This window comes from Paraburkholderia phenoliruptrix, from assembly GCF_047325075.1.
Lineage (GTDB): Bacteria > Pseudomonadota > Gammaproteobacteria > Burkholderiales > Burkholderiaceae > Paraburkholderia > Paraburkholderia phenoliruptrix.
The window spans coordinates 1,313,601-1,369,322 of sequence record NZ_CP168530.1 but is presented as its reverse complement, the minus strand read 5'-3'; the positions used below and the strand labels follow the sequence as shown (position 1 = coordinate 1,369,322).

53 protein-coding genes (1 of these 53 cut by a window edge) are annotated in these 55,722 nt (G+C 66.2%); 31 read left to right on the top strand and 22 right to left on the bottom strand.

The genetic code is table 11. The features are described from left to right. From ACEN8U_RS06100 to ACEN8U_RS06065, 8 genes are all read right to left on the bottom strand, one after another. Positions 1–661 carry the 5' portion of a calcium incorporation protein MxaA gene (locus ACEN8U_RS06100; protein ID WP_310108159.1) on the bottom strand. 290 nt of this gene lie to the left of the window's left edge, so only the first 661 of its 951 coding nucleotides appear in the window; the start codon lies at positions 659–661; its stop codon lies off the left edge, out of view. Then, positions 658–1,536, bottom strand: coding sequence for a DUF58 domain-containing protein (locus tag ACEN8U_RS06095; RefSeq protein ID WP_310108161.1), 879 nt, complete (start codon positions 1,534–1,536; stop codon positions 658–660). Before ACEN8U_RS06095 ends, ACEN8U_RS06100 begins: the two co-directional genes overlap by 4 nt. 3 nt (positions 1,537–1,539) lie before the next feature. Continuing rightward, the gene (locus ACEN8U_RS06090) at positions 1,540–2,559 is read right to left on the bottom strand and encodes an AAA family ATPase (protein ID WP_014972019.1); all 1,020 of its coding nucleotides are present in this window, start codon (positions 2,557–2,559) and stop codon (positions 1,540–1,542) included. A gap of 51 nt (positions 2,560–2,610) precedes the next feature. Next, positions 2,611–3,597 (bottom strand): LysR family transcriptional regulator, encoded by a 987-nt coding sequence (locus tag ACEN8U_RS06085; protein WP_310108162.1) that lies wholly within the window; start codon positions 3,595–3,597, stop codon positions 2,611–2,613. A gap of 13 nt (positions 3,598–3,610) precedes the next feature. After that, complete coding sequence (locus tag ACEN8U_RS06080; RefSeq protein ID WP_310108164.1) at positions 3,611–4,534, bottom strand: hypothetical protein; 924 nt, start codon at positions 4,532–4,534, stop codon at positions 3,611–3,613. Further along, positions 4,531–5,442 (bottom strand): substrate-binding domain-containing protein, encoded by a 912-nt coding sequence (locus tag ACEN8U_RS06075; protein ID WP_310108166.1) that lies wholly within the window; start codon positions 5,440–5,442, stop codon positions 4,531–4,533. The genes ACEN8U_RS06080 and ACEN8U_RS06075 overlap by 4 nt, the downstream gene beginning before the upstream one ends. 30 nt (positions 5,443–5,472) lie before the next feature. Next, positions 5,473–5,892, bottom strand: coding sequence for a c-type cytochrome (locus tag ACEN8U_RS06070; protein WP_013590463.1), 420 nt, complete (start codon positions 5,890–5,892; stop codon positions 5,473–5,475). Positions 5,893–5,987: 95 nt separating this feature from the next. Continuing rightward, positions 5,988–7,805 (bottom strand): methanol/ethanol family PQQ-dependent dehydrogenase, encoded by a 1,818-nt coding sequence (locus ACEN8U_RS06065; RefSeq protein ID WP_013590464.1) that lies wholly within the window; start codon positions 7,803–7,805, stop codon positions 5,988–5,990. 514 nt (positions 7,806–8,319) lie between these two features. On the opposite strand from ACEN8U_RS06065, the gene ACEN8U_RS06060 reads away from it, so the two are divergent. From ACEN8U_RS06060 to ACEN8U_RS06020, 9 genes are all read left to right on the top strand, one after another. Beyond that, a complete protein-coding gene (locus tag ACEN8U_RS06060) occupies positions 8,320–8,727 on the top strand; it encodes a 4a-hydroxytetrahydrobiopterin dehydratase (protein ID WP_310108168.1) in 408 nt (135 codons plus the stop codon). 182 nt (positions 8,728–8,909) lie between these two features. After that, complete coding sequence (locus ACEN8U_RS06055) at positions 8,910–9,938, top strand: beta-ribofuranosylaminobenzene 5'-phosphate synthase family protein (protein ID WP_310108170.1); 1,029 nt, start codon at positions 8,910–8,912, stop codon at positions 9,936–9,938. Positions 9,939–10,077: 139 nt separating this feature from the next. Continuing rightward, the gene (locus tag ACEN8U_RS06050; RefSeq protein ID WP_310108172.1) at positions 10,078–11,043 is read left to right on the top strand and encodes a methylenetetrahydromethanopterin dehydrogenase; all 966 of its coding nucleotides are present in this window, start codon (positions 10,078–10,080) and stop codon (positions 11,041–11,043) included. 81 nt (positions 11,044–11,124) lie between these two features. Beyond that, the gene (locus ACEN8U_RS06045; protein WP_310108174.1) at positions 11,125–12,348 is read left to right on the top strand and encodes an ATP-grasp domain-containing protein; all 1,224 of its coding nucleotides are present in this window, start codon (positions 11,125–11,127) and stop codon (positions 12,346–12,348) included. Beyond that, entirely contained in the window at positions 12,323–13,354 is a 1,032-nt protein-coding gene (gene mch, locus ACEN8U_RS06040) for a methenyltetrahydromethanopterin cyclohydrolase (protein ID WP_374725916.1), read from the top strand. Before ACEN8U_RS06045 ends, mch begins: the two co-directional genes overlap by 26 nt. Then, positions 13,351–14,412: a RimK family alpha-L-glutamate ligase gene (locus ACEN8U_RS06035; RefSeq protein ID WP_310108177.1), complete on the top strand. Its 1,062-nt coding sequence runs from the start codon at positions 13,351–13,353 to the stop codon at positions 14,410–14,412. Before mch ends, ACEN8U_RS06035 begins: the two co-directional genes overlap by 4 nt. Before the next feature lie 34 nt (positions 14,413–14,446). Continuing rightward, on the top strand, positions 14,447–15,511 hold the full coding sequence (locus ACEN8U_RS06030) for a triphosphoribosyl-dephospho-CoA synthase (protein ID WP_310108761.1): 1,065 nt from the start codon (positions 14,447–14,449) through the stop codon (positions 15,509–15,511). 159 nt (positions 15,512–15,670) lie between these two features. Continuing rightward, positions 15,671–16,180, top strand: a complete 510-nt coding sequence (fae, locus tag ACEN8U_RS06025) for a formaldehyde-activating enzyme (RefSeq protein WP_013342895.1) — start codon at positions 15,671–15,673, stop codon at positions 16,178–16,180. 96 nt (positions 16,181–16,276) lie between these two features. Continuing rightward, positions 16,277–16,684, top strand: coding sequence for a hypothetical protein (locus ACEN8U_RS06020; RefSeq protein WP_310108179.1), 408 nt, complete (start codon positions 16,277–16,279; stop codon positions 16,682–16,684). 21 nt (positions 16,685–16,705) lie between these two features. Here ACEN8U_RS06020 and ACEN8U_RS06015 read toward each other — a convergent pair whose 3' ends face one another. Continuing rightward, complete coding sequence (locus ACEN8U_RS06015; RefSeq protein WP_310108764.1) at positions 16,706–17,251, bottom strand: dihydroneopterin aldolase; 546 nt, start codon at positions 17,249–17,251, stop codon at positions 16,706–16,708. A 377-nt stretch (positions 17,252–17,628) separates the two neighbouring features. On the opposite strand from ACEN8U_RS06015, the gene ACEN8U_RS06010 reads away from it, so the two are divergent. From ACEN8U_RS06010 to ACEN8U_RS06000, 3 genes are read left to right on the top strand one after another with little or no spacing between them, the layout of a single operon-like run. Next, positions 17,629–19,770, top strand: a complete 2,142-nt coding sequence (locus tag ACEN8U_RS06010) for a sigma-54-dependent Fis family transcriptional regulator (RefSeq protein ID WP_310108181.1) — start codon at positions 17,629–17,631, stop codon at positions 19,768–19,770. After that, entirely contained in the window at positions 19,767–20,345 is a 579-nt protein-coding gene (locus ACEN8U_RS06005; RefSeq protein ID WP_310108183.1) for a flavoprotein, read from the top strand. The genes ACEN8U_RS06010 and ACEN8U_RS06005 overlap by 4 nt, the downstream gene beginning before the upstream one ends. Before the next feature lie 39 nt (positions 20,346–20,384). Further along, positions 20,385–21,767, top strand: coding sequence for a DUF6513 domain-containing protein (locus ACEN8U_RS06000; protein ID WP_310108186.1), 1,383 nt, complete (start codon positions 20,385–20,387; stop codon positions 21,765–21,767). Positions 21,768–21,859: 92 nt separating this feature from the next. Here ACEN8U_RS06000 and fba read toward each other — a convergent pair whose 3' ends face one another. The 7 genes from fba to ACEN8U_RS05965 all read right to left on the bottom strand — a co-directional run bounded on the left by fba (position 21,860) and on the right by ACEN8U_RS05965 (position 30,216). Continuing rightward, complete coding sequence (gene fba, locus ACEN8U_RS05995) at positions 21,860–22,897, bottom strand: class II fructose-bisphosphate aldolase (protein WP_310108188.1); 1,038 nt, start codon at positions 22,895–22,897, stop codon at positions 21,860–21,862. Positions 22,898–22,937: 40 nt separating this feature from the next. Beyond that, positions 22,938–24,998, bottom strand: a complete 2,061-nt coding sequence (tkt, locus tag ACEN8U_RS05990; RefSeq protein ID WP_310108190.1) for a transketolase — start codon at positions 24,996–24,998, stop codon at positions 22,938–22,940. A 52-nt stretch (positions 24,999–25,050) separates the two neighbouring features. Continuing rightward, positions 25,051–25,923 carry a phosphoribulokinase gene (locus tag ACEN8U_RS05985; protein ID WP_013590479.1) on the bottom strand — a complete coding sequence of 291 codons (873 nt, stop codon included), beginning with the start codon at positions 25,921–25,923 and terminating at the stop codon, positions 25,051–25,053. 78 nt (positions 25,924–26,001) lie between these two features. Next, positions 26,002–27,117 carry a class 1 fructose-bisphosphatase gene (locus tag ACEN8U_RS05980; RefSeq protein WP_310108192.1) on the bottom strand — a complete coding sequence of 372 codons (1,116 nt, stop codon included), beginning with the start codon at positions 27,115–27,117 and terminating at the stop codon, positions 26,002–26,004. A gap of 25 nt (positions 27,118–27,142) precedes the next feature. Further along, positions 27,143–28,141: a CbbX protein gene (gene cbbX, locus ACEN8U_RS05975; protein WP_310108194.1), complete on the bottom strand. Its 999-nt coding sequence runs from the start codon at positions 28,139–28,141 to the stop codon at positions 27,143–27,145. 3 nt (positions 28,142–28,144) lie between these two features. Next, positions 28,145–28,573 carry a ribulose bisphosphate carboxylase small subunit gene (locus ACEN8U_RS05970; protein WP_014972037.1) on the bottom strand — a complete coding sequence of 143 codons (429 nt, stop codon included), beginning with the start codon at positions 28,571–28,573 and terminating at the stop codon, positions 28,145–28,147. A 143-nt stretch (positions 28,574–28,716) separates the two neighbouring features. Further along, complete coding sequence (locus tag ACEN8U_RS05965) at positions 28,717–30,216, bottom strand: ribulose-bisphosphate carboxylase large subunit (RefSeq protein WP_013590483.1); 1,500 nt, start codon at positions 30,214–30,216, stop codon at positions 28,717–28,719. A 442-nt stretch (positions 30,217–30,658) separates the two neighbouring features. Here ACEN8U_RS05965 and pqqA point away from each other — a divergent pair, with 442 nt between their 5' ends. The 3 genes from pqqA (at position 30,659) to ACEN8U_RS05950 (ending at position 32,301) form a co-directional block, all read left to right on the top strand. Next, positions 30,659–30,733 (top strand): pyrroloquinoline quinone precursor peptide PqqA, encoded by a 75-nt coding sequence (gene pqqA / locus ACEN8U_RS05960; RefSeq protein WP_013342881.1) that lies wholly within the window; start codon positions 30,659–30,661, stop codon positions 30,731–30,733. A gap of 99 nt (positions 30,734–30,832) precedes the next feature. Further along, positions 30,833–31,417 carry a DUF447 domain-containing protein gene (locus tag ACEN8U_RS05955; RefSeq protein WP_310108195.1) on the top strand — a complete coding sequence of 195 codons (585 nt, stop codon included), beginning with the start codon at positions 30,833–30,835 and terminating at the stop codon, positions 31,415–31,417. Between the two features lie 137 nt (positions 31,418–31,554). Further along, complete coding sequence (locus ACEN8U_RS05950; RefSeq protein WP_310108197.1) at positions 31,555–32,301, top strand: (5-formylfuran-3-yl)methyl phosphate synthase; 747 nt, start codon at positions 31,555–31,557, stop codon at positions 32,299–32,301. A gap of 166 nt (positions 32,302–32,467) precedes the next feature. Here the strand turns inward: ACEN8U_RS05950 and ACEN8U_RS05945 are convergent, their stop codons facing one another. The 3 genes from ACEN8U_RS05945 to ACEN8U_RS05935 all read right to left on the bottom strand — a co-directional run bounded on the left by ACEN8U_RS05945 (position 32,468) and on the right by ACEN8U_RS05935 (position 35,379). Continuing rightward, the gene (locus ACEN8U_RS05945; RefSeq protein ID WP_310108199.1) at positions 32,468–33,058 is read right to left on the bottom strand and encodes an aspartate kinase; all 591 of its coding nucleotides are present in this window, start codon (positions 33,056–33,058) and stop codon (positions 32,468–32,470) included. Between the two features lie 75 nt (positions 33,059–33,133). Then, positions 33,134–34,294: a hydantoinase/oxoprolinase family protein gene (locus ACEN8U_RS05940; protein ID WP_310108202.1), complete on the bottom strand. Its 1,161-nt coding sequence runs from the start codon at positions 34,292–34,294 to the stop codon at positions 33,134–33,136. Continuing rightward, entirely contained in the window at positions 34,291–35,379 is a 1,089-nt protein-coding gene (locus ACEN8U_RS05935) for an ATP-grasp domain-containing protein (protein ID WP_310108204.1), read from the bottom strand. The genes ACEN8U_RS05940 and ACEN8U_RS05935 overlap by 4 nt, the downstream gene beginning before the upstream one ends. A gap of 13 nt (positions 35,380–35,392) precedes the next feature. Between ACEN8U_RS05935 and ACEN8U_RS05930 the strand changes: the two genes are divergently transcribed. From ACEN8U_RS05930 to ACEN8U_RS05875, 12 genes are all read left to right on the top strand, one after another. After that, positions 35,393–36,139, top strand: a complete 747-nt coding sequence (locus ACEN8U_RS05930; RefSeq protein ID WP_310108206.1) for a HisA/HisF-related TIM barrel protein — start codon at positions 35,393–35,395, stop codon at positions 36,137–36,139. Positions 36,140–36,443: 304 nt separating this feature from the next. Further along, complete coding sequence (locus ACEN8U_RS05925; protein WP_310108208.1) at positions 36,444–37,895, top strand: formylmethanofuran dehydrogenase; 1,452 nt, start codon at positions 36,444–36,446, stop codon at positions 37,893–37,895. Beyond that, a complete protein-coding gene (locus ACEN8U_RS05920) occupies positions 37,892–39,592 on the top strand; it encodes a formylmethanofuran dehydrogenase subunit A (RefSeq protein WP_310108212.1) in 1,701 nt (566 codons plus the stop codon). The genes ACEN8U_RS05925 and ACEN8U_RS05920 overlap by 4 nt, the downstream gene beginning before the upstream one ends. 40 nt (positions 39,593–39,632) lie before the next feature. Continuing rightward, entirely contained in the window at positions 39,633–40,592 is a 960-nt protein-coding gene (fhcD, locus tag ACEN8U_RS05915; RefSeq protein WP_310108766.1) for a formylmethanofuran--tetrahydromethanopterin N-formyltransferase, read from the top strand. Further along, on the top strand, positions 40,589–41,449 hold the full coding sequence (locus ACEN8U_RS05910; protein WP_310108214.1) for a formylmethanofuran dehydrogenase subunit C: 861 nt from the start codon (positions 40,589–40,591) through the stop codon (positions 41,447–41,449). Before fhcD ends, ACEN8U_RS05910 begins: the two co-directional genes overlap by 4 nt. Further along, complete coding sequence (locus tag ACEN8U_RS05905) at positions 41,446–42,012, top strand: cytochrome b (protein WP_028359687.1); 567 nt, start codon at positions 41,446–41,448, stop codon at positions 42,010–42,012. Before ACEN8U_RS05910 ends, ACEN8U_RS05905 begins: the two co-directional genes overlap by 4 nt. 53 nt (positions 42,013–42,065) lie before the next feature. Then, a complete protein-coding gene (locus ACEN8U_RS05900; RefSeq protein ID WP_310108769.1) occupies positions 42,066–43,067 on the top strand; it encodes an alpha/beta fold hydrolase in 1,002 nt (333 codons plus the stop codon). Then, positions 43,064–43,984, top strand: a complete 921-nt coding sequence (gene pqqB, locus ACEN8U_RS05895) for a pyrroloquinoline quinone biosynthesis protein PqqB (protein ID WP_310108217.1) — start codon at positions 43,064–43,066, stop codon at positions 43,982–43,984. Before ACEN8U_RS05900 ends, pqqB begins: the two co-directional genes overlap by 4 nt. Positions 43,985–44,027: 43 nt before the next feature. After that, positions 44,028–44,780 carry a pyrroloquinoline-quinone synthase PqqC gene (pqqC, locus tag ACEN8U_RS05890; RefSeq protein WP_310108219.1) on the top strand — a complete coding sequence of 251 codons (753 nt, stop codon included), beginning with the start codon at positions 44,028–44,030 and terminating at the stop codon, positions 44,778–44,780. Next, entirely contained in the window at positions 44,777–45,046 is a 270-nt protein-coding gene (gene pqqD, locus ACEN8U_RS05885) for a pyrroloquinoline quinone biosynthesis peptide chaperone PqqD (RefSeq protein ID WP_310108221.1), read from the top strand. The genes pqqC and pqqD overlap by 4 nt, the downstream gene beginning before the upstream one ends. Positions 45,047–45,050: 4 nt before the next feature. Then, complete coding sequence (pqqE, locus tag ACEN8U_RS05880) at positions 45,051–46,301, top strand: pyrroloquinoline quinone biosynthesis protein PqqE (RefSeq protein WP_310108223.1); 1,251 nt, start codon at positions 45,051–45,053, stop codon at positions 46,299–46,301. 2 nt (positions 46,302–46,303) lie between these two features. Next, positions 46,304–46,966 (top strand): response regulator transcription factor, encoded by a 663-nt coding sequence (locus tag ACEN8U_RS05875; RefSeq protein ID WP_310108225.1) that lies wholly within the window; start codon positions 46,304–46,306, stop codon positions 46,964–46,966. Here the strand turns inward: ACEN8U_RS05875 and ACEN8U_RS05870 are convergent. Beyond that, entirely contained in the window at positions 46,936–47,958 is a 1,023-nt protein-coding gene (locus ACEN8U_RS05870) for a histidine kinase (protein WP_310108227.1), read from the bottom strand. The genes ACEN8U_RS05875 and ACEN8U_RS05870 overlap by 31 nt on opposite strands. Positions 47,959–48,161: 203 nt before the next feature. Here ACEN8U_RS05870 and ACEN8U_RS05865 point away from each other — a divergent pair, with 203 nt between their 5' ends. Continuing rightward, positions 48,162–50,525, top strand: a complete 2,364-nt coding sequence (locus tag ACEN8U_RS05865) for a TonB-dependent receptor (protein ID WP_310108229.1) — start codon at positions 48,162–48,164, stop codon at positions 50,523–50,525. A gap of 66 nt (positions 50,526–50,591) precedes the next feature. Here ACEN8U_RS05865 and ACEN8U_RS05860 read toward each other — a convergent pair whose 3' ends face one another. Further along, on the bottom strand, positions 50,592–51,752 hold the full coding sequence (locus tag ACEN8U_RS05860) for a beta-propeller fold lactonase family protein (RefSeq protein WP_310108231.1): 1,161 nt from the start codon (positions 51,750–51,752) through the stop codon (positions 50,592–50,594). A 198-nt stretch (positions 51,753–51,950) separates the two neighbouring features. Between ACEN8U_RS05860 and ACEN8U_RS05855 the strand changes: the two genes are divergently transcribed. The 3 genes from ACEN8U_RS05855 to gph all read left to right on the top strand — a co-directional run bounded on the left by ACEN8U_RS05855 (position 51,951) and on the right by gph (position 54,386). Beyond that, positions 51,951–52,703: a MotA/TolQ/ExbB proton channel family protein gene (locus ACEN8U_RS05855; protein WP_310108233.1), complete on the top strand. Its 753-nt coding sequence runs from the start codon at positions 51,951–51,953 to the stop codon at positions 52,701–52,703. Positions 52,704–52,860: 157 nt separating this feature from the next. Further along, positions 52,861–53,631, top strand: coding sequence for an HAD family hydrolase (locus ACEN8U_RS05850; RefSeq protein ID WP_310108235.1), 771 nt, complete (start codon positions 52,861–52,863; stop codon positions 53,629–53,631). Then, complete coding sequence (gene gph, locus ACEN8U_RS05845) at positions 53,628–54,386, top strand: phosphoglycolate phosphatase (protein ID WP_310108237.1); 759 nt, start codon at positions 53,628–53,630, stop codon at positions 54,384–54,386. The genes ACEN8U_RS05850 and gph overlap by 4 nt, the downstream gene beginning before the upstream one ends. An 89-nt stretch (positions 54,387–54,475) precedes the next feature. On the opposite strand, the gene ACEN8U_RS05840 is transcribed toward gph, so the two are convergent. Beyond that, positions 54,476–55,627 (bottom strand): porin, encoded by a 1,152-nt coding sequence (locus ACEN8U_RS05840; RefSeq protein ID WP_013590507.1) that lies wholly within the window; start codon positions 55,625–55,627, stop codon positions 54,476–54,478. Positions 55,628–55,722: the final 95 nt, after the last annotated feature.

Here is a 55,722-nt window from a genome sequence, read left to right as displayed (position 1 = left end):
GCCGCCACGCGCGGGCAAACGGCAGGCGCGCGGACTCGCGCGCGTTGCGCCACCACCACCAGCCTGCCCACGACAACACGGTGAGCAAGAACAACCCGGCAGCGAAGCCGGCTTGCCGGCGCAGCGGCGCGGCGCGCAACGGCGGCGCCAATCGGTCGGGCCGCAACGCCTGCAGATCGCCGGCATTGAATGGATTCGCGGGCGTCGCGGGCCCGATGCTGAGCGGCCACTCCGCCACCCGCAACGTCACACCCGCCGACGAAGTGAGCGTCAAGGCCGGCAACGCGATCTGCGTGAGCGCGGTGGGCACGCTGATGACCTGGTAGTCGATCGCGAGCCAACGGCGGCCGTCGGCGTCGGTCTCGGTGCGCACGCGCCGGCGTTCGAGCCACGCATCCGTGCGGCCGAGCGACGGCGGCGTCACCGAACCGATATCGCTGCGACCGTCCTGCAGCAGAATGCGCTGCGTGAGGACATCGCCGAGCAGGTAGCCGAACGCGCGCGGCTCCTCCACCGTCGGCTGAAACGCGGCGTTGGCTGCGGCTGCGTTGTGGGTCGACAGGAGGAATGCACACAACAGCGCAGGCAACAACGAAGACAAAGGCGCGACAGCGACAACCCGCGCGGCCCCTGTGCCATGCAGCGAGCGCTCTCCTTTCATGCAACCGCCTCCAGAAAGTAGCGCGACATGGCGTCCGGGTCGAAGGCGTTTTCCACGAAAAAAGGCTGGATTGCGCGCTTGCCGAAGCTTTGCGACAGTTCGGCGCGACGCCTTGCAACCCTTTCGCGCCAGCGCTCGCGCACGCCCGCGCTCAACCACAGCGTGCGCCGCGCGCCGGATTCCGCATCGCTCACGGCGAGCAGCGGGCCACCGGGAGGCGGTGCGATTTCCGCGGCGTCCCACACGACGATGGGCACCACATACGAATGCACCAGCAAATCGAGCACAGCGGGCAACGCCTCAAGCGGCCAGTGGAAATCGGACACCAGGAAGATCAGCGACTGCCGGCCCGCCAACGCCGCCGCGACGCTTTGCAACGCGTGAGTCGCGGTGTTTTTATGCCGCACCGCGCTCTCGCTCTCGCTCTCGCAATTGCGCAGCATCGTCGCGAGCAAATTGCCGATGCCCCTGCCGGAGCGCGGCGGCATGAACAGATCGTCGCGCGCGCGTTGATCGAAGGCGAGCATGCCCAACAGATCGCCGACGCGAAACGCGCTATAGCCCACAGCCTCGACGAAGTCCGCGGCTACCGCAAGCTTCGTCCGATGCGTGCCGAAGCGCATCGACGCGGATACGTCGACCAGCACCTGCACCGGCACGGCCGCGCGCTGCAGATGCACGCGTACGAGCCATTCGGAACGCGCCGCGCGCACGCTCGCCCGCAGATCGAGCCGGCGCGGATCCGGATAGTCGAAGAGGCGCCCGTGCAGCGCGAATTCCTGGCCGGAGCCGAAGCTCGCGCCGCGATGCGAGCCGGGGCGAACCCCGGAGGCGCGCATCGGCAAACGGTAATGAAACTCCGCAATGGCACTCATGGCTCAGGGCACGGCGAGTCGGCCGACGATTTGCGCGATCAGCGCCTCGGCCAGTTCCTGGCGCCGCAATTCGTAGATCGGCGTGAAGAACACGCGGTGGCCGAGCGCGGGCAGCAGCACTGCATGAATGTCCTCGGGTATCAGATGCGCGCGGCCCGCGAGCCAGGCCACCACGCGCGCCGCGCGCAACAGCGCGCTCATGCCGCGCGGACTCGCGCCCGCCAGAATGAGCCGCTCCATGTCCACGCCATCGAGCGCGATGCCGAAGCGCTGCGGCGTTTCAGTGGCCTGCCAGATGTCCAGCACATAGCGCTCTATCGTCTCGCTCGACTGCACGCTGTGCTGGATTGCCGCGCCGATCTGGTTCAACTGCTCCCACGGCACGATAGCCGGAGACAGCCGCGCGAGCAGCCGGTCGACGTCGTGATAGTCGGCGTCGAAAACCAGGGCGCGGCGCACCGCGGCGTCATCGGGTGTCGGCATGCCGAGTTCGAACAGGAAGCGGTCGCGCGCCGCCGACGCCAGCTCGAAAGTCTCTTCCTTCTCGACCTTGTTGCGATCCGCGAAGACCGTCATGTGCGGAAAGCGATATTCGCGGTCGAACGCCCATACCGAGCGTTCGGCCATCGCACGCAACAGCAAAGACTGAACCTGCGGACGTGCGCGGTTGATTTCGTTGAAGAAGAAGGTGGTGAGCCGCTCGCCGTGCCGCAGAAGCGGGCCCGGATCGATACGCGGCCTGCCTTCCGCGTCGACATACGTGTGATAGACGAGGTCGCCCGGCATCAGGTCGATCGTGCCTTCCACCCGCTCGAATTCGCCGCCCACGACACGCGCAAAAGCGCGCAACACCGTCGTCTTGCCGACGCCCACGCCGCCTTCGAGCAGTACATGGCCGCGCGCAAACAGCGCCACGGTGATGAGCCGGATCACCTGCGCCTGCCCGATCACCGCGCTCGCGACTTCTTCTTCGATTTGCAGCGCGTGCAGACGCCAGTCCTGAAGCTGTTCGCTGGAACCCATCGGTGCAATCTCCTCTGGCGGGCACTGCGTGCACCGCCGCTAAAAAGCGCTTCAGGCGGACGCGTCGTCCACGGCCTCCAGCAGTCCCTTCGACTTGCCGGGCGACGGCACGAACGCCGCATACTCGCGCTCCAGATAAGCCGCGGCCTCTTCGAGCAGAAACTGGCGGAAAATCATGCAGGTCGGCGAAAGCTGCTTGGCGCGCAAATGCACGATCTGCCATGTGCGCTCGATTGGCGTGCCGTTCACATCGAGCAAGGCGATTTCCTTCGTCCGCAGTTCGAGCAGCAGCGTATGCAGCGAAATAAGGCTCACGCCCATGCCCGCCATGACTGCCTGCTTGATCGTTTCGTTACTGCCGAGCGTGACGACTTTCGCCGGCGTGAAGAGATGCTGCCGGAACATTTCCTCGGCGGCCATGCGTGTTCCTGAGCCCGGCTCGCGCACGAGAAACGTGTCGCCGCGCAGCTCCTGCAAATCGAAACGCCGCGCGCCGGCAAGCGGATGACCCACCGGCGCGATCACCACTTGCGGATGCCATGCGAGCGGCTCGGCCGTCGTGTCGAGCTCGGGCGGCGGGCGCCCCATGATCGCAAGGTCGATCGCGTTGTCCTGCAACAGGCGCAGAAGCGCGTCGCGATTGCCCACCGAGAAATGCACATCCACCTTCGGGTAGATGTGCGAGTACATCGCGAGCAGCTTGGGCGCGAAATAGGTCGCAGAACTGACTATCCCCACCGCGATTGAGCCGCTGTCGGCCTGCTTGAGCGAGGTCATCGCGTCTTCGGCGTCCTTGATCTCGCCGAGAATGCGGCTCGCGTGGTGACTGAACTTCTCCCCGGCCTCCGTCAGTGCGAGCTTGCGCGCGATGCGCTCGAAGAGGCGCAGACCCACGGCTTCTTCCAGTTGATGGATCTGCATCGAGACCGCCGGCTGCGTCAGATGCAACTCTTCCGCTGCGCGCGCGAAGCTCGTATAGCGACTCGCCACGACGAATATCTGCAATTGACGCAGCGTGAGCGAGCGGACGAAATTCACGGCCGCGCGCCCACTACCGGCTCGCGCTCGGCGCGTTGGAAGACTTCACAGTCTGGTGCGGCGAAAGCGGCGCCCGGCTTGCGTTTGGCGCGTTTGGCGCGTTTGGCGCGTTTGGTGCGGTGGGTGCGTTCGGCACATACCCCGGCGGCAGCTTGCTCAACACGGCCTGAAAACTGAGCGTGCGGCTTTGCAGCGGATGCGCGAAATCGTTGTTCGCGCCCGGCACGTCCGTGCGAATCAGCGCGACCTGGCCCGGCACGGTACTCGCGATCAGAAACGTGTAACGCTTGCCGGTGTATTGCGCGAAACGTGCGGCGTTGGGGTCGTCCAGATACGGCTGAACGACGATCTGCTGCGCCTTGACGGGCTTGCCGCCCACCTCGCTCGTCACCGTTTCGATCTTCGGCCCGGCGGCGAGCGCGAGCCGCAGGCGCTGCTGGAAATAGCGGCGCTTGCCGCCCGTCAACTGCTCCATCTCGGCAATGTCGCGCTCGAGGAAATAGATGATCACCGGATTGCACTGCAAGCCCCCGTTCGGCAACGGCACCGCGCCGCGATGGTCGGACACTTGCGCGTCGCCCTTCGCATTGTCCGTGCTCGTCACCAGCACCTTGACCGTATCGCTGCCGTGCGCGGGCGGATCGGAACTCAGGAGCGCATAGTCGAGCTCGGTCTGCTGCGCGATGCCGTGCAGATGATCGGTTGTGAAGATGAGCCGTTCAGCGGGGGAAATCGCGCCCGTGCCTGGCGCAGGCGCCGCCGCTTGCGCGCCGCCCGCGGCGCCCGCGGCGCCCATGACAGCCGCGCCGGCCATCATGCTGATAGCGCCTATGACACGTATTGCACTCATCGCACCCACCACATCCGCCACGCATGCCAAGCACGCCGCGAACATGCGCCGCCATACGCGGCGCAAACCGCCGCGCCACGCCGTCATGGCGACGCGTCCGCGGATTTGCCCGCCGGTGCGTCGACGGGTTTCAGGAGCGGCACTTCGTAGCTCGTCAGAATGCGGTCGATCTTGTCGTGATTCGCGCCGATCCACTGGTCGACCTTGTCCTTCCACGCTTTCTCGCCGTAGCGCACGCCCATGGAAATCGTATAGTCGAAGCGGATGCCGGGCGTGGCCGGGAACGGCACGAGCTTCACCGAATCGCCCGAGCGTTTCGCGAAGTAGCCGGCAATCGGCCCCCACAGGAAGACGACGTCGACCTTGCCCGCCTGCAGGTCCTTCTCGATCATCTGGCCGGGATACTCCTCGGGATCGCCGCTTTGCACCTGATAGGAGACGGCCTGGTCGATCAGGTTATGCCCAAGCAGCCAGTCGACGGCAGGCGTCTGCGTAAAGATGCCGAAGCGCAGCTTGTGCAACTCGTCCGGCGGCAGCTTGAGCAGATCGTCGGGCGTATTGATGCCGTCCAGCTCGGGGCGCTTTCTGAACACCATGGCATACGTGGAGCGCAGATAGGGCTGCGTGGTCGACGTGAGGTCATAGCCTTTCGGCACGCCGATGATCAGATCGCACTTATAGGCGCCTGTTTCGGGCACCTTCTCGCGCAGCGTGTGGCGCACGAAACCCATGCGCTGCGGAAAATAGGTGTATTCGAGCTTGTAGCCGAAGTCGCGCGCCATCTCGCTCGCGATGCGGTTCTCGTAGCCCTCGCCCTTGTTGTTCGACAAAGGCATGTTGTTCGGATCCGCGCAGACTCGCAGCACGCCGTCGGCGCCGTCGTTGTTGGGCAGCGCCTCGCCCTGGGCGCGGACCGCGCCGCTTGCGAGCGCTGCGTAGCACAGCGCGCCTATGACGAGCGCGGCATGCAGGTGGATGGATTGGCGATGACGCATCGAGCACCTCCTGAAGTCGAGCCGCCCGCGTTATTTCGCGTCGATGGACTGCAGATCGCCGGGCTTGATCTGCCCGTCCGAACGCCCTTTCAGATAGGCGTAAAGGTTCTCCCAGTTCTTTTGCATCATCTGGCTGGAACTGAAGTCGGGCATGCCCTTGTCGACCCGCCCGCCGAACACCGTGCGATGAAACTCGTTCTTGTCGAGCGTCTTGAACGCCTCGACGAGCGACGGACCCACCATGCCCTGCTGCTGCGCGCCGTGGCAGCGCTCGCAAGCAAGCGCGCGCCAGGTCTTCCATCCCTGGAACGTGTTGGCGTCCACCTTGCTGCCGTCGACCACCTTGTACGCCACCTGGGCTATCGCGGGATTGGTCTGGGAGTACGCGACAGGCAGCACGACGAAAAGGACGGGCAGTGCCGCCCGCAACAAGATTGATCGGCCTTTCATATGCAAATGTCTCCTCTAGAGAGGGCCGCGCCCGCTGCGCGCGCCGCTGCGCTTCATCGACGCAGGACAGACGGCGCGGCCCGATGACTCACCAGTTAGCTGTTGCCGCCCGGAATCGCGAATACGAAGAGCGTGCCGCCGAGCGCCGTGTACTTCGCAAGCTCGCGATAGCCGCCCACCGCGCCGAGGCCTTCCGTCGACTTCTCGAGTCCCGCCGCCATGCCGATGCCGGCCCAGCCGCCGATGCCCGAATACACGCCCACGTATTGCTTACCCTGATACTGATACGTGAACACGTTGCCGATAATCCCGGACGGCGTCTTGAAGCGCCACAGTTCCTTGCCGTCCTTGATGCGGACTGCCTTCAGGTAGCCTTCGAGCGTGCCGTAGAACGCGATGCCGCCGGCAGTGGCAAGCGCACCCGACCACACCGAGAACTTCTCCGGCTTGGACCAGACGATCTTGCCCTTCGCCGCATCCCACGCGATGAAGTTGCCCATCGCGTTGTTCTCGTTCGGACCCGGATACATCGACAGTGTCGCGCCCACATACGGCTGGCCCGACACATAGTCGACATCGAATGGTTCGTAGTCCATGCAAACGTGGTTGGTCGGCACGAGGAAGAGGCTCGAGTTCGGGTCGAACGCCGCGGGCTGCTGATCCTTCGAGCCGAGTGCCGCCGGACAGATGCCCTTCACGTTGTGATCCGAGCCCGCTGCCTGCGTCGAATACGCGGCATTGCGAATCGGCTTGCCGGTCTTCAGATCGACGCTGTCGGCCCAGTTCACAGCCGGATCGTATTTCTGCGCAACCAGCAGCTGGCCGCTCTCGCGGTTCAACGTATAGCCGAAGCCGTTGCGGTCGAAGTGAACGATGGCGGGCACTTTCTTGCCGTCGATCGTCAGGTCCGACAGGATCATTTCATTCACGCCGTCGTAGTCCCACTCGTCGTGCGGCGTCATCTGATAGACCCACTTGGCCATGCCGGTATTCAGATCGCGCGCGAAGATCGACATCGACCACTTGTTGTCGCCCGGACGCTGCGTCGGGTTCCACGTGCCCGGATTGCCGGTGCCGTAGTAGACAAGGTTCAGCTTCGGATCCCACGCATACCAGCCCCACGTGGTGCCGCCGCCGAGCTTCCACTGATCGCCCTTCCAGGACTTCAGCGACGAGTCCGCGCCGACCGGCACCATCTTGCCGTCGGTGTAGGTCATCGTCTTGTCGGGGTCCATCAGCATGTCCTTGTCCGGGCCCGTGCTGTAGGCGGTCCAGACCGGCTTGCCCGTCTTGATGTCGTAGGCGATCAGGCGGCCGCGCACGCCGAACTCGCCGCCCGAGATGCCTGTCAGCACCTTGTCGCCGAAAACGTGCGGCGCGTTGGTGTTGGTTTCGCCGGCCTTCGGATTGCCGTTCTGCGCAGTCCAGACCACGTCGCCGGTTTTCGCGTTCAATGCGACGAGTTTGGTGTCGGCCTGTTGCAGGAAGATCTTGCCGTCGCCGTATGCGAGCCCGCGATTGACCGTGTCGCAGCACATCACCGAGACAACGGAGTCGTCCTGCTTCGGCTGGTATTGCCAGAGGAAAGTCTGATCCTTCAGATTGACAGCAATCACCTTGTTAGGGAACGGCGAGTGGATATACATGGTGTCGCCGATCACGAGCGGCGCGCCTTCATGGCCGCGCAGCACGCCGGTCGACATGGTCCATGCGACCTGTAGCTTGCCGACGTTGTTTTCGTTGATCTGCTTGAGTGGGCTATAGCGGTGATTCGCATAGTCGCCCGCCTGGGCCGCCCAGTTCGACGGACTTTTCATGAGCCCGTCGAGCTGCGAATCGGCCTGTGCAACGATAGAGCTAAAGGCTGCCGACGCGAGGATCGCGAGCCCAAGAACCGTGGTGCGTAAGTTCATGTCTCCTCCAGAATGGTCTTGCTGTTCAACTCACGAATGACCACGCTACCTCGTCGCACCGGGCGCGCCTCCACGGAGCAGGGTAACGATCCGCGCCATTTCCCGATCGTTGTCGGGTTTCGCGGCGCACGACGGCCAACGCATATTCCATGCCGGTGTAGCCGTCGCGCCGCCCGCTTGCGCCGCCAGAAACCGGTCCGCAAACGCCGCGCGCGTACACCGAACCACGCCGCGCGCGGCGCGCCGGGCGGGTTCGAGATCGAACGGCGGCGCGCGCATGAAACGGCAAGCGCGCGCGATACAGAGCGGTGGTGTCACGCGGTGGCACCACCGGATCGCGGTATGTGGCACATACTGTGTCATGGCCCGATACGAAGCGTGTCCGTCCCGAGGCACGCGGCGCACGAGCCGCTTTCCCATGCGACGCGGTCCGCGTGCCAGTCGCACGGCGCATCAAAAAATGCAGCGCAACATGAGGTTTCCCGATCGATCCAACATCCGCGGAGCAACGATCATGGCAAGCACAGAAAAGGTCTATTCCGACGACGAGATCCAGCAACGTCTCGTCGGTCCGCTGCAGCACTGGTATCTCGAAGACGGCTGGCTGCGGCGCAAATACCGCACTGAAGGCTGGAAGGGAACGCTGATGGTCGTGAACGCAGTGGGGCATCTCGCGGAAGCCGCGTGGCATCACCCGGATCTGACGGTCTCCTATGCATTTGTGATAGTGAAGCTCAAGACGCATTCGGCCAAGGGCATCACCGACAAGGACTTCGCGCTCGCGAGCAAGATCGAGTCGTTCATCCACTGGCAGCCGGCGACCGAGGGCGGTCCACTGGAAGGCACGCCGGGCGACGACCAGCGTTTCCGCTATATCAAGTACGACGCGCCGAAGCCGTCGCAGGCCGCGGAGAACGGTTGACGCGCGTATCGCGCGGCCGCGCTGGTACGCCTTTCGCTTGAGGTGCTGCGCCGCGCCGCCGCGACGCTTGCACGGCGCGCGTGCCGCTGCGATGACGCAAGCGGCGCACGAGGCTCAACAGGCTCGCCGGGCTCGATCCGCATCGAGCCCCATCGAGTCACGCACGATCAAGGACACTCGCGATGCAGCTTCACGTTCGCCGTCTTCCACCTGACGCCACCGTAACGGTCGATGCCCCCGCGCGGCTGCATCTCGGCTTTCTCGATCCGAACGCGTCGCTCGGGCGGGCGTTCGGCAGCGTCGGACTCGTGATCGACGGCGGCGGCACCCGTGTCGAAGCGCGGCTCGCCGAGCGCGACAGCATCGGCGGCGCACTGTCGGAGGCGGAACGCGAGCGCGTCGCCATCTGTGTCGAGCGGCTGCATGCCGCCTACGATCCGACGCCCGTGGCGATCGAAGTCAGGCAGACACCGCGCGCGCATACCGGCCTCGGCACGGGCACGCAGCTTTCGCTCGCGGTCGGCCTCGCGTTCGCACGGCTGCTCGGCCACGTCGCGACGACACAGGAACTGGCGAGCCTCCTCGGCCGCGGCGCGCGCTCGGGCATCGGCGTGCTCGGCTTCGATTCCGGCGGCCTGCTGGTGGACGGCGGCCCGTCCGGCGATCTGCATCCCAACGTGCCGCCGTTGCTCGCACGCCAGCCGTTTCCGGAGAACTGGCGCGTGCTGCTCGTGAGCGACACCGCCCGCGAAGGTCTGCACGGCGCAGAGGAACGGCGCGGCCTCGCGGCACTCGCGCCGTTTCCGCAGCGGCTCGCCGCGCATCTGTGCCACCTCGTGCTGATGAAGATCCTGCCGGGCGCCGCCGAGCGCAACATCGTGCCGTTCGCGCACGGCTTGACGGAGATGCAGCAGACCATCGGCGAATATTTCGCGCCCGTGCAGGGTGGCGTGTTCGCGAGCCCAGGCGTCGAGCGTGCGCTGCGCGCCGTGGCCGTAGAGCGCACCGCGGGCATCGGCCAGAGTTCATGGGGGCCGACCGGCTTTGCAATTCTCGGCAGCGCGCGTGACGCAGAAGCCGCGCTCGCCACGGCACGCGAGGCGACACGCGGCATGCCGCACATCCAATGCACGATCGTGAGCGGCCGCAATCGCGGCGCGACCGTACGCTCCGAACAGGCGCGACACCACCCACGCATCGACGCGGCATGACCTGCTTTGACTCTGCGCTCCAGTCGCTGAACCGCGCCGCGCACGACGCAAGTCCCGCCCATGCCCCCGGCTACGCGGCCGCACGCCTTCGCGCCGCTCTCGCGCAGTCCCGACATCGCCACTGAAACGAGTCCCTGCCATGTCCGACACCATCGACAAACCCGCCGAAAAACTCGCCGAAAAACCCGCGGAACGGCCGTACATCCTGCACATGTTGACGGCCACGCCGCAGATGAGCCCGTTCGACGTCAACATGGCCGCCGACGCCGGCTACCAGGTCATCGTGCCGTACTGCAATGTCGACGCCGGCATGGTCGCCAACCTCACGCAGGACGCGATTTTTTCGCGCGGGCCCAAAGGCGTGGCGCGCACCGGCATCTTTATCGGCGGACGCGACGTGATGCTCGCCGCCGACATGCTCGACACCGCGCGCAAGGCCATGGTGCCGCCATTCGAAGTCTCCGTGTTCGCCGATCCGAGCGGCGCCTACACGACCGCCGCCGCGCTCGTCGCGCTCGCCGAGCGGCATCTCGGGAAGGCGTACGGCATGGAACTGGGCGGCAAGCGCGTGCTGATCCTCGGCGGCACCGGCGCAGTGGGCCGCGTGGCGGCGGCCATGGCGGCATCGCTCGGCGCGGACGTGTCCATTGCGAGCCATTCCGACGCCGGGCGCGCCGCGCGCGTGAGCGACGAGCTCAATCGGCGCTTCCAGATTGTGACGAAAGGCGTGGGCACGTCGACGCCCGCCGAACTGCACGCGCTGCTCGGCGACGCCGAGATCGTGCTCGCGACCGCCGTCGCCGGCGTGCAGGTGGTGAGCCGCGACGACCTCGCCCATGCGCGCCATCTGCTGATCGCCGCCGACGTCAACGCCGTGCCGCCAGAAGGCATTGCAGGCGTTAACGTGATGAACGACGGCAAGCCGATCGACGGCGTATCGACGGCGGGCGGTGCGATCGGCATCGGCGCGCTCGCCATCGGCAATGTCAAATATCAGGTCGAGCACCGGCTCTTCACGCGGATGCGCACCGGCGGCAAGCCGGTGTACCTGAGTTTTCCGCAGGCGTTCGACGAGGCCCGCGCCGTCGCGGCCGGTCTCGGTTGAGCGGCGCGCCGTGCGACAGCTTCCGTACCCGCCACGCATGACACGTTATTTCAGCGGCATGACGCCGTTGCCGGAGCAGCCATGATTTCGCGTCCATCTACAGCGCGTGCGCCGTTCGTCGCGGTGGCGGGACTCTCCGTGCGGATGCTCGCGCAGTCCGCCACGCGCGCGGGCCTGCGCGTCGTCGCGCTCGACCTGTTCGGCGACCGCGACACGCGCGAGGCCTCCGAGTTGTGGTTCGACATTGGCGGCGGCGGGCTCGCGATCGACCCGGCGCGGCTCGCGGAGGCGCTCGCGCGCTGCGCGCGCCTGCCGGGCATGCTCGGCTGGATCGACGGCAGCGGGCTCGAACCGTTCCTCGCCCGTTTGTGCAGTGCGCCGGGCCTGCCGCGCTTCATCGGCAATCCGGCCGAGGCGAGCGCCCAGGTGCGCGATCCGCGGCGTTTTTTTGCGCTGCTCGACGAGCTCGGCGTTCCCCATCCGCCGGTTGCCTTCACGCGACCCGCCGCGGCGCAGGGCTGGCTCGTGAAGCGCGCGGACGGCTGCGGCGGGACGCACGTGGAGCCGCTCGCCACGCTCGCGGCGCACGAGCTTGCGGAGCAGGCGTATTTCCAGCGGCAGCGCCGCGGCCGCGCGATGTCGGCGCTGTTTCTGGCCGCGCGCGGCCGCGCCCGCGTGATCGGCTTCGCGCAACAGCTCACCTGCACGATGGGCACGCTGCCCTTCGTGCACGCCGGATCGGTCGGGCCAATCGACCTGCCGCCCGCCGTCGAAGTGCGCGTGCGCGCGGCCATCGCGGCGTTGTGCGCGCGGGTCCGGCTCTGCGGCATCCACAGTTGCGACTTTCTGCTTGACGGCGAATCGTTCGAAGTGCTCGAAATCAACACACGTCCGTCGTCGACGATGACGCTCTATGAAACCGCCGCGCGCGAAGCGTGGCCGCACGGGTTGCTCGCCTGCCATCTCGACGCGTGCCGCCACGGCCGCCTGCCGCCCGAACCGGCGCCCGCGACGTGCCGCGCCGGCCAGCGGGTGCTGTTCGCGCCGCACGCGTTCGAGGCATCGCAGGCATTCAGCGACGCCTGCATGCGCGATCCGCATTGCCGCGACGTGCCGATGCCCGGCACCCGGCTCGAGGCGGGCCAGCCGGTCTGCACGCTGCTCGTGCAGGCGCCTTCCGTGGATGCGGTCCGGCACGCGCTCGACGCGCATCACGCGCTGGTGGTGCAGCGAATCGAAACCTGCCGGGAGCCTTCTCCATCTTCCCATGAGTCCGACCGTGCCCTCCTCCACTGCCACTCCTGACCCTGCCCGCGCGCCGCTCGCGGATGTCGCCGCGCTGAGCGTCAACGCGCTGAGCGAACGTCTCGTCGCCCGTCTCGTCGACGATGCGCCGCGTTTTCGCGCCGCCGTGAGCCGCACGGAAAGCGGCACCGTGCTCGTCGACGCGGGCGTCGCCGCGCCGGGCAGCGTCGCGGCGGGCGTGCTGATCGCGCGCATCTGCATGGGCGGCCTGGGCCATGTGAGCGTGCGCGAGAGCCTGGACGCAAGGCCGCTGTGGCCGAGCACGATCGAGGTGCGCACTTCGTGGCCGGTGCTCGCGTGCCTTGCCAGCCAATACGCGGGATGGAGCCTCGCGGCCACCAAAGAACAGACCGGCGGCAAGAAGTTTTTCTCGCTCGGCTCAGGTCCTGCGCGCGCGCTCGCCGTCAAGGAGCCGCTCTTTGCGGAGCTCGGGTATCGCGACCGTCATGAGCGCGGCGCGCTGGTGCTCGAAGTAGACCGGATGCCGCCGCAGGTGATCATCGACAAGGTGCTGAACGACTGCGGCCTCGCGCCGGAGCAACTGACACTTGTCACCACGCCGACACACTCTGTGGCGGGAACGGTGCAGGTAGTGGCGCGCGTGGTGGAGGTGGCGTTGCACAAGACGCACGTGCTCGGCGTGGCACTCGACGAAGTGGTCGAGGCCGGCGGCTCCGCGCCGCTGCCGCCGCCCGCGCCGGACGGCATTCAGGCAATGGGCCGCACCAACGACGCGATCCTCTACGGCGGCCGCGTGCATCTCACGGTGAAGCGCGATGCGGCGGCAAGACAGCTCGCCGCGGAACTGCCGGCGTCGAACTCGCGCGACCACGGCCGTCCGTTCGCCGACATTTTCGCGTCGTTCAACTACGACTTCTACCAGATCGATCCCGCGCTGTTCGCGCCCGCGGAGGTCTGGGTGAGCAGCCTCGAAAGCGGCGCCACCTATCACGGCGGCGCCGTGAACGCGGATTTGCTGCATGCTCAGTGGAGCGGCAAGCCATGAACCGGCCTTCCACAGTCGCGTGCGGCGAACCGGACGACGGCACCGATACTTCAGGCGTGCATGCTCCGCTGCGCATCGCGATCATGACCGACGAAACCGGCTGGCACACCGGCCGCCTCAAAAAAGCGTTTCGCGCGCGCGGGGCCGAGGCGCGCTGCGTCGATCTCGCCGACTGCCGGATCGATACGACATGGCAGCCGCACGGGCTCATGCTGCCGGGCTTCGGCCACACACTGCCCGACGCGGTCTTCGTGCGCGGCATTGCCGGCGGCACGTTCGAGCAGGTCACGCTGCGCCTCGGCATCCTGCATGCGCTGCGCGAATCGGGCGTGCCGGTCTATAACGACGCACGCGCGATCGAGCGCAGCGTCGACAAATCGATGACGAGCTTTTTGCTGCACCGCCACGGCGTGCGGACTCCCGCGACCTGGGCGGGCGAATCGGCGGCGTTCGCGCAACGCGTGCTGATGCGCGAGGCCGCGGCCGGACGCCAGGTCGTGCTCAAACCGCTGTTCGGCTCGCAGGGCCATGGGCTCAAACGGCTGGGCGCGCGCCGCGCGGCACCTGCCCTGCTCGCGCCGCTGCCTTCGCTGAAACCTTATCGCCAGGTGGCGTATCTGCAGCGTTACATCGACGCAAGCCGCGCGGGCTTCGACTGGCGCGTGCTGGTGATTGGCGGACGCGCGGTGGCGGCGATGCGGCGCGTCGGCGGCAAGGGGTGGATTCATAACTTCGCGCAAGGCGCGACCTGCGAGGCGGCGGAACTGGACGCGCCGCTCGCGCTCACCGCCGTGCGCGCCACCGAGGCGCTCGGCCTCGACTACGCCGGCGTCGACCTGATTCCCGATCCGGACGATCCCGCCCGTCCGCTCGTGCTCGAAGTAAACGGCGTGGCGGCGTGGCGCGGCCTGCAATCGGTCACGCCGGTCGATGTCGCGGCGGCGCTCGTCGACGACCTGCTGTTTCGCAAGCTGCCCGCGCAGCGCGGCGCGCTCGCGGCTGCGGCGAGTGAAAGCGGCGAGGCGGCCGTGGTCGCGCTGCGTGGCCGCCATGGCTGAGCCGGGCCGCGGCTCGCGGTCGCCGGGCGGCTCGATGCACCCGGCGCATTCGGACGCTTCAGCCGACGCCCGCCGCCCCGCCGATCAACGCGTTCGCGCCGCGTTCGTCACCGCCTGCCGTCTCGACGTCGATACGCCGAAGCCCGGCAACGTGAGCGTGGACAGTGAAGGGCACGGCATGAGCGCCGCCCAGTTCATCGCAAGCGCCGAGGCCGCGGCCGATGCGCTGCTCGCGCCCGGCGCGCCAGTGGGCCAACGCCTGCTCGATGCGGTGACGCGCACGCGCGCCACTGTGGGCTGCAATACGAACCTCGGCATCCTGCTGCTCGTGGCTCCGCTTGCGGCAGCGCTCGAAGTAGCTGCGCGCCCGCTGTCGGCGCAAACATGGCAGGCGGCGACCGAACGCGCGCTCTCCCGGCTCGATATCGAGGACGCGCGCCTCGCGTATCGCGCAATCGCGCTCGCCCACCCCGGCGGTCTCGGCGACGCCCCGGAGCAGTCCGTGCACGATGCGCCGACCGTCGGCCTGCGCGACGCGATGGTGCTCGCCGCCGGGCGCGACAGCATCGCGCGTCAATATGCGGAAGGGTTTCGCGACATCTTCGAAACCGGCCTCGCCGCGCTGCGGGAACTTACTGCCGGCCAACCGGGCACGGCTGCGCCGAGTGCTGTGGCAGCGACTGCGTTCGTCGCCGGTCGGGTCGCGGCTCGGGTCACCCCTCCGGCCGCCGCGTCAAACAACACGCCAGACGCCGCGCCAGCCGCCACGCAAGCCGCCACGCAAGCCGCCGCCCTCAATCTGTTCCTCACCTTCCTCGCCGCATGGCCCGATTCGCACATTCTGCGTAAGCACGGCGCGGCCGTGGCGCAGAGTGTCACGCTTGCGGCACGCGCGCAGCACGCGCACTGGCGCAGCGCGCTACGCGAAACGGGTCCGGCCGCGGCGCGCGCGCCGCTCGATGTGTGGGACGCCGAACTGAAAGCCGCCGCCATCAATCCCGGCACGAGCGCGGACCTGACCGTGGCGACGCTGTTCGTCGCGTTGTGCCTCGACGAGCCGCGCAACGCAAGCGCCATTGAACGCGCACCCGAGGCGTAACGCGCCGCCGGTCCGCACGAGACCGCAGGACATTGGCACGGATTCTGTTAGTGAATGCCATCGTGCATCAACCGCCGCCGGGCGCGCGCGGACCAGGCGCGTCACAGGCGGCATGTCAGTCAGTCGGCAAGTCCCCATTCCACTCATCGGAGGAACAGCATGGCCAAGATCAATCGCGTCCTGATAGGAGAGTCGCTCGTCGGCGACGGCAACGAGGTCGCACACATCGACTTGCTGATGGGACCGCGAGGTTCCGCTGCGGAAACCGCATTCTGCAATGCGCTCACCAATAATAAGGACGGCTTCACATCGCTGCTCGCGGTGGTCGCGCCGAACCTGCTCGCGAAGCCGAACACGATTCTCTTCAACAAGGTCACCATCAAGGGCGCGAAGCAGGCCGTGCAGATGTTCGGCCCGGCGCAGCACGCGGTCGCGCTCGCCGTCGCGGACAGCGTCGAGGACGGCACGATTCCCGCGGACGAGGCCGACGACCTCTTCCTGTGCGTCGGCGTCTTCATTCACTGGCAGGCGGAGGACGACAAGAAGATTCAGGAGTACAACTACAAGGCCACGCGCGAAGCGATTCAGCGCGCGGTGAGAGGCGAACCGACGGCTGCCGAAGTCGTGTCGAAGAAGAGCAGCGTCGCCCACCCGTTTGCACCGAACTGACGGCTCGCGGCCCGCGTGCGCGCAAAGCGAAAGCGCTGGCGCGCCGCGCGGGCCTTTGCACTGCGCAGTGGTGCCATTGCTCTCAAGAGGGATGAGATGACCCTACGATGTCGCGCGCTCGCGGCCTGTGCCTGCTTCATGCTCGCCACGCCGCTCGCCTTCGCGGCCGGCGATGCGCCGGAAGCCGCGGCCCCGGCGGGAGGCTACAACTACCCGACCACAGGCCGCGTCGAATACGTGCTCACCTGCATGGACGAGAACGGGCACGATTTCGCGAACGTCTACAAATGCTCGTGCGTGATCGACAAGATGGCGACGGCGCTGCCCTACGACGAATTCGTCGACCAGTCCACGTTTTCCCGATATGCGACGCTTGGCGGCGAAGGCGGCGCCGAGTTCCGTGTCGACCATGCGAAGGCGCAGACGAAGAAATTCCGCACCTTGCAAGCGGACGCTTACCGCAGTTGCGGGCTCGGCAGCGACAAGACGGCCGCAGCGAAATAGCGGGTGCGGTTCACTGCAAGCTCAGCTCGGAATCAACCCCTCGCCCAGCGACGCATAATTCGCGAGACCATTCTGGGCATCCGCGGATTTCGGCATGTCGCTGCGCTGCCGCTCGATCTGCACGCCCACGGCCGCGACGTCGTCGAACTTGGCCGGCTTGGCGAGCGCCACGCGTACCCAGTGCGCGCCGAAGTCGTTGATCAGGAGCCGCGCTACCGCCTCCGCCAGCGCCTCGAGCAGGCGCACGCCGTGCGACGCGAGGAGCGCGTGCAGCGCGTTGCGCACCGCCGCGTAGTTGATGGTGTCCTCGATACGATCGGTTGCGCACGCACGGATCGCGGGGACGCCGATCGCGAGATTCATCCGCACCGGCTGCGGCACGTGCAGCTCGCTGCTGTCGATCCCTATAATCGTCTGACCGACGAAGTTTTCGATGAACACAATGTCCATGCGGCCCGCCGACGCCGACGGCGCCTCGGAAGGCGTGGCCCACGGCGCTACGCGGGGCGCGGCCGCCTCGGCGGCAACAGAGAAGCTGGCGAGGCGAACGGTGTCGATACGGTCCATGGTGTACTCCGCCGCATAGCGGCAACAAGTTAAGAGACGCAACCCGGGTAAACGCAAGTCGTGGGGCAGCGGGTGCGGCACAGCGTGGGTTCCATCAAAGCAAAAAGCGGGCACACCTTGTACTATTGATGCGACTTCGTATTGAACACGAACGACATCGGGCGTAGAGTTTTAAGCCGACGCCTGACAACAGACCCAGGCAGTACTCGTAGCAGGCGGATTACTCAGTGCGCATACGGACCCAGAAGCCGCGGCGCGAGGGGATGACATTATCGATAAAGCGGCACGCGTAGACGCGCAAGGCAAGCCACGCGAGGGCAACACGACGCAGGGCCACGCACTTCGCGCATGAATGCGCCGCAACGGAGACGAACCCCATGTCGTTGCTCGCTGACAGCTCCATGCACGTCCGTGAAATCCTCAACGTCGTCAACCATCAACTGGCGACGCGGCCGACGAGCGAGCCCGTCGCTCAGTCGTGGGCGCGCTGTGTCAATGAATTCCAGCTCGATCCTTCCCGCTTTGTCACGCCGCCCATCCTGACGGAGTACGAACTAAACGCGCGCCGCGACGCAATGGGCGATCTGATCGCGTGTTCGAAGCTGGAAATGACCACGCTCTATCAACAGCTCGCCGACCCCGAACTCGCGGTGGTCCTCGTCGACGCAGGCGGCGTGATCGTGCACCAGGTTTCTTCAGTGCCGTTTGCCGAGGCCGTCGCCGCCGACGGTTTTCGCGTCGGCGCCCTGTGGAGCGAGCGCGAAGCCGGCACGAACGGCATGGGCACCTGCCTCGCCGAGCGCGACTGCATTGCCGTGTGCCAGCATGAGCACTTCTATCCGCGCTACACGTCGCTCACCTGCTCCGCCGCGCCGATTTTCGACGACAGCGGCGAGATTGCCGGCGTGCTCGACGTGACGAGCCGCTCAAAGCTGTTGCAGCAGCATTCGCTCGTGCTCGTCGGCATGTCGCGGCAGATGATCGAGAACCGGCTCATCGACGCGCGCTACCGGCATGCGAACATGATCCACTTTCACAGCCGCCCGGAATTCGTCGGCACGCTGCACGGCGGCAAGCTTGCGGTCGCGGACGACAGCACCGTGCTCGCCGCGAACCGCAGCGCGCTGTTCCAGCTCGGCTTCCGGTCGCTGAACGAATTGCGCGGACGGCGCATCGAGGAGGCGTTCAACGCGTCGCTCGAGGATATGATCGCGCGCAGCATTCGCGGCTCGTTCCACCCGATTACGGTCTACAGCGCGAACGCGACCAACCGCTTCTTCCTGATCGCGCAGACGGCGCAAAACGCCGCCGCGCGCGGCGCGCGCGTGGCGGTCGCGGCGCCCGTGCCGCGGGCGGGCGCGCCGGAGAAGACCGACAGGCGGTCGCCCCCGGCGCGGCTCGACGAGATCGCGCATCTGGAATTCGGCGACCCGCGCATGGCCTCGCAGATTCAGCTCGGCGCGCGCGTGGTGCAGCGCAAGATTCCGATCATCCTGCGAGGACAGACCGGAACCGGCAAGGAAGTGTTTGCGCAGGCGCTGCACAGCATCAGTCCGCTTTCGTCGGGGCCGTTCGTGCCGGTGAATTGCGCGTCGCTGCCGGAGAATCTGATCGAGAGCGAGCTGTTCGGCTATCGGGCCGGCGCGTTCACCGGCGCGCAGCGCGAGGGACGGCGTGGCAAGATCGTGCAGGCGAACGGCGGCACGTTGTTTCTCGACGAAATCGGCGACATGCCGCTCGCGCTGCAGGCGCGGCTGCTGCGCGTGATCGAAGAACACGAGGTCACGCCGCTCGGTGCGGAGACGACCGTCAAGGTCAATTTCCAGCTGATCAGCGCGAGTCACCGCAACCTGCTCGAACTCGTGCACAGCGGCCTATTCCGCGAGGATCTGTATTACCGGCTGAAAGGCGTCGAACTCAATCTGCCGCCGCTCGCGGAGCGGGTCGACAAGCTTCCGCTGATTCATCATCTGCTCGAAGCGGAGACCGACGGCGATCCGCCCGAGCTGACGCAGGAAGCCGAGCAAGCGTTGCTGAGCTATGCATGGCCCGGCAATATCCGTCAGTTGCGGCACGTTTTGCAGATGGCGATTGCGCTGTGCGACGGGCAACCTATCCGTTGCGAAGATCTGCCGGCCGAGGTCACGCAGCGCGCGCCGCAGGCAGCGCCGGTTGCGGCGTCGCTGGCGGCGGCGCAGCCTGTCCCGCATGCCGACGACGACGCGGATCTTTCCGCGCTCAATGCGATCCAGCTGAATGAACGCGAGACGGTGCTTGCGTTGCTGGAGGAAAATCGCTGGAACGTGAGCAACGTGGCGAAGGCGCTCGGCATCAGCCGCAACACGCTCTACCGGAAGATGCGGCGGCTGCATATCCGTCTGTCGCACGACGGCTCGGGCGGCGACGGGACCGAAGCCGACGAGGCGGCTGACGACATGGCGTCCGACGCGGCGGCGGCCGATTCTGCGGCCGGCAGCCCATCGCCGGGCGACACTTCCTCTCACGCGCATCACGCATGACCGAGGCGCCCGCTCGCAACCTTGCGGACTTCAAGTCCGATGCGCGCTTCGCGTGGTGCGTGACCGGCTCCGGGCATTTGCTCGAGGAGTCGATCGAACTGGCGCTCGCGCTGCCGCGCACGGACCTGTTTCTTTCCGCCGCCGCCGAAGAAGTGCTGCCGCTATACGGCTGGAAGCTGCCGCGCCTGCGCGAGCACTTCAACGTGTTCCGCGACAAGAGCGCGAGCGGCGTGCCGGTGGGCATGCTGTATCACGGCATGTATCACACTGTCATCATCGCGCCGGCCACCAGCAACACGGTGGCGAAGTGCGCGTTCGGCATCTCCGACACGCTGCCCACCAACATGTACGCGCAAGCCGGCAAGCAGTGCATTCCGGGCATTGTCTTTGCATGCGACACCGAACCGACCGTCGTGACCCAAAGCCCTAACGAATGGGTCGAGCTGCGGCCGCGGGCTATCGAACTCGACAACGTGGAGCGACTGTCGCGCTTCGAGTACACGACGGTCGTGCGCTCGCTGGATGAATTGAAGGCGGCGCTCGAGCAACGGCTCGCGGTGCTTGATATCGCATGAAATTGACGCACGCCTTGGGGCGGCCCGGCGCGTACTGACATGGACCACATCGTCTTCCTGACAGGCCGGCTCGCCGAGAAGAGCCTCATGCGCGTGCTCGACGGCATGGCGCCCACGCCCTTCAGCTGGGAGATCCGCGAAATCGGCCTGCAGGTTGCCGCGCTCATGACCGCGGACATGATCCGACGCCGCGTGGCGGCGCCGCTCGCGGCACAGCGCGTGATCGTGCCGGGACGCTGCCGCGGCGATCTGGCGGCGCTCGGCGAACATTACGGCGTGCCGTTCGAACGCGGACCGGAAGAAGTGAAAGACCTGCCGCAGTTCTTCGGCCGCGAGGCGAAACCCGTCGACCTGTCGCGCTATGAGACGGACATTTTTGCGGAGATCGTCGATGCGCCGCGCCTTAATCTCGACGGCATCGCCGCGCGGGCCCGCGATTATGCGTCGCAAGGCGCAGACGTGATCGACATCGGCTGCCTGCCCGAAACGCCGTTTCCACACCTTGAAGATGCCGTGCGACGCCTGAAGGCCGAAGGCCATCGGGTCAGCGTCGATTCCATGCGCACCGACGAGCTGCTGCGCGGCGGCCGCGCTGGCGCGGACTATCTGATGAGCCTGAATCTCGACACGCTCTGGATCGCCGACGAAGTGCCGTCCACTCCGATCCTCGTCGCACGCGATCCGCGCGACCCCGCGTCGCTCGACACGGCCATCGACCTTCTCACCGCTCGAGGCCGCGCGTTTCTCGCGGACCCGATTCTCGACCCGATTCCGTTCGGCCTCGCGACGTCGATTGCACGCTATGTGCGGCTGCGCGAACGCTATCCGGATGTGGCCATCATGATGGGCATCGGCAACGTGACCGAACTGACCGAGGCGGACACGAGCGGCATCAACGCGGTACTGCTCGGCATGGCGGCAGAGCTTCGGGTGAGCGCTGTATTGACGACGTCCGTGAGCCTGCACGCGCGGCGTGCGGTGCGCGAAGCCGACGTCGCACGCCGCGTGATGCATGCCGCGCGCGAGGCGCAGGTGTTGCCCAAGGGTATCAACGGCGATCTCGCCACCGTTCACGCGAAGCGCCCATTTCCCTATAGCCCGGAGGAGATCGACGAATTCGCAAGCGAAGTTCGTGATCCTAACTTTCGCGTTCAGGTCAGCCACGACGGCATTCACGTCTATAACCGCGACGGTCACCTCAAGTCTGCCGATCCGTTCGCGCTTTATCCGGACCTGCATCTCGAAGCCGACGGCGGCCACGCGTTCTATATGGGCGTGCAGTTGGCGCGCGCCGAGATTGCATGGCGCCTCGGCAAGCGCTTCGACCAGGACCAGCCACTCGACTGGGGTTGCGCGGTTGAGCGGCCGGAACAGGACCTGTCGGCATGGTGTGCGCCCGGCGAGACGCTGAAAAAACGCTGAAATTCCAGTGGCTTTACACTCTGCGTGACGCCGCCGCGCGCAATCACTGCGCTTGCGCCAGCGGGCTTCGACGCGTGACGCCCTCCTCGCGGTCAGTGATAGCGGCGCGCCATCGCCTCGAGCGGCAGCGGCTTGATGCGCGGCGCCTGCCCTGCGCACCCAAACGCCTCGAAGCGCTCCACGCACACGCTGCGCGCCGCGGCCGTGGCTGCCTTCAACGCGGCGCGCGGATCGAACTCGGCGCGCGCATTCGCCATCGACTTGCGCATGGCGCCGCTCATCGCGAGCCGGATGTCGGTGTCGATATTGACCTTGCGCACACCGTGCGCAATGCCGCGCTGAATTTCCTCGACGGGCACGCCATAGGTCGCCGGAATATCGCCGCCGTATTCGCGGATCACCGCGAGCCATTCCTGCGGCACCGAAGAAGAGCCATGCATCACGAGGTGCGTATTCGGAATCCGCTCATGAATGTCGACGATGCGGTCGATCGCGAGAATGTCGCCGGTAGGCTGGCGGCTGAACTTATAGGCGCCATGCGACGTGCCGATCGCAATAGCGAGCGCATCGACACCGGTTGCTTCGACGAAAACCTGGGCCTCCTCAGGATCGGTCAGCAGATTGTCGCGCGCAAGCTGTCCCTGTGCACCGACGCCGTCCTCCTCGCCGGCCTTGCCCGTTTCGAGCGAACCCAAACAGCCCAACTCCCCTTCAACCGACACCCCGACCGCGTGCGCTGCCTCCACGACGCGCCGGCTCACGTCGACGTTGTAGTCATACGTGGCGGGCGTTTTCTGATCGGGCAGCAACGAGCCGTCCATCATCACCGAGGTAAAGCCGGAGCGGATTGCCTGCTGACACACGGCTGGACTCGCGCCGTGATCCTGATGCAAGACGAGCGGAATGTCGGGATGCGCCTCGAGCGCGGCCAGCACGAGGTGGCGCAGATAAGGCTCGCCCGCATATTTGCGCGCACCCGCGGACGCCTGCAGGATCACGGGGCTCGCGGTTTCCTCCGCGGCCTGCATGATCGCGTGGATCTGCTCCATATTGTTGACGTTGAACGCGGGCACGCCGTAGCCGTGTTCGGCAGCGTGATCCAGAAGCTGACGCAGTGCGATGAAGGCCATTGCAAACTCCCCAAGGACAGTTGAAATGCTGTGGTGCCGCTCACGCAGGGCGCCGCACGACGCGACACGCTTCGTCCGCTACGGCCCGCGCCGTCAGCGCGAAATGTTCGAACAGCGCGGTAGCGGGCGCCGACTCGCCGAATGTGTCGATACCCACCACGCCGCCTTCGAGACCCACGTATTGCCGCCAGAACGCGCGCACGCCGGCTTCCACGGCCACGCGCGGCACACCCGGCGGCAGCACCGCATCGCGCCAGTTCTCCGGCTGGCGGTCGAATACGCTTGTGGACGGCATGGAAACGACGCGCGCCGCGATGCCTGCTTCGGCGAGCAGCGCTCTTGCGTCGAGAGCCAGCAATACTTCGGATCCTGTAGCAATCAGCACGATGAGCGCCGGTGGCTCGCGGCCTGCAGCGTCGGATGCATCCGGCCAATCCCGCAACACATAGCCGCCTCGCTCTATTGCGTCGATCTGCGCGCCGTCGCGCGGGACGAACGGCAGGTTCTGGCGGCTCAGCAGCAGACACGACGGCCCCTCGCGCTCGATCGCGCTTGCCCACGCGCGCGCGGTTTCCACGGTATCGCAGGGGCGCCAGACGTCGAGCCCGGGAATCAGCCGCAAGCTCGCGGCGTGCTCCACCGACTGATGCGTCGGCCCGTCTTCGCCAAGCCCGATCGAATCGTGCGTGAACACGAAGATCGAGCGTGTCTTCATCAACGCGGCCATGCGCAGCGCGTTGCGCGAGTAGTCGGAAAAGGTCAGGAACGTGCCGCCGAATGCAATATGCCCGCGATGCAGCGCGATGCCGTTGATCACCGCGCTCATGCCGAACTCGCGCACCCCGTAGTGCAGATAGTTGCCCCATTGCAGGCCCATCGCGTTGGCGTGAACGTCGACCGCCGTCTGCCAGTCGGTCAGGTTCGAGCCTGTCAGATCCGCGGATCCGCCGAGCAATTCCGGCAGCGCGCGCGCAAGCAAAGCAATGGTCTGCTGGGACGCCTTGCGTGTAGCGACCGATTGCGCCGCGCTGTCGGCATCGCGCAGCATGGCGCGAACCGTATCGCGCCAATGCGCGGGCAGCGCACCCTGTGTCCTGCGCTCGAATTCGGCGGCTTCGAGCGGATAGTGCTGGCGATAGGCTTCAAAACGGCGCCGCCAGTCGGCTTCGGCCGCCTCGCCGCGCGCACTCGCATCCCACTGCGAGCGCACTTCCTCGGGAACGACGAACGGCGGATAGCTCCAGCCGAGCGCGCGCCGGGTATTCGCGACCTCATCCGCGCCGAGCGGTGCGCCGTGCACGTCGTGGGTACCGGCTTTGCCGGGCGAACCTTGACCGATCACCGTGCGGCAGCAGATCAGCGCGGGCCGCTCGGCCGCGTGCGCCTCCTGCAGCGCCCGGTCGACGGCGTCGGCGTCATGGCCGTCCACGTCGCGCACCACATGCCAGCCATAGGCGGCGAAACGCGCGGGCGTGTCGTCGTTGAACCACTGCGCGACATGGCCGTCGATGGAAATGCCGTTGTCGTCATACAGCACCGTCAGCTTGTCGAGCTTCAACGTGCCCGCGAGCGACGCAGCCTCATGCGAAATGCCTTCCATCAGACAGCCGTCGCCCGCGAACACATACGTGCGGTGATCGACAATCGTATGCCCGGGCCGGTTGAACTCGCGCGCGAGCAGCGCCTCGGCGAGCGCCATGCCGACCGCGTTGGCGAGCCCCTGGCCGAGCGGGCCGGTCGTCGTCTCCACGCCGGGTGTCACGCCCACCTCGGGGTGTCCCGGCGTCTTGCTGTGCAATTGACGAAAGCGTTTCAACTCGTCAATCGGCAGATCGTAGCCGGTGAGATGCAGCAGCCCGTACAGCAGCATCGAGCCGTGTCCGTTCGACAGCACGAAGCGGTCGCGATCGGGCCATGCGGGATTGCGCGGATTGTGTTTGAGATGCCGGCCCCACAGCGCGACGGCGATCTCCGCCATGCCGAGCGGCATGCCGGGGTGGCCCGACTTCGCCGCTTCGACGGCGTCGATGGCGAGCATGCGCAGCGCGTCGGCCATCAGGCGGGTTGGCGGTAAGGCAAGCGATTGTGCAACGGCGCTCATCGAATTTCTCCTTCGGAAACTGAAGCAGTTCTTTCACGTAGAGCCGCGCGCCTTACGCTCGCGAACGCCGGTCGATCAGTTGCAGAATCATCGGCGTGAAGATCAATTGCATGGCGAGGCCCATCTTGCCGCCGGGCACGACGATCACATTCGGGCGCGACATGAAGGAGTCGTGCAGCATGGTCAGCAGATACTGAAAGTCGATGCCCTTCGGCCGTGCGAAGCGGATCACGACAAAGCTCTCGTCCGGCTGCGGAATCTCGCGCGCAATGAACGGATTCGAGGTGTCCACCGTCGGTACGCGCTGGAAATTCACATGCGTGCGCGAAAATTGCGGACAGATGTAGTTCACGTAGTCGGGCATGCGCCGCAGGATGGTATCGACCACCGCTTCGTGCGAATAGCCGCGCATGGTCTGATCGCGATGCAGCTTCTGGATCCACTCCAGGTTGATGATCGGCACCACGCCGATCAGCAGATCCGCATGCCGCGCAATATCGACGCTGTCGGTCACCGCCGCGCCATGCAGCCCTTCGTAGAACATCAGGTCGGTGCCGGGCTGCACGTCTTCCCACGGGGTGAACGTGCCGGCGTCCTGCTGGTAAAGGCGCGTTTCCATTTCATCGTGCACATAGTGCCTAAACTTGCCGGTTCCGCTTTCTCCATAGCTTGCGAAGAGCGCCTCGAGTTCTTCGAGCAGATTGGCTTGCGGCCCGAAGTGGCTGAAGTTCGGCACGCCGTCGCGCTCGTGCTGTTTCATGGCTTCGCGCATGCCGTGACGGTCGTAGCGATGAAACGCGTCGCCTTCCACAATCTGTGCGTTGATCTTTTCGCGCCTGAAAATATGGGTAAAACTTTTCATCACGGTCGTGGTACCGGCGCCGCTCGAACCGGTCACCGCGATGATCGGGTGTTTGACTGACATGCGCTTGTCTCCGGATAGTGGTGTTCTGTTCGGCCGCGTTTCGCGAACCTCCATGCCGTGTGCCCCGGCTGCGCGCAATCAGGCAGTGAAACCCGGCAGAAAAAGCGAGCGCCGGCCAAAGAGCGGCGACGTGAAGGGCTGATCCTCACCGCGATCGTATTCGCCGTGATAGCGGCCAATGCGCTCCACTTCGTTGCGTGAGCCGAGAATCACCGGTACTCGGCCATGCAGCGTATGCGGCACGACGTCGAGAATGCGCTCGCGGCCCGTAATGGACAGACCGCCCGCCTGCTCGACGAGAAAGCTCATCGGGTTCGCTTCATACAGCAGCCTCAGGCGCCCTTCCATGCCGGGCGTCTTCGAGTCGCGCGGATACATGAACACGCCGCCGCGCATCAGGATGCGATGCACCTCGGCGACCATCGAGGCGATCCAGCGCATGTTAAAGTCCTCGGCACGGCAGCCGGTGCGCCCGTCCTTGCATTCCTGCACGTAGCGCCGCACGGGCGGCTCCCAGAAGCGTTCGTTCGACGCGTTGATCGCAAACTCGGCCGTGTCCGCGGGAATGCGGATATTCGAATGCGTCAGCACGAAATTGCCGATGTCCCGCTCCAGCGTGAAGCCATGCGTGCCGCTACCGACCGACAGCACGAGCATGGTCGACGGACCATAAATCGCATAACCGGCCGCGACCTGCTCGCGGCCCGGCCTCAAGAACGACGACTCGCTGACCGGTTCGCGCGTGGCAGCGGAATCATCGTCGATATGGCGCAGCACCGAGAAGATCGAGCCCACTACACCGTTGATGTCGATGTTCGACGAACCGTCGAGCGGATCGAAGGCGAGCAGATAGTCGCCGCGCGGGTAGCCAGGCGGAATCGTGTAGACGCGCGCCATTTCCTCGGAGACCATGGCCCCGAGCAGACCGTCCCACTCGCAGTGCTGCACGAAGACTTCGTTGGTCGCAATGTCGAGCTTCTTCTGCTCCTCGCCATGCGTATTGATGCTCTGCGCCGAGCCGTAATGGCCGCCCAACGCGCCCTTGGTGAGCATTGCCGAAATCGACTTGATGGCCGCGGCCACGTCGATCAGCAGCGCGGAGAGCCCTGCGTTTTGCACGATTCCCGCCGTGCAAGGCTGGCGGTCGAGCGTGTCGATCAGAAACTTCGAAAGGGTCGTGCGTCCGTCTTGCATGGCGATCTCCTGAGGTTGTTCTGTTTCAGCCCGGCGGCGCCGCGGCGGCGCGCCGCGCGCCGGGCGCGTCGGCGTTTGACGCGTCAGCGCTTGCGGCATCGCCCAATGCACCCGCCGCGTCGGCTTGCGCGAGCGGCTCGGCGAATACGCGGCTCGCGCGAATATCCCCGGCGGCGATCAGCGTCAAGGCGGCCGCATCGATCGGCGCGCCGCCTTCCATCGCCTTGGCAAAAAGACGGTTGGCCTGGCGCAGCCGCGAGCGGTCGAGCGCATTGCGCACAGAACGCGCATTGGCAAAATTCGGCTGACGCGTGCGCAACGCGAGGTAGTCCGCGAAAGCGCGCCGCGAGTCGGCGTCAAAGCGGTAGTGCATCGTCGCGAGCATGCGCTCGGCAATCTCGAGCAATTGCGCGTGGCCGTAATCGGGAAACGTAATGTGATGCGCAATGCGCGAGCGAAATCCCGGGTTGCTCTCAAAGAACACCTCCATGCGCGACGCGTAACCGGCCAGAATCACGACCAAATCGTCGCGCTGGTTTTCCATGGTCTGCAGCAGGATTTCTATGGCCTCCTGACCATAGTCGCGTTCATTCTCGGGACGGTACAGGTAATACGCTTCGTCGATGAACAGCACGCCGCCCATCGCGCGCTTGAGCACATCGCGCGTTTTCGGCGCGGTGTGGCCGATGTACTGGCCGACCAGATCGTCGCGCGTCACCGAGACAAGATGATTGCGGCGAATGTAGCCGAGCCGGTGCAGCACCTCGGCCATGCGCAGTGCGACTGTCGTCTTGCCCGTGCCCGGATTGCCGGAGAAACACATATGCAGCGTGGGCGCGCCGCTCGCAAGACCGAGCGATTCGCGCGCACGCTCGACGAGCAGATGCGCGGCGATTTCGCGAATGCGGGTCTTGACCGGCGCGAGGCCGACGAGATCGCGGTCCAGTTCCGCGAGCACCTCGCCGATGCCCGAGTCGCGATACAGCGCGGCGAGATCGATATTCGGCGGCAGCGCGAGATTCATGGCTCAGCGCTCCGTACCGTAGCGTTGGCCGGCGGGCCGCTCGCTCGCGTAACCCGCTAGCCCATAACGTTGCACGCGCCCTGGCCCATCCTCGCGTGTGAGGCGGAAGCCCGGCTCTTCCTCCGGACGATTTACGATGAACGACAGGCGCATCGTCTCAAAGCCGCGCACCGAATCGAACGCATTGATCTTGATGTAGTGATCGGGTCGAGCCGCGCGGCAGGCTTTCACTTCCTGCAGCACGCCTGCTGCGTCGTGCAGGTCGAACATCGGCAGGCCCCACATTTCCCAATAGGTATTGCGCGGGTGCGGGTCGTCGGTGAATTCGACGGAACAGGCCCAGCCCTGGCTCAATGCATAGTCGATCTGCAAACTGATTTCCTCGTCGGTCAATTCAGGCAGGAAGGAAAACGTGCCCTGTGTAATACGCATGACGTACCTCGCGATTGATTGACTGCCATGTTCGACGGCGCACAGGGTCTCACGCGCAGCGGGTCGCCACTGCTGCAGACCTGCACGTTGAAACTTTCGACGCGGCGTTAAGTGATTCGAGCCGCTAAAGTCATTGGAATCACTTAAGCCGCGGTCGGCGTCGCCGCGAAATCCGGCGAATCAGTCGACGCGTAGTTGAAGGTCACGTCGCGCCATGTGTCGAGCGCCTGCTTGAGCGGCCCGCACCAGCGCGCCGCGGCTTCCAGGATGTCCGGCCCTTCGTGGCGGATGTCGCGCCCCTCGTTGCGCGCCTTCACCATCGCTTCGAGCGCGACGCGATTCGCCACGGCACCCGCCTGAATGCCGCCGGGATGACCAATGGTGCCGCCGCCGAACTGCAGAATCGCGTCGTCGCCGAACAGTTCGAGCAGTTGATGCATCTGTCCCGCGTGAATGCCGCCGGAGGCCACCGGCATCACCTTGCGCAAACCCGCCCACGGCTGATCGAAGAAGAGGCCGCGCGACAGGTCCACCTCGTTGCGCGCCTCGCGGCACACGTTGTAAAAGCCCTGCACCGTCAGCGGATCGCCTTCCAGTTTGCCGACTGCCGTGCCCGCGTGCGCGTGATCCACGCCCGCCATACGCAGCCATTTCGCGATTACACGAAACGAAATGCCGTGATTGCGCTGGCGCGTGTAGGTGCTGTGTCCCGCGCGATGCAGGTGGAGAATCATGTCGTTCCTGCGCGCCCAGCGTCCCATCGACTGAATCGCGGTCCAGCCGATCACGAGGTCGATCATCACGATGCATGAACCGAGTTCCTTCGCGAATTCCGCGCGCTCATACATGTCCTCCATCGTGCCGGCGGTTACGTTCAGGTAGTGCCCTTTCACTTCGCCGGTTTCGGCTTGCGCGCGGTTCACCGCTTCCATCGAAAAGAGGAAGCGGTCGCGCCAGTGCATGAACGCCTGCGAGTTGATGTTTTCGTCGTCCTTCAGAAAATCGAGGCCGCCGCGCAAGCCTTCGTATACGACGCGGCCATAGTTCTTGCCCGACAGGCCGAGCTTCGGCTTCACCGTTGCACCGAGCAGCGGCCGCCCATATTTGTCGAGCCGCTCGCGTTCGACGACGATGCCTGTCGGCGGTCCCTGGAAGGTCTTCAGATAAGCAACAGGTATGCGCATGTCTTCGAGACGCAGCGCTTTCAGCGGTTTGAAGCCGAACACATTGCCGATGATCGATGCGGTCAGGTTCGCGACCGAGCCTTCCTCGAACAGATCCAGTTCATACGCGATGTACGCGAAGTACTGCGGCTCGCCCGCGTTGGACGCAGGCACCGGATCGACGCGATATGCTTTGGCGCGATACATGTCGCACGCGGTCAGCCGGTCGGTCCAGACCACGGTCCAGGTGGCCGTCGACGATTCGCCGGCCACCGCCGCGGCCGCTTCCTCGGGCTCCACGCCCGGCTGCGGCGTGATGCGAAAAAGTGCGATCACGTCCGTGTCTTTCGGCGTGTAGTCCGGTTGCCAGTAGCCCATCTCGCGGTACTTCATGACGCCTGCGGCATAGCGCTCGCGGGGATCGCCTGCATTGCGCGGCTTGTGGAGGGATTCGATCGCCGGTTGGCTGAAATCGTTCATGACGTATCCTCGATGGTGGACAGGCGCGCTGCCGGAAACACGAAGCGCTTGTGTGCACTGTAGGCAAGGCGGCCATGAACGGGAATTCACGATTTTATTTGGCAGGCTTAATCGATCCGTTATTCATCGCATATCGTGGGGCGGGGTTTTGGCAGATGGAGCGACACGCCTGTTGCTCGACGCACGCGAAGGGCCGGCCTGCAAATAGTCCCTAAGTGACACCCGCACCAGGGTCTTTCGCGCGGGGTGGCACACTTTGCTGCAATATCGGAACAGTGCGCCGCATGAAATGCCGCCGGATTCTTCGCGCGGCGGTGCATTGACTGCGAGCGGTGCCGTCGCAGGTCCGGCACGAAGCTTGCGTAGTCCACCATGCCCATGAAGTCCGGCATCCGGCCGGGCCGACGGCATGACGCTGAATCAACCAATGGAGGAAGCATCTATGCAATGGACGACTCCGAGCTACACCGATATGCGTTTTGGTTTCGAAATCACGATGTATATCGCTACGCGTTAAGCCCGCATGGGCCGCGTGATGCGGCCCCTCTGCGGACCGATTGATCATCGTCAGCAACACGGGCGGCCCGAAGCGCTGCCACGACACGCGTTCCCATCCATGATCCACGAAACGATCGTCACTACTGCAGCGTGCGATGGCCGTCCTCATGTCGCGCCGATGGGAGCCCGCTACGAGGGCGAGTTTGTCATCCTGTCGCCTTTTCGCCCGTCCGTCACGCTCGACAACATTGTCGCCACGCGTGCGGCGGTGCTCAATTTCACGACCGATGTCCGCGTGTTCGCCGGTTGCGTCACGCATTGCGCGACCGACTGGCCGACGCTCGCCGCGAGCCGCGTCGCGAGCGTGAGGCTCGTCGAATCGCTCGCGCATGCCGAGCTCGAGCTGCACGAATTGCGCGACGATAGCGAGCGTCCCGCGCTGCGCATGAAATGCGTGCACCGCGAAACGCATGCGCCGTTCACCGGGTTCAACCGCGCGCAGGCAGCCGTCGTCGAAGGCGCGATTCTCGTGAGCCGGCTTTTCATGCTGCCCGCGGACAAGGTGGACCGCGAGATGGCCTATCTGCAGATCGCGATCGACAAGACCGCCGGCGAGGCCGAACGCACCGCGTGGGGCTGGCTCACGTCGGCTATCGCGCGGCACCGCGAGCGGTCTGCGGCGCCCGGCGGGCGGGCTGCTTAGTTGGCTGCTTAGTTGGCTGCTTAGTTGGCTCCCGGTTGGCGGCCTGGTTCGGCGCCCGGTCTGCTGTTGAGGTCTGCCGCGAAATTCCTCATTGCCCTGCTTTTCCCCGTTTTTTCCGCTCTTTTCGGAGAACACCGATGACGGCATTGCTGGCGAGCGTGCGCTCGCACGACGAAGCGTTGGACGCCGCCCGCGCCGGCGCGGACCTGATCGACCTGAAGGAGCCGAACACGGGTGCGCTCGGCGGCGTGTCGCTCGGCGACATCGCGCGCATTGTCCGCGAGCTCCGCGCCCGCTATCCGGTGAAGCCGATCAGCGCGACGATCGGCGACCTTCCGCCTGAAGCGCTCGATGACATCGCCGCACGCGTGATCGATGTGAGCGACACCGGCGTCGATTACGTGAAAGTGGGCGTGACGCCCGGCCCGGCCGCACGCCGTTGCCTCGAACAACTGGCGAATCTGCCGGCGACCGTCGTCCCCGTACTGCTATGCGACGGCGGCATGGACGGCGAACTGGTCGAGCATGCAGCGTCGCTCGGTTTTGCGGGCTTGATGTTCGACACCTCGGCCAAAGACGGCAGTACGTTGTTCGATCACGTGGACGGCGACTCGCTTGCACGCTGGCTGCGGCTCGCGCGAGTGCGCGGCGCGATGGGCGGCCTCGCGGGCTCGCTCGGCTGGGCGCAGCTTCCGCAGATTCGCGCGCTGGCGCCGGATGTGGCGGGGTTCCGCACAGCGTTGTGCGTCGATGGCCGGCGCTCGCGGCTCGATCCCGAGCGCGTCGCGCAATGGGCGCAAGCGCTGCATAGCCGCGCGGGCGGTGTTCGTGCTGCGGGGAGCGCGGCGGGTTCGTTGGCGACAGGGAGTGCAATATCCGTGTAGAAATTGCGGCGCGCTCCGCTCCAGGCGCTCTGGCGCGCCTGGAGCGTGGCTAGCGGGCGCTTATCGGGCGCATTGCACGCGCATCGCACGCGACAGGCGCGCCCGCCCCCTTTGCGACGCATGCTGCCGCGGCCTCATCACTTCACGGCGCCAGCGCACCTCCCCTTCAAATCACCGGCATATTCAACAGCCGGTCGCGCATCAATTCGACATTGTCCTTGTTGAAAAGCTCGACCACGTAGTTGGCTTCATTCACGTAATCGACGAAGCGGCGGTCCACCACGCCCGCGGCCGCGAGCGTGTCGAGCCGCTCGTTGCCCGCTATCGGACACGACTTCACTACGATCAGCCGCTCGGCGTTGAGCATGGTCGAGAGCCAGGCAGCGAGGCTGTCCGAGGTCGTGTCCCAGTTGCTCATCGCGTCGGGCGTGTCGCGCATCAACGCCGTCGGCACCCATACGGCGACATGGCCGTCGCGCAGCGCGCGGCGGATCTTCGCCTCGCTCGACGCAAGCACGAGTTCGGGCAGCACGCCTTGCATGAGGAGCGCGTACTGGGTCATCGCCAGCAGACACATGTTGTGTGCGGCGAGATCGTCGAAACACCATTCGCTCTGGTATTGCCGCACCTTGTCCGCGAAATCGCCGCCGCCCGGGACGATGACGATGCGCCCGCCCCCCACCTCGCACAGCTCCATGAGCCACTGGCGCAGCGCCGGCTCGTGACTCAGGCTGCCCCCGATCTTGACCACCCACATGATCGTTGTCCTCGTTTGCGATTAACCACGTTTGCTTGTCCGCTTCCCTGCGTGTTCGCTGATGCGCTTGCCTCCTTACGCCGCCCGAAACGCCGCGTCCGCGTGATGAGCCCCCTCGCCGGCCTCGACATGACGCGTCGCTGCAAGCAACGCCACCGCGACGCTCGGCGCACAGGTCGCCGCCCAGTCATCGCAATCGGCTCCCCGTGCCCCTGCTGCCGCACCTGGCCCTTCTGAACATCCCGCCGCCAGCGCGCCGAAATCGATGTAACCGCGCGCCTCCTCCCGCGCGAGGGCCGCCACGAGAAACCGTCCGCAACCGGCGCCCACGAGCGGCGCGGCCGCCAGATCGGGGTGCGCGGCCGTCACGCGCATCAGGTTCGCGCCGATCTCTCGCAACTGCAGTTCGCGCCAGCGCAGCGCAAACGCGCGCCATTCGGCGGGACTCGTTTCATGCGCGTCGCGGCCGATCATCCGCGCAACCCGTCTGCGGCTCGCCAATTCCGTCTTGGGACCATTGTCGGCGCTCGGGTACAGGTCGTATTGCGGCACCAGTTCGCCGGTGAGCCGGTAGATGTCGGCCGTGGTCGCGAACCATTCGTTCATGACATTGACCGCCGCGCCGCCGAATTCGACGCGCCGCGCGATCCCGCACAGCGGCGTGCGCACCACGCCCTGATAGACGAGCTCGCCGGTCGCAAGGCGCCCGGCATCGGTCGATGCGCGCGCAACCACACGGCCGTCGGCAATCGGAATGATGTCGGTGGTCGTGCTGCCGATGTCGATCAGCAGCGCGTTCGGCACGCGCGTCGCGACCCAGCACGCGGTAGCGAGCCAGTTCGCCGAGGCGACGCTGCGCCAGCCGGCGGTGCAGGTCTCGGGCGTCAACCAGCCGGCGTCGCCCGCATAAAAAGCGACGCGCGGCCCGAGCCGCTGCGCGAGCGCCGCGGCAATCGCGCGCACGCCTTGCGCGCGGTCCTCGAACAGGTCGACCATCTCGCCCGTCATCGTCACGGCATGGCGCGCCGCGTAGGTCTTCGCGACCGGCCAGCGCTCGAAGACGAGATCGATCGTGCGTTCGAGATGTTCGAGGCCCTGCCACAACGGGCACGCCCACTGAGCGACATCGAGGACGCCGCCGCCCGCGCCGGTCACCGACACCTTCACGTGCGCGCCGCCGACGTCCCAGCCGAATACCGGCGAGCGGCCCATGGATTCCATGCGAGGTGCGTTCATGGCTGTGCTCCGCAAGCGGACTGAGTGTCGAAGGCGCGCGCCGCCGCGGCGGGCGGCTCGCCGGGTTCACGCGTTTGCGCGGACTCGCGCGCCCGAATGCGCACGCCGTGCGCCGCCAGCAAGCTCGCCGCCAGGTTGCGCCCAAGCGCGGCAGACAGCCCCGCGTAGGCGACCGTCAGGCGCGGATTGACCTCGATGACGACTGGGCCGCGCAACGGATGCCACACCACGTCGATTCCGGCGAAGCCGCGCAGCCCCGGTAGCGCCTTCGCGACGCGCTGGGCGAGCTCGCCCAGCGCCTTGCCCTGGTCGCTTGCCCTGTCGATCTGATTGACCGTCACGCCGTCGAATTCGACGATGCTCGCGTGCTGCCTCGCCCCTTTGCTTTCGGACAGACCGATCCGTTGCCGGTTGATGCTGACGAGTTCGACTCGCGCGCCGTCGCAGATCAGCGAAAGGCTCAGCGGCTCGCCGTCGACCCACGCCTGCAGCACCGGATTGCGCGCGGCCGCCGCGCGCACGTCGTATTCGGCACACGCGTGGGCGAAATCGTCGAATACGAACGTGTCGAGGCCGCCCGCGCCGTCGTCCGGCTTCACCACCCACTTGCTGCCCGTGTGGGCCGCCGCCTCGCCGGGCTCGATGGCCGGCGTCGTCGCAATGCCGTGCGCCGCGAGACACGCGGCGGTCGCGCTCTTGCTCGACGCGACGCGGATCGCCTCCTTCGCGCAACCGAGCCAGCGCGCCGCGCCGACCGCGTCGTAAAGATGCAGCAGCAAGCCGTCGCATTCGGGCGCGACGATCCACGCATAGTCGTGCTCGCGCGCCGCGCGCGCGACAAAGGCCGTCATCGATTCGCCGGGCGCGGCCCTACAATGAGCAAGCGCCGGATCGACATTTTCGAAGCGCGAACTCGCAAAGCTCACCTCGATACCGTCGAGCTTGCGCAGATCCGCGACGAGCGCGTCGCGCATCACACGGCCTTCGACGATCAGCGCGCTCAGGTCGGCGAGACTCCCCGCGTCGGCCAGCGCGGGGTCGATGCCGCCGCCGGTGAGATACTCGAAGACAAAGATCTTGGTCAAAGGATGCGCCCCTATGCAGGTGATACCGGTTCTCGATCTGCTCGACGGCCACGTCGTGCGCGCCGTGCGCGGCGAACGGGCCGCTTATCTGCCGATACGTTCGTCGCTGGCCGTCGGCAGCGAGCCGCTCACGATCGCCCGCGCGCTGCTCGCCGCGAGCGGCGCCCGCACGCTCTATATCGCCGACCTCGGCGCCATCCTTCAGCAGCGCGCTCACGTGGAAGCGCTCGCTGCGTTGCGCGCCGCGCTGCCCGGCATCGACATCTGGCTCGACGCGGGTTATGCCGACTACCCGTCGATGCAGGCGCTCTTCGCGCGCATCGACGCGAGCGGCCCGCCCGCGCCGCACGCTGCCGCGACGCTCGTGCCGGTCTTCGGCACGGAATCGCTGCAAGACATTCACGCGCCGCGTGCTGCGCAAGCCGCGGGCTTTTCGCCGATCCTCTCGCTCGACCATCGCGCGGGCCGGCTGCTCGGCGCGCCCGACCTTCACGATGGTGCCGGGCCCGCCCGCGCGTGGTGGCCGCGCCGGGTCATCGCCATGACGCTCGACCACGTCGGCAGCTACGACGGCCCGGATCTCGCTACCTTCGAACAGATTCGTGCCAACGCGCCCGCCGATACCGAGGTGATCGGCGCAGGCGGCATTCGCGATTCCGACGACATGGCAGCCGCGGCGCGCACCGGCGCAAGCGCGTGGCTTGTCGCGTCCGCGCTGCACGACCGCCGCATCGGCATCCCGCTCGTCGCATCGACGTAGGCCAGCAAAACAAGTTCTATGCCAATCGGCGGACAACGGGTCGAGGTAAACAATCGGCAAGCTTTATCGCGCTTTGGCAAACCGCGCGTGACACTCTGCTCCAGAACGACACACAACCTGTGCGCTGCGCCAGACTGACGCAGTGGCGCGGCGGTACAGCGTCGACCTTGCGGAGCGCACGGGCGCGCACTACCCATCACGTGCAATGGTTTAAGCGCGGCATCACATTGGCACGCCCCGTTCGACAGCACGTTCGGGCAGGGCGACGAAACTCATCGGCATGGAGCTTGCTAAAAGTCGGCCCATGCACCTCTCGCCCACCGATCCGTCGACGACCAGCCCCGCGGGCGCGCCCCACGCCGGCGCCTCAGCGGTCACACGCGACTGGACGTGTCCGTTCTGTCCGCTGCTGTGCGATGACCTGACCATCGAATCGCATAAGGACGCGACGCTCTCCGTGCCCAACACCGACTGCCCGCGCCTCATGCACGCGCTCGCGTGCTACGGTGCGGGCGACGCCTCGTGCCGTGCGAGCATCGATGGAGACGAAGTGGAACTCGAAGCGGCGCTCACGCGTGCTGCGCAGATACTTTCGGCCGCGCGGCGGCCCCTGTTCGGCGGCCTCGCGACCGATGTGGCCGGCGCGCGCGCGCTGTACACGCTGGCCGCGGGCTGCGGCGCGATACTCGATCACCAGCATGGCGACGCGCTGAGTGCGGCGACGCTTGCGTTTCAGGACCGCGGCTCGTTCTTCACGACGCTTTCCGAAGTGCGCGCGCGCGCCGATCTGCTGCTCTTCTTCGGCTGCCAGCCGTCGCGGCGCTATCCGCGCTTTTATGCGCGCACCATCGACGCAACGGCGACGCCGCGCGAACTCGTGTTCATCGGCTGCGAAGCGGACCCGGCGGCGAGCGGCCGTGAGAACGTGCGCGTGGAGTCGCTCCTGGCGAACGCCGATCCGTTCGACATCCTCGCGCTGTGGTCCACGGTGAGCGACAGGCGTCCGCCGACTGCGCTGCATCAGGATGTCGCGGATGCATCGGACGTGCAGCAGACACTCGCTGTATTGCAGGCGCTGCAGGCTCGCATCGACGCGGCACGCTACACGGTGTTCGTCTATGAGCCCGCTTCGCTGCCAGGCCCGCACGCCGCGCTGCTGATCGAAGCGTTGAACCGGATCGTCAAGGCGTCGAATCTGACCACGCGCGCAGGCGGCCTCGCGCTCGGCGGCGACGACGGCGCCTTGACGGTCAACCAGACGGTGACGTGGCTGTCGGGCCTGCCGCTCCGGACTCGCGTGTCGACACCCGCGCGCATGGCAGGGAGCGCCCCGCTCGATCACGATCCGTATCGCTATCGCGCGAAAAAACTCCTCGCCGATGACGCAATCGACGCGCTCCTGTGGGTCGCGAGCTTTGCGCCCCCCGCCTGGCCGCAAGGCCTCGCCGACGGCGTGCCGGCCATCGTGCTCGGCCACCCGGCGCTTGCGCAGACGGCGGCGGCACGCGGCAAGGGCACCGTGTTCATTCCGGTCGCGACGCCGGGCATCGACAGCGGCGGGCATCTGTTTCGGCTCGACAGTTCGGTTGTGATGCCACTTGCCGCCGCGCGCGGTGCCGGCCTTCCGTCAGTCGCCACCGTCGCCGCGCAACTTGCCGGGCGGCCCCCGGCGCCTTGTGCTGTTGCGCCGTTGGCTGCGCAGTTGGCTGCGCAGTCGGCGGCTTCGTCCGCCTCCTCCGCGCAGGTGCGGCCATGACGCTCGTCCGGCTCAAAGGCGGCACGCTCTTCGACCCGGCTAACGGCGTGGACGGCGAACGCCGCGACCTGGCAATCCGCGACGGCCGCATCGTCGACGTGCCCGCGAATGTCCCGGCCGATTGCGAATACGACGCCTCCGGCATGATCGTGATGGCGGGCGGCATCGACATGCATTCGCATATCGGCGGCGGCAAGACCAATCTGTCGCGGCTCCTGCTGCCCGAAGATCATCGCAACGATCCCGCGCGCGATGCCGCCTACGAATCCGTGCAGGACGCCAGCGGCCGCTATCTGCGGCTGCCCTCTTGCGGCGTGTGCGCGCCGGGCACGCTCGCCACCGGCTACCGCTATGCCGAAATGGGATACACCGCCGCGTTCGAACCGGCGATGATGCCGTCCAACGCGCGCCATACGCACCTCGAAATGGGCGACACGCCGATCATCGACCACGGCGCGTACGTGATGCTCGGCAACGACGAACTGTTCCTGCAGATGCTGGCCGCGCGCGAAGACTTCGAGCGCCTGCGCGACTACGTCGGCTGGACGATTCATGCGAGCAAGGCGCTCGGCGTGAAGGTCGTCAATCCGGGCGGCATTTCGGCGTTCAAATTCAACCAGCGTTCGCTCGATGTCGACGAACCGCACGCGCACTACGGCATCACGCCGCGCGAAGTGCTGCACACGCTGACGCGCGCGCTGACCGACTTGCGCGTGCCGCATCCGCTGCATGTGCACGCGAGCAACCTCGGCGTGCCGGGCAACATCGATTCGACCATCGCGACAATGGACGCCGCCGACGGCCTGCCCGTCCATCTCACGCATATCCAGTTTCATAGCTACGGCACCGAGGGGCCGCTCAAATTTTCGTCGGGCGCGCGGCGTATCGCAGAAGCCGTGAACGCGCGGCCCAATGTCTCGATCGACGTGGGCCAGATCATCTTCGGACAGACGGTTACCGCGTCCGGCGACACGATGATGCAGTTCCGCAATGCGCCGCTTGCGCGGCCGCACAAGTGGGTCGTCGGCGATATCGAATGCGACGCGGGCTGCGGCGTGGTGCCGTTCCGCTATCGTGAGCAGAGCTATGTGAATGCGCTGCAGTGGATCATCGGGCTCGAAATCTTTCTGCTGGTCGACGACCCGTGGCGCGTCGCGATGACGACCGATCATCCGAACGGCGGCCCGTTCACGAGCTATCCGCATCTGATCCGCCTCCTGATGGACAAGTCGTTTCGCGACGAACAGCTCGCGAAGCTGCACGCCGACGCGCAGGCAGCGAGCGCCTTGCCGCAATTGACGCGCGAATTCTCGCTGTACGAGATCGCGATCATCACGCGCGCGGGACCGGCGCGTCTGCTCGGCTTGCGCGACCGCGGCCATCTGGGCGTGGGCGCCGCGGCGGACATTGCCGTGTATCGCGACGAGCCGGATCGCGAGCGGATGTTCACGTCGCCCGCCTATGTGTTCAAGGACGGCGAACTGGTGGCGCGCGACGGCACGCTCGTGGCCACGCCGACAGGCGGCATTCATTTCGTCTCGCCGGACTTCGACCGCGGCATCGATAAGCGCGTGCGCGCCTACAGCGAAGCGAATCTCGCGAGCAATTTCGCCCATGCCGCAATCAGCAACGACGAGATTTGCCAGTGCTGCCGCGGCGGCAAGCTGTTGCCGGTCGAATGCTTCGCGCACGCCTGATATGGCTGAACTCGCTGCCCCAAACGGTGACCCGCACACGATGAGCGACACGCCGACCCTGCAGATCAACGGCACGACGATCGACGCCACCTTCGCGGAAGCTTTCCCGATGAAGGCGACGCGGCTCGTCATCACCGCGCATACGCCGGCGTGGGCAATGCAGGCCGCGCACTCGCTGACGGGCTTCGCGACCTCGGTGATCGGCTGCGGCTGCGAGGCCGGCGTCGAGCGCACGCTTGAAAACGAGGAAACGCCGGACGGCCGGCCCGGCGTTGCAGTGCTGCTGTTCGCGGTGTCGTCGAAGGAGTTGGCGAGGCAGATCGAGCGGCGCGTCGGCCAATGCGTGCTGACGTGCCCGACCACCGCCGTGTATCGCGGCATCGATCCGCAAACAAGCCGTGCGCCGCTGTCAGACCTCGCGCCGCTCGGCAAAAACCTGCGCTTTTTCGGCGACGGCTGGCAAATTTCGAAGATGCTCGGCGACACGCGCTACTGGCGCGTGCCGGTCATGGACGGCGAGTTCGTCTGCGAAGAAACCGCGCCCACCGTCAAGGCGGTGGGCGGCGGCAACCTGATCCTGCTCGCGCGCGACATGGACGCGGCGCTCGCCGCCGCCGAGGCCGCCGTCGCCGCCATGCGCAGGCTGCCGAACGTGATTCTGCCGTTTCCGGGCGGCGTGGTGCGCTCGGGATCGAAAGTCGGGTCGAAGTACCAAGGCGCGAGCGCATCCACCAACGACGCGTTCTGCCCCACGCTCACCGGCCTCTCGCCGCGCAGCGAACTGGGCGCGGACGTGGGCTGCGTGCTGGAGATCGTGATCGACGGATTGACCGAAGCGGACGTCGGTGCCGCCATGACTGCGGGCATCCTCGCCGCTGCGGGGCGCGGGCACGCGGGCGGTTTGCTGCGCATTTCCGCGGGCAATTACGGCGGCAAGCTCGGCCCATATCACTTCCACCTTCACGAATTGGCGGCCGGTCTCGGCGGGAGCAGCGCATGAGCGTCGTGACCACCTTGCGCGTGAAGACTGCGCCTGGTTTTCGCGTCGATGCGTCGGCGCTGCTGCCCGCGCCGCTCGCGGCGCGTGCCGTCGCCGAGATCGAACGCATGGTGCTGCCTGCCGGCAACGATCGTTGCGTCATCGCCGATCTGTTCGACGTGGCGCGCAGCGGCGACCCGGCGCCTGACGCCCAGGGCGCCGAGCCCGCGCTCGTGATCGAAGATGCCGTGCCGTGGCTCGACCGTCTCGGCGCGCACATGACGCAAGGCCATCTGATCGTGCGCGGCACAGCGGGCGATCAAAGCGGCTTCCAGATGGCGGGCGGCGTGTTGCGTATCGACGGCGACGCCGGTCACTTCACCGCCTGCGAAATGCGCGGCGGACGCCTCACGGTGGCGGGCCACTGCGGCGATTTCGCGGCGGGCGCGCTTGCAGGCGACATGGAAGGGATGACGGGCGGCACGCTGACGATCCACGGAAACGCGGGGGCGCGCCTCGCGGACCGGATGCGCCGCGGGCTCGTGCTGGTGGGCGGCGATGCGGGCGACTTCGCGGCGTCGCGGCTGGTGGCGGGCACTGTCGGCATCGCCGGCCGGGTGGGCGCGCATTATGCATACGGTATGAGACGCGGAACCCTGCTGCTTGCGCAGCGTCCCACTTATCTGCCGCCGACCTTCGCCGACGGCGGCCGCGGCTTCGACGTGTTCTGGTCGTTGCTCGTACGCAGCCTCGCGGGCGAAATCGCGCCCTTCTCGCAGTGGCGCGCGGCCGCGCTGCCGCACCGCTATGCGGGCGACGCCGCCGTCGACGGGCGCGGCGAAATACTCGTGGTGGGCGAACCAGGGAGACAGAGATGACGACCGTGCCTACTTCTTGCCCCGAGCGTCGCGCCGACGCATCCGCGCCGCGCTACGCCGGCTCGATGATCGCGCTGCACTGGCTGATTGCGTTCGGCATCATCGGACTGCTCGCACTCGGCCTCTATATGGTCGGACTGCCGAAGGGTTTGCCGGTCAAGGCGACACTGCTGAACCTTCACAAATCCATCGGACTGACGGTTTTCCTGCTGGTGCTTCTGCGCATCGCGGCGCGTGCGGCCTTTCACCGGCCGCCGCTGCCGCCGATGCGACCGTGGCAACGCGCCGCCGCGCGCACTACGCAGGGTCTTTTATACGTAGCAATGGTGGCGATGCCCGTGTCGGGCTATCTCGGTTCGTCGTTCAATCGCTATGGAACGCGTTTCTGGGGACTTCCTCTGCCGAAGTGGGGCTGGGACGACGCGGGTCTGCGCGAACTGTTCTTCGGCATTCACGAGATCGCAGCCTATGTGCTGATCGCGCTGATCGTGCTGCATGTGGCGGGGGCGCTTAAGCATCAGTGGATCGACCGCGACAATCTGCTCGCGAGGATGTTGCCGTGAGACGCGCGCGCATCGCTTCTCGCGCGGGCGCGGGCTTGGGCTCGTCTGTCGGCCTGCCGCAAGCGCCCCGCGCCAATGTGCCGGCGCTGACGCGCGGCACACTGCGCACGCGCGACGCTCACCGTGTTGCGTTCGCGGTGGCGGGCGCCGCCAACGGCGTACCGGTCGTCGTCCTGCACGGCGGCCCGGGCAGCGGCAGCCAGCCGGAGGCAACGCGGCTCTTCGATCTCACGCGCTTCAGAGTCGTGCTGATCGACCAGCGCGGAACCGGCCGCTCCACGCCGCGGGGCGGCGTGCGCCGCAACCGCACCGACCAGCTGATCGAAGACATCGAAGCCGTGCGGCTGCGCCTCGGCATCGAACGCTGGGGCGTGCTCGGCGGATCATGGGGCGCCGCGCTCGCGCTCGCGTATGCGGGACGGCATCCGCAAGCGGTAACAGGCGTCGTGCTGCGCGGCCTCTTTCTCACGTCGACGCGCGAAGTTCGCGGACTCTTCGTCACGTCGCGCAAGCGCGCGCCGCGTGCCTTTGCAAAACTCCGCGCCGCCGCGCGCTGCAGGCGGCCCGCGGCTTTGCTCGCCTGCTGCCATGCGCGGCTGCAACGCGGCGGCGCGAGCGAGGCGCAACAACGCGCGCTCGCCCTCGCATGGCGCGGCTATGAAAACGCCGTGCTCGCGAGTGCAGGCACGCGCCGCAAGCTGTCGCCCGCGAGGCTTTCGCGCAAGGATGCGCGCAAACTCGTCGACAAGTACCGCATTCAGGCGCATTACCTGATGCATCGCTGCTGGCTCGGAGAAACACGCCTGCTGTCGCTCGCGCGCCGCGCCGCCGCGGCCGGCGTGCCGCTTGCGGCGGTGCACGGCTCGCGCGATCCGGTGTGTCCACCACATAACGTGCGACGCCTCGCGCGGGCGGTTCCGGCTGCACACATCGAATGCGCCCAGGGCGGCCATCTCGCCAGCGACCCCGCGTTGCACGCAGGCGTGGCCCGCGCGCTTGCCACGCTGTTTCTTTCACCCACTCACGAGGGGCGCACGCTGCGCCGCGCGGCATGAAGATCAAGGTACTCGGCTCATCGGCGGGAGGCGGTTTTCCGCAGTGGAACTGCAACTGCAGCAATTGCGACGGCGTGCGGCGCGGCACCGTCAAGGCCACCCGCCGCTCGCAATCGTCGATTGCGGTGAGCGAGAACGGCGAGGACTGGCTGCTCGTGAACGCGTCGCCCGACCTGCTCGCGCAGATCGCCGCCAACCCGGAATTGCAGCCGGCCCGCCGCGCGCGCGACAGCGGCATTGCTGCCGTGCTCGTCATCGACGCGCAGATCGATCACGTCACCGGACTCCTGATGCTGCGCGAGCGCGACACGCCGCTGCCGCTCCATGCGACCGACGCCGTCTGGCAGGACCTCACAAGCGGCTTTCCCATTGCGCCGATCCTTTCGCACTACTGCGGCGTCGAGCATCGCCGCATTGCGCTGGACGGCGCGCCGCTCGCCGTGGATGCGCTGCCCGGCGTGCAGATCGACGCGCTGCCGCTGTCCAGCAAGGCACCGCCCTATTCGCCGCATCGCAACGCGCCCGAGCTCGGCGATAACATCGGACTCCTCTTCACGAACCGGCAGACCGGCAAGCGCGCGTTCTACGCGCCTGGCCTCGGCGCGATCGAACCACATGTGCTCGAGGCGATGCGCAAAGCGGATCTGCTGCTTGTGGACGGCACCTTGTGGACTGCCGACGAAATGATCCGCCTCGGCCTCTCGAAGAAAACGTCTGCGGATATGGGACATTTGCAGCAATCCGGACCCGGCGGCATGATCGAAGTACTCGATTCGCTCGGCACCCCGGACACACGCAAGGTCCTGATCCACATCAACAACACGAATCCGATTCTCGTCGAAGACGGCCCTGAGCGGCGCATTCTTGGCGAGCACGGCATTGAAGTCGCGCACGACGGCATGACCTTCGAACTATGAGGCGCGCGCACGCAGCGCACGCCGCGCATGAACTGGAGATTGCATGAACGCGAAAGACACCTTGGGCACAGCGGCACAGTACAGTGCGCCCAGCGGCGAAAGCGCCGGCCAACGCGCATGGACGCGCGAGGAATTCGAAGCGCAGTTGCGCGCGAAGGGCACCGCGTACCACATTCATCATCCGTTCAATGTGAAGATGAATAGCGGCGGATGCTCGCGCGAACAGATTCGCGGCTGGGTCGCGAACCGCTTCTACTATCAGATCAATATTCCGCTGAAGGACGCGGCCGTGCTGTCCAATTGTCCCGACCGCGCAACGCGGCGCCGCTGGGTGCAGCGCATTCTCGATCACGACGGCTACGGCGGCGAGGAAGGCGGCATCGAAACGTGGGCGCGCCTCGCCGACGCGGTGGGCCTGTCGCGCGACGAACTCTGGTCGCTCAGGCACGTCACACCCGGCGTGCGTTTTGCTGTGGATGCCTACGTGAATTTCGCGCGCCGCGCGCCGTGGCAGGAGTCGGTGTGCTCGTCGCTGACGGAAATGTTCGCGCCGCAAGTGCACCGCGACCGGCTCGCGAGCTGGCCCGAACACTATCCGTGGATCGAGGCGTCCGGTCTCGCGTATTTCCGCTCCCGCATTACGCTCGCGCAGCGCGACGTGGAGCACGGCCTGGAAGTCACACTGGATTACTTCACGCGGCGCGAACAGCAGGAACGCGCGCTCGAGATCCTGCAGTTCAAGCTCGACATTTTGTGGACCATGCTGGACTCCATCGAAAAGGCTTTTCCGCAATGAACGACATGCTCAACGCCGACCGTCCCGCGCTCAACAAGCTCTTCCGTCTGCAATGGGAACCCGCGCAGAACGCTCACGTGCTGCTCTATCCGGAAGGCATGGTGAAGCTCAATCAGAGCGCGGCGGAAATCCTCAAACGTTGCGACGGCACGCGCGACATGAACGCGCTGATCGCCGACCTGGAGCAGGCGTTCAACGCGAGGGGGCTCGGTCCCGAGGTACGCGCCTTCGTGACCGAAGCGCACTCGCGCGGATGGCTGGAGTAGCGCAATGACCGATCTCTCGCAACCCGTTGCCGACGCACAGCCGGCAACCGCGCCGGGCGGCGTCGCGCCGCCGCTGTGGTTGCTCGCGGAGCTGACGTATCGCTGCCCGCTGCATTGCGCGTTCTGCTACAACCCCGTCGACTATACCGGGCACAACCGCGAACTGAGCACGGACGAGTGGCTCCGCGTGCTGCGCGAGGCGCGCGCGCTCGGCGCCGCGCAATTGGGTTTTTCGGGCGGCGAGCCGCTCATGCGCGACGATCTCGAAGTCTTGGTGCGCGAAGCACGCTCGCTCGGCTTCTACACGAACCTGATCACCTCGGGCATCGGTCTCACGGACAAACGCCTCGGCGACCTGAAAGCCGCCGGCCTCGATCACATCCAGTTGTCGTTTCAGGACTCGACCCAGGAGCTCAACGACTTTCTGAGCAGCACGCGCACCTTCGACCTCAAGCAACGCGTCGCGGCGTCGATCAAGCGGCATGGCTTTCCGATGGTGCTGAACTGCGTGCTGCATCGTTATAACCTGCCGCATGTCGACAAGATCATCGAGATGGCGCTCGCCATGGGCGCCGAATATCTGGAACTCGCCAACACACAGTATTACGGCTGGGCGCATCACAATCAGGCGCAATTGATGCCGACCCGCGAACAGCTCGACGAAGCCGAAGCGGTGGTCGAACGCTATCGCCGAACGCACGGCGAGCGCTGCAAGATTTTTTTTGTGGTGCCGGACTATTTCGAGCGGCGCCCCAAGCGCTGCATGAACGGCTGGGGCGCGGTCTTTCTCGGCGTCGCGCCGGATGGCGCGGCGCTGCCCTGTCATGCGGCGCGCGCGCTGCCCGGACTCGTGCTGCCGAATGTGAAGGACACGCCGCTCTCCGACATCTGGTATGAGAGCGATGCATTCAACCGCTTTCGCGGCCTGCAGTGGATGAAAGAACCGTGCCGCAGTTGCGAGGAAAAAGAGCGCGACCTGGGCGGCTGCCGCTGCCAGGCGTACCTGCTCACGGGCGATGCGGCCAATGCGGACCCCGTCTGCGACAAGTCGCCGTCGCACGAAAAAGTAGTCGATGTGACACGCCTCGCCGCTCTGGCACGCGAGCCGCGTGAGCAGCCCATTGTGTTCCGTAACGATGCGAACTCGCGCAAGCTGACGGCCGCGCGAGCAGCTCCAGCGGCTCAAGCGGTTGACAATCTGGCCCATCACGCACCAGACAGCGCGCCGAACAACGGCGGCCCCACCGGAGACTGAGCATGACAACGGCGGACATCTCAGTGTTGCTCGTCGACGATCACGCCGTGGTGCGGGAGGGCTACCGCCGCCTGCTGGAACTGAACGCCGACGTGCAGGTGTGCGGCGAAGCAGCCGACGCCGCGCAGGCCTATCAGCGCTTCTGCGCACTCCGGCCCGATGTCGTGGTTATGGACGTCTCGTTGCCCGGCGCAAGCGGGATCGAAGCGATGCGGCGCATGCTCGCGCGCGAGCCGGATGCGCGCGTGCTGATTTTCAGTGTCCACGAAGAGGCGATCTTCGTGCGCCGCGCGCTCGACGCAGGCGCCCTCGGCTACGTGACGAAGGCAAGCGCGCCCGACGTGCTCGTCGAAGCGGTGCGCACCATCGCGAGGCGCGCCAGTTATCTGAGCCCCGACATTTCGCAGGCCCTTGCGTTGCGCAATGCTTTCAGCGAGGGCCCGCCTGGCCGGCAGTTGTCCGCGCGCGAATTCGAGGTGCTGCGCCTGCTCGTGCAAGGCTATACGCTGCCGAGCATCGCTGAGAAGCTGGGACTCAGCCAGAAGACGGTGGCCAATCATCAGTCGGTGATCCGGCAGAAGTTCGGCGCGGACAACGGCGTGCAGCTCGCGCAAATGGCGAGCCGCCTCGGCCTTCAGTTCACCGGGTCCGCCAGTCCCGCGTGAGCGGGCAAGCGCGCGCAAAAGAGAAAGCCGCCCTCGGGCTTGCTCGCAACATGAAACTCGCCGCCGAGCGCCTCGACGCGCTCGCGCATGCCGATGAGACCCAGCCCCGCGCGCGGGGCATCGAGGTCTACGCCGGGGCCGTCGTCGGCCATGGTCACGACGATTTCGTCGATGGGCCCGGTTTTCCCGGCGTTTTTCGTGGGCGACTGCGCCTCGCGCGGCGCACGCACCATGAACACTTCCACGCGCGAGCGGCGCGCGAACTTCGAGACATTCGTCAGCCCTTCCTGCACGAGCCGGTAAAGCGTCATCGTGAGCGTGTCGCTGAGTCCAGTGTAATCGCCTTCGATCGTCAGCGAGAACGACGCCTCGGGCAGCCGCTCGCGCCAGCCGTCGACGCAATGTTCGAGCGCACTCGGCAAGCCGAACTCGTCCAGACCGATGGGCCGCAAGCGGCGGATCATGCCGCCGATCTGCCGGTACACGTGACTCGCGCTTTGCATCACAGCGAGCGAGATGCGATGGATCTCGGGCTCGCGCGCATCGGACAAATCGCGGATGCGCGCGGCGTCGAGCGAAATGGCGTTGAGATACTGGCCGAGTTCGTCGTGCAGTTCGCGCGCGAGGTGGCGACGCTCGAGTTCCTCGGCTTGCAACGCTTCTGTGGCGAGGCGCCGGTTGTCCGCGAGCAGGCGTTCGGCCTCCTGCTCGAGCACGCGGCGATGCGCGAGTTCGCGGCGCGTCTCGCGATAGCGGCGCCACGCGAACCATGCAAGCCCCAACGACAGCACGCAGAGCGTCAGCGGCAACTCGTCCAGTTGAAAGCGCTCGAGCCCGCGCGTCCACCGGTACGCGCGCTCGCTCACATCGAACAGCGAGCCGAGCGTGGCCGCGAGCACGGTCAGCGCGAGCACGCAGGCGAGATCGCGCGGAACCGCCGAGGACGGCGGATCGCGGCGCACTGACGAAGGTTGGACGGGTTCGCTCGACATCACGTTTGCATTCTACTCAGGCCGGTCGGACACGAAGCTTCATTGCAACGCATTGGGGAACGCTTCCTCGCTATTTCGGGAAAAGCTCCCGAGCTTTCGCGCGGCGGCGCATGCGAAGCTTTGCACACCTTGAAAAAAAGCGCTACGTATGCCGCCCGCGGCTGCGCCACGAACAAAGCGTCCAACCGGCAGGAGACATACCCATGACCTTCTCGTCACGCACGCGCCGCGCGAAGCCCGCTCTGAGCCTGCGGCGGCGGGCCCGCATCACGCTGGGCTTCGGCAGCGCGCTCGCGAGCCTGTCAGCGGGCGCATGGGCACAGGCAGAGCCCGCGGTGGCGGCGTCGCCGCCCGCAGCGCCCTCCGCGGAAACCGCCGATGCCGCCAACGACACGCCGTCCACCACGCTTGCGCCCGTCGTAGTGATCGGCACGACGCCGCTTCTCGGCATCGGCACGCCGCTCGCGCAGGTGCCGGCCAATGTGCAGACCGTGCGCGCGCGCGACATCGAGGCGCAGCACCGCAATACGCTGACCGATTACTTCGCGAAAAACCTGCCGAGTGTGGATATCGCCGATGCGCAGGGCAATCCGTATCAGATGAACGTCAACTATCGCGGCTTCACCGCATCGCCGCTCCTCGGCACGCCGCAAGGCATTTCGGTGTTCGTCGACGGCGTGCGCGTGAACGAGCCGTTCGGCGACGTGGTCAACTGGGACGTGCTGCCGCAACAGGCTATCGACACCATTCAACTGGTCCCCGGTTCGAGCCCGACCTATGGGCTGAACACGCTCGGCGGCGCGTTGGCCATCACGACAAAAAACGGCAAGACGAGCCCCGGCGGCGAGGCCGAAGTAGCGCTCGGCTCGTGGGGCCGCAAGACCGCGCAGATCGAACAGGGCGGCACCATCGGTCACAATCTGGACTACTACGTGACCGGCAACGTCGCCAACGACAACGGCTGGGCCGAGCAGAACGCGAGCCGCGTGCGGCAGATTTTCGGCAAGCTGCGTTATACCGACGCCGACACCACGCTGTCGCTGTCGGCGGGCGGCGCGGACAATGACCTGCACGGCGCACAGACCATTCCGCGCTCGTTCCTTGGCAATCCGAAGCAGCCTTACACGTACCCGGATCAGAACCTGAACAGCGCGGGCTATGTGACGCTCGCGGGCGAGCACTATTTCAACGATAACGTGCAGTTAAGCGGCAATGCGTATTACCGGCACTTCCGCAACAGCAACCTCAGCAGCAACGTCAATCCGAACTTCGGCTCCGTCGACGACAACGGCAACCTCGACACCACCCAGGCGACCAACGAACAATCCGTCGTTGCCACCGACAGCTACGGCGCGAGCCTGCAGCTCACGCTGCTCGGCAAACTCGGCGGCATGGAGAATCAGTTTGTTGCCGGCGTGTCCGCGGACATTGCGAATTCGCGCTACACGCAATCGTCGCAGGACGCGGTGTTTACGGCTTCGCGCGCGACGGTCGGCATTGACGATTTCACCCAGCAAACCGCGGCAAAAACCCATAACGGCAACTACGGCATTTATCTGCAGGACACCTTATCGCTGACGAAGCAATGGTCGCTGACGCTCGCGGGACGCTACAACTGGGCGGATGCGACCATTGGCGACGAAAGCGGCGTTCAGCCGCAACTGAACGGCCACCATACGTTTTCGCGCTTCAATCCGGCTGTCGGCATCAACTGGAATCCGACCTCGACATTCACGGCTTATGCCACCTACAACGAAGGCATGCGCTCGCCGACCGCAATCGAACTCGCGTGTGCGGACCCCGCCGCGCCGTGCTCGCTGCCGAACGACTTCGTGTCCGACCCGTCGCTCCAACCGGTCATTTCCAGAACCTTCGAAATCGGCGCGCGCGGGCGAATCGGTCAGGCGACGAGCTGGAGTGCCGCCGTCTACCGCACCACGCTCGATAACGACATCGAGTTCATCGCCAGCAACGGCGCGGCGAGCAATAGGGGCTTTTTTCAGAACGTGGGGCGCACGCGCCGGCAAGGGTTCGAACTGTCGGGACGCAGCCAGCCAGGACCGCTTACGGTGACCGCGAGCTACAGCTATATCGACGCCACCTACCGTTCGGCATGGACCGAAAACAGCCCGAGCAACTCCAGCGCGGACGCAAACGGCAATATCAGCGTGAAGCCCGGCGACGATGTGCCGGGTATTCCGGCGCACACGGTCAAGCTACAGCTCGACTATGCGGCCACCGCAAAATGGCAGGTCGGCGCGAACGTCACCTGGCGGGGCAGCATCTATGCACAGGGCGACGAAAACAATCAGGACGTCAATGGCAAGATCGCCGGTTATGTGCTGGTCGACCTCGACACGTCCTATCAGATCAGCAAGCAGTTGCAGGTCTTTGCCAGCGTAACGAACCTGCTGGACAAGCGCTATGCGAGCTTCGGCACACTCGGCGAAAACTTCTTTAACGGCCCGAACCATACGTTCGACGGCGCGAACCCGATCAACGAACAGTTCGTCGGACCGGGGGCGCCGCGCGGCTTCTGGGTCGGCTTGCGCTACGCGTGGAAATGAACGTCCTCATGCGACGAGGCGCGGCCTGCTCGCCTCGCGCATGACTCACCTGGACCACGCTCCGCTTTAACGCGATTCGATCGAGCCGTCGCCGGGCGGATACGTGACGATGCCCCACGCAAGCGGCAATTGGCCGATCTGCGTGATTGGCTGATAGCTGCGCGCGTCGAGCACATACACGGCGTCGGAGCGCCCGCAGGCGACGAGCAGCTTCGCGCCGTCCGGCGTAAAACTGAAGTGCCAGCAACGCTGTCCGACCGGCACGTCGGCAAGATGTTCGTAGCTGTGGCCGTCGAATACCTGCACCGTCTGCTCGCGCGCCGCCGCGACGAAGAGCCGTTTACCGTCCGGACTGTACGCGACGCCGTAAGGGCCGAGCTTCGTGTCGACGGTCTTCAGCACCTTGAACGTGTGCGCGTCGATCACGACGAGTTTGCTCAGCGACTCCAGCGTCACCACATACTGCTTGCCGTCCGGCGACAGGCGAATGCCACGCGGACGTCCACCGGGCGCGAGCTTCACTGTCCTCACCGGCGCGCCGGTGCGCGCGTGATAGACGGAGACGGTATCGTCGCCTTCGTTCGTGACGAGCATGTTCTTGCCGTCGCGTGAAAATTCGATGCCCTCGGTTTCGTGCCCGCTCGTCACCGAGCGCACCACGCGCCACGTTTTCATATCGACGAGCGCGATTTCCGCCGGCGGCTTGTTGGCGTCGTCATCGTCGTCGGCGTGGGGCTTGCTGGCCTCTCCGGCCTCGTTGGCGTGCTTGTCGGGCCGTTGCCCCGTTTGCTTTCCGGCCTGCGGTTGGGTCGCGGGCGGGCCGCCTTCTTCACCGGGCTCGTAGGTCACGTAGGCGTAGCCCTTGTGCACGCGCACAAACTCAGGGTTTTTGCCGATCTTCACGCGCTGCACGACATCGCCCGACGCCGTGTCGATCACCGCGAGGTCGCCCGTGTTTTTGTTGGCCACGAGCAGACGCGAGCCGTCCGCATTCAAACTCAGGCCGCGCGGGCCCGCCGCGCCCACCGGGAAGGTTCTGGACAGTGTCATCTGGTCGAGGTCGATCACGCCGACGCCGGCCTTCTCGCTCGTCACATAGGCCGTCGGCACCGCGGCCTGCGCCCAACCCGGCCCGGTTGCCGCCATGGCCGCCAGCACCACCGCTGCAATTCCGGCTAAAACAAGGGGACGTCCCCGTGTTGCGTTGCGAAAGCGTGTCTCCAGCATGGGTTGTGCTCCGTTATGTAAGCGCGACGTCGCGCGAGTCCGGCATTCAGGCAAAGTAGTTCATGAGAGGATTGTTTGACAACGGCGAAAGGGCGGGAGATTTTCCCGAATTGACGCGCCCACGCGGGCGACGGTTCTAAAATGCTGCCTGGCGGCGGACAATGAAGACGGCGGCTCGTCGAGCCGAAGGAAACGTTCATGCAGCACTATGGCCTCGCGAATGTCTGGCAAAGCGGCGATCTCGTTACGCGCGCGATCCTCTGCCTGCTGTTCGTCATGTCGATGCTGTCATGGACGGTCATTGTCGTGAAGCTGTGGAACGTGCTGCGCATCAAACGGCTGACGGGCCGCACCGACGCGCAGTTCTGGCAGGCTGACAGCTTCGAACACGGGCTTCAGAACCTGAGCGGGCTGAGCAGCGGCAGTGGCCTCGCAAACCACGGTAACCACGGCGGCCGCAGTGATGAAGCGTCCGCTGCCGCGCTGCGCGACAATCCGCTGCTCGCGCTTGCGATGGCTGCGGCGGAGGCGGCCGCGCATCACCGGGACAATAAACCGCATCTGCAGGACCGCATCGACGTGTCCGACTGGATCGCGCGCCGCTTGCAAAGCAGCATCGACGACGCCGTGGCGCACATGCAAAGCGGCCTCGCGGTGCTGGCCTCGATCGGCAGCACTGCGCCGTTCGTCGGCCTGTTCGGCACCGTGTGGGGCATTTATCACGCGCTGATCGTGATCGGCGAAACGGGGCAGGCCTCTATCGATCGCGTCGCCGGACCGGTCGGCGAGTCCTTGATCATGACCGCCTTCGGGCTCTTTGTCGCGATACCGGCCGTGCTCGGCTATAACGGCCTCACGCGCGCGAACAAGTCGATCGTCACGCGGCTCAAGCGGTTTGCGCATGGACTGCACGCGTACTTCGTGACAGGGCTGCAGTTGCCGCATGCGTGACAGACCACGGGTTCCGGCCGCCTGCACGCAACCGTTAAAGGATGCGTTATCGCCCCTCAAAGAATCTCTGAATTCAGCTCGCAGGCTCGCTCCGCTATCGTGATTGCAAACCGCCGGCAAACAGGAAGCCGGCCTCGCATCAGTTCCGGAGCGACCCATGCAAGCCCTGATCTTCGACGTGGACGGCACCCTTGCCGATACGGAAAGCGCGCACCGGCACGCGTTCAATGCGGCGTTCGTGGAGGCTGGGCTCGACTGGCATTGGGACGAAGCGCTCTACGCGCGTCTGCTCGACGTGGCGGGCGGCAAGGAGCGTCTATTGCATTACTGGCGTATGGCCGATCCGGAAGAGACACACGGGCCGGGCGTGAGCCGCGTGATCGACGCGGTGCATGCGATCAAGACGCGCCACTACACAGCCCGCGTGCGCGACGGCGGCTTGCCGTTGCGGCCGGGCATAGCGCGCTTGATCGATGAAGCCCGCGCGGCCTCCATTCCCGTCGCGATTGCGACGACCACCACGCCCGCCAACCTCGACGCGCTCCTGCACGCGTCGTTCGGCCCGCAGTGGCGCCGCCGCTTTGCCGCCATCTGCGATGCGAGCACGACGCAGTTAAAAAAGCCGGCACCTGACGTCTACCTCGACGTGCTCCGGCAACTGGGTCTGAAAGGCCCGGATTGCGTCGCCTTCGAAGATTCCGCCAACGGCTTGCGTGCCGCGCGCGCGGCGCTCGTCCCGACAGTCGTGACGCCGACGGCGTACACGGCGCATCATTCGTTCGAGGGCGCACTCGCCGTGCTTCCTCATCTGGGCGACCCTGATGCGCCCCTCCCGTCCACCACGGCCCATGACGGGCCCGCGTGGGTGACCCTCGACATCTTGCGCGGCTGGCATCGCGAGGCGTCGAGCGAAGCCGCCGCGGCATGAGCATGCAGCCGCTTCTTTCGCCCCGAAGCGCGGAGTTGGCGCGCGCCTTGACGCGTGCCGTGCTGATTGATCTGGACGGCACGATGGTCCACACGGCGCCGGATATCGTCGAAGCAGCGAGCCGCATGCTGGCCGAGTTCGGCGAGGCGCCGCTACCGTTCGACGTCGTCCGCGGTTTTATCGGCAAAGGCGTGCCGAATCTCGTGACGCGCACGCTCGAAGCGGCGGCCCTGGCTGGACACGTGGACCGCGAGGCGGCGCTCGCGGTCTTTCATCGGCACTATGACGAGACCAACGGGCGCTTCGGGCATGTCTATCCGCATGTCGAGGCGGGACTGCGGGAGCTTCGGCGGCTCGGCTACCGGCTCGCGTGCGTCACGAACAAACCGGAGGCGCTGGCCGCGCGGCTGCTGCGCATCACCGCGCTGGCGAGCTATCTGGACGTGCTGGTTGCGGGCGATGCGATCGACAGCATGAAACCCGCGCCGCAACCGCTGTGGCACGCGTGCCGATTGCTCGGCGTCGAGATGGGGCGCAGCGTCATGGTAGGCGACTCGCCGGTCGATGTCTGCGCGGCGCGCGCCGCGGGCATGCCGGTGTGGATCGTGAGCTATGGCTACGGCGGGCCGGACGGCGCGGCGGCTTTGCAAAGCGATGCCTCGATCGGCTCGTTCATGGAGTTGCCCGAGCTGCTTGCCTCGCAGGACGAGCGCCTGATTGCCGATCCGGCTTTGCCGTTTTCGCCGCCGCAATGACGACGACCCGGAGGCTCGCGCATCCGGGTCATCACCTGTTCTACTGCGCGGGAAGCCGCCGGCAGGCAGTTACCACAGCACGGTTCACGTCAGAACTTATGACGGATACCCACAATCGCGAGCGCCTGCGAGTCGGTGCCGTTGTAGCCATACGAACCGATGGACGCCTGCGCGTCCTGCGTCGTGCCATTGGCGAGACGCTGCGTGCCGCTTGCATGCTGATACGCCGCGACCGCGTAGAAGTCCGTGCGCTTGGAGACGGAGTAGTCCGCGCCCAGGCTGAACTGGTGATAATGCGCCGACGTGTCGCCGGACGCGGCCGTGTACGCGTAACCCAGACCCGCGACGAGTGCCGGCGTCGCCTGATACGCAACGAAAGCCTTGCCGCTGTTGTACTTCTCGGTGCCGGTGAAGGTGGACGCGCCGTCGCTCTTCAGTTGCGTGTTGCTGTACGAAGCGCCCAGCGTCACGGGACCGACCACGTACTGGCCGCCGATCTGCGCAATGCTGACCGATTTCGCCGTCACGTAGCCGTCGTTGATATGGCTGTCGAAAATCGAATCGGTCGTGCTGCTTGCCCAGCTCGAACGCGCGGCGGTGGCCGATGCGTTGGTCGCACGCAGGTAGCCGCCCGCCAGCGAGAACGGACCGTTCGTGTACGACACCGCACCGCTATAGGTGTAGCCCTGGCCCGCCTGACCCGCGACGCCGCTGAATGCGTACAGCGCTTCGAACTGCAGGCCGGCGTAGTTCGGCGACACGTACTTGATCGCGTTCGACACGCGAGCACTGTTGTCGTTGTTGTCGACGTCGCCCGGCGTGGCGAACGCGGAGCCGAAGAAATTGTCGGCCGTGACGCCCTGCACCATGTCCGTGATCGGGTCGTACTGGCGGCCTGCCGTGACCGTGCCCCACGTCGCGCCCGTCAGACCGACGAACGACTGGCGGCCGAACTCGCGCGAGCCTTGCCCGAGCTTGCCGGTGCCGACGTCAAAGCCGTTTTCCAACGTGAAGATCGCCTTCAGGCCGCCGCCCAGTTCTTCCTGCCCCTTCAGGCCCCAGCGGTCGCCGCTGAGATTGCCGTTGAGCATGCCGGCGAGGTTGCTGCTGGAGCTGGCGTTATGCACGTAGCCGACGCCGGCGTCGATCACGCCATACAACGTCACGCTGTTTTGTGCATGCGCGGACCCCGTCGCGACGAGCAGTGCGAGAGACGCCGAGGTCAATGCTGTTTTTTTCATCCTTGTTATTCCTTTATTCAGGTTGAGAAAGGCATTAGGGATGCGCAGCATACATCGATCAATTGAAAATTCAATAAAAGTGTTTGCAGTTTGCC

Coding starts and splice junctions, on each gene's coding strand:
- ACEN8U_RS05930 (WP_310108206.1), top strand. CDS start 35,393: ATGCAGGTGATACCGGTTCTCGATCTGCTCGACGGCCACGTCGTGCGC.
- fhcD (WP_310108766.1), top strand. CDS start 39,633: ATGAGCGACACGCCGACCCTGCAGATCAACGGCACGACGATCGACGCC.
- ACEN8U_RS05910 (WP_310108214.1), top strand. CDS start 40,589: ATGAGCGTCGTGACCACCTTGCGCGTGAAGACTGCGCCTGGTTTTCGC.
- cbbX (WP_310108194.1), bottom strand. CDS start 28,141: ATGAATCTCGCGCTGCCGCCGAATATCGATCTCGCCGCGCTGTATCGC.
- pqqD (WP_310108221.1), top strand. CDS start 44,777: ATGAACGACATGCTCAACGCCGACCGTCCCGCGCTCAACAAGCTCTTC.
- ACEN8U_RS06075 (WP_310108166.1), bottom strand. CDS start 5,442: ATGCGTCATCGCCAATCCATCCACCTGCATGCCGCGCTCGTCATAGGC.
- ACEN8U_RS06070 (WP_013590463.1), bottom strand. CDS start 5,892: ATGAAAGGCCGATCAATCTTGTTGCGGGCGGCACTGCCCGTCCTTTTC.
- ACEN8U_RS06055 (WP_310108170.1), top strand. CDS start 8,910: ATGCAGCTTCACGTTCGCCGTCTTCCACCTGACGCCACCGTAACGGTC.
- ACEN8U_RS05980 (WP_310108192.1), bottom strand. CDS start 27,117: ATGCAAGACGGACGCACGACCCTTTCGAAGTTTCTGATCGACACGCTC.
- fae (WP_013342895.1), top strand. CDS start 15,671: ATGGCCAAGATCAATCGCGTCCTGATAGGAGAGTCGCTCGTCGGCGAC.
- tkt (WP_310108190.1), bottom strand. CDS start 24,998: ATGAGCGCCGTTGCACAATCGCTTGCCTTACCGCCAACCCGCCTGATG.
- ACEN8U_RS05965 (WP_013590483.1), bottom strand. CDS start 30,216: ATGAACGATTTCAGCCAACCGGCGATCGAATCCCTCCACAAGCCGCGC.
- ACEN8U_RS06030 (WP_310108761.1), top strand. CDS start 14,447: ATGCACCCGGCGCATTCGGACGCTTCAGCCGACGCCCGCCGCCCCGCC.
- gph (WP_310108237.1), top strand. CDS start 53,628: ATGAGCATGCAGCCGCTTCTTTCGCCCCGAAGCGCGGAGTTGGCGCGC.
- ACEN8U_RS05860 (WP_310108231.1), bottom strand. CDS start 51,752: ATGCTGGAGACACGCTTTCGCAACGCAACACGGGGACGTCCCCTTGTT.
- ACEN8U_RS05985 (WP_013590479.1), bottom strand. CDS start 25,923: ATGTCAGTCAAACACCCGATCATCGCGGTGACCGGTTCGAGCGGCGCC.
- ACEN8U_RS06010 (WP_310108181.1), top strand. CDS start 17,629: ATGTCGTTGCTCGCTGACAGCTCCATGCACGTCCGTGAAATCCTCAAC.
- ACEN8U_RS05905 (WP_028359687.1), top strand. CDS start 41,446: ATGACGACCGTGCCTACTTCTTGCCCCGAGCGTCGCGCCGACGCATCC.
- ACEN8U_RS05840 (WP_013590507.1), bottom strand. CDS start 55,627: ATGAAAAAAACAGCATTGACCTCGGCGTCTCTCGCACTGCTCGTCGCG.
- ACEN8U_RS06080 (WP_310108164.1), bottom strand. CDS start 4,534: ATGACGGCGTGGCGCGGCGGTTTGCGCCGCGTATGGCGGCGCATGTTC.
- ACEN8U_RS06020 (WP_310108179.1), top strand. CDS start 16,277: ATGACCCTACGATGTCGCGCGCTCGCGGCCTGTGCCTGCTTCATGCTC.
- ACEN8U_RS05855 (WP_310108233.1), top strand. CDS start 51,951: ATGCAGCACTATGGCCTCGCGAATGTCTGGCAAAGCGGCGATCTCGTT.
- ACEN8U_RS06000 (WP_310108186.1), top strand. CDS start 20,385: ATGGACCACATCGTCTTCCTGACAGGCCGGCTCGCCGAGAAGAGCCTC.
- ACEN8U_RS05940 (WP_310108202.1), bottom strand. CDS start 34,294: ATGAACGCACCTCGCATGGAATCCATGGGCCGCTCGCCGGTATTCGGC.
- ACEN8U_RS06035 (WP_310108177.1), top strand. CDS start 13,351: ATGAACCGGCCTTCCACAGTCGCGTGCGGCGAACCGGACGACGGCACC.
- ACEN8U_RS05850 (WP_310108235.1), top strand. CDS start 52,861: ATGCAAGCCCTGATCTTCGACGTGGACGGCACCCTTGCCGATACGGAA.
- pqqC (WP_310108219.1), top strand. CDS start 44,028: ATGAACGCGAAAGACACCTTGGGCACAGCGGCACAGTACAGTGCGCCC.
- ACEN8U_RS05970 (WP_014972037.1), bottom strand. CDS start 28,573: ATGCGTATTACACAGGGCACGTTTTCCTTCCTGCCTGAATTGACCGAC.
- ACEN8U_RS06050 (WP_310108172.1), top strand. CDS start 10,078: ATGTCCGACACCATCGACAAACCCGCCGAAAAACTCGCCGAAAAACCC.
- pqqB (WP_310108217.1), top strand. CDS start 43,064: ATGAAGATCAAGGTACTCGGCTCATCGGCGGGAGGCGGTTTTCCGCAG.
- ACEN8U_RS05920 (WP_310108212.1), top strand. CDS start 37,892: ATGACGCTCGTCCGGCTCAAAGGCGGCACGCTCTTCGACCCGGCTAAC.
- ACEN8U_RS05950 (WP_310108197.1), top strand. CDS start 31,555: ATGACGGCATTGCTGGCGAGCGTGCGCTCGCACGACGAAGCGTTGGAC.
- ACEN8U_RS05875 (WP_310108225.1), top strand. CDS start 46,304: ATGACAACGGCGGACATCTCAGTGTTGCTCGTCGACGATCACGCCGTG.
- ACEN8U_RS06045 (WP_310108174.1), top strand. CDS start 11,125: ATGATTTCGCGTCCATCTACAGCGCGTGCGCCGTTCGTCGCGGTGGCG.
- fba (WP_310108188.1), bottom strand. CDS start 22,897: ATGGCCTTCATCGCACTGCGTCAGCTTCTGGATCACGCTGCCGAACAC.
- ACEN8U_RS05955 (WP_310108195.1), top strand. CDS start 30,833: ATGATCCACGAAACGATCGTCACTACTGCAGCGTGCGATGGCCGTCCT.
- ACEN8U_RS06095 (WP_310108161.1), bottom strand. CDS start 1,536: ATGAGTGCCATTGCGGAGTTTCATTACCGTTTGCCGATGCGCGCCTCC.
- ACEN8U_RS06005 (WP_310108183.1), top strand. CDS start 19,767: ATGACCGAGGCGCCCGCTCGCAACCTTGCGGACTTCAAGTCCGATGCG.
- ACEN8U_RS06090 (WP_014972019.1), bottom strand. CDS start 2,559: ATGGGTTCCAGCGAACAGCTTCAGGACTGGCGTCTGCACGCGCTGCAA.
- ACEN8U_RS06060 (WP_310108168.1), top strand. CDS start 8,320: ATGGCAAGCACAGAAAAGGTCTATTCCGACGACGAGATCCAGCAACGT.
- ACEN8U_RS05925 (WP_310108208.1), top strand. CDS start 36,444: ATGCACCTCTCGCCCACCGATCCGTCGACGACCAGCCCCGCGGGCGCG.
- ACEN8U_RS05865 (WP_310108229.1), top strand. CDS start 48,162: ATGACCTTCTCGTCACGCACGCGCCGCGCGAAGCCCGCTCTGAGCCTG.
- ACEN8U_RS06015 (WP_310108764.1), bottom strand. CDS start 17,251: ATGGACCGTATCGACACCGTTCGCCTCGCCAGCTTCTCTGTTGCCGCC.
- ACEN8U_RS06065 (WP_013590464.1), bottom strand. CDS start 7,805: ATGAACTTACGCACCACGGTTCTTGGGCTCGCGATCCTCGCGTCGGCA.
- pqqE (WP_310108223.1), top strand. CDS start 45,051: ATGACCGATCTCTCGCAACCCGTTGCCGACGCACAGCCGGCAACCGCG.
- ACEN8U_RS05945 (WP_310108199.1), bottom strand. CDS start 33,058: ATGTGGGTGGTCAAGATCGGGGGCAGCCTGAGTCACGAGCCGGCGCTG.
- ACEN8U_RS05870 (WP_310108227.1), bottom strand. CDS start 47,958: ATGTCGAGCGAACCCGTCCAACCTTCGTCAGTGCGCCGCGATCCGCCG.